Origin of the sequence: Blautia sp. Sow4_E7 (assembly GCF_052116245.1) — a bacterium.
GTDB lineage: Bacteria > Bacillota > Clostridia > Lachnospirales > Lachnospiraceae > Blautia_A.
In genome coordinates, this window is record NZ_JBQKLL010000023.1 from 1 (window position 1) to 54,278 (window position 54,278).

At 44.3% G+C, this 54,278-nt stretch carries 50 protein-coding genes, 8 tRNA genes and 1 rRNA gene; 11 read left to right on the forward strand and 48 right to left on the reverse strand.

The window, feature by feature from the left end; all coding sequences use genetic code 11:
• Positions 1-341 precede the first annotated feature (341 nt).
• Positions 342-1,142, forward strand: coding sequence for a Cof-type HAD-IIB family hydrolase (locus ACTQ50_RS12700; protein ID WP_441484527.1), 801 nt, complete (start codon positions 342-344; stop codon positions 1,140-1,142).
• 263 nt (positions 1,143-1,405) lie between these two features.
• On the opposite strand, the gene xylB is transcribed toward ACTQ50_RS12700, so the two are convergent.
• The 4 genes from xylB to ACTQ50_RS12720 form a co-directional block, all read right to left on the reverse strand.
• The gene (gene xylB, locus ACTQ50_RS12705; RefSeq protein ID WP_441484528.1) at positions 1,406-2,872 is read right to left on the reverse strand and encodes a xylulokinase; all 1,467 of its coding nucleotides are present in this window, start codon (positions 2,870-2,872) and stop codon (positions 1,406-1,408) included.
• Positions 2,873-3,052: 180 nt separating this feature from the next.
• Positions 3,053-4,534 carry an L-fucose/L-arabinose isomerase family protein gene (locus tag ACTQ50_RS12710; protein WP_226819712.1) on the reverse strand — a complete coding sequence of 494 codons (1,482 nt, stop codon included), beginning with the start codon at positions 4,532-4,534 and terminating at the stop codon, positions 3,053-3,055.
• A gap of 76 nt (positions 4,535-4,610) precedes the next feature.
• Positions 4,611-5,228, reverse strand: coding sequence for a DUF4867 family protein (locus tag ACTQ50_RS12715; protein ID WP_441484529.1), 618 nt, complete (start codon positions 5,226-5,228; stop codon positions 4,611-4,613).
• Between the two features lie 96 nt (positions 5,229-5,324).
• Complete coding sequence (locus ACTQ50_RS12720) at positions 5,325-6,209, reverse strand: AraC family transcriptional regulator (protein WP_441484530.1); 885 nt, start codon at positions 6,207-6,209, stop codon at positions 5,325-5,327.
• A gap of 223 nt (positions 6,210-6,432) precedes the next feature.
• Here ACTQ50_RS12720 and ACTQ50_RS12725 point away from each other — a divergent pair, with 223 nt between their 5' ends.
• Positions 6,433-6,711, forward strand: coding sequence for a type II toxin-antitoxin system HicB family antitoxin (locus tag ACTQ50_RS12725; protein ID WP_441484531.1), 279 nt, complete (start codon positions 6,433-6,435; stop codon positions 6,709-6,711).
• Positions 6,712-6,916: 205 nt separating this feature from the next.
• On the opposite strand, the gene ACTQ50_RS12730 is transcribed toward ACTQ50_RS12725, so the two are convergent.
• Positions 6,917-7,969 carry an AraC family transcriptional regulator gene (locus ACTQ50_RS12730; protein ID WP_441484532.1) on the reverse strand — a complete coding sequence of 351 codons (1,053 nt, stop codon included), beginning with the start codon at positions 7,967-7,969 and terminating at the stop codon, positions 6,917-6,919.
• Positions 7,970-8,265: 296 nt separating this feature from the next.
• Here ACTQ50_RS12730 and ACTQ50_RS12735 point away from each other — a divergent pair, with 296 nt between their 5' ends.
• The 4 genes from ACTQ50_RS12735 to ACTQ50_RS12750 all read left to right on the forward strand — a co-directional run bounded on the left by ACTQ50_RS12735 (position 8,266) and on the right by ACTQ50_RS12750 (position 14,181).
• Positions 8,266-9,618 carry an MFS transporter gene (locus ACTQ50_RS12735; protein WP_441484533.1) on the forward strand — a complete coding sequence of 451 codons (1,353 nt, stop codon included), beginning with the start codon at positions 8,266-8,268 and terminating at the stop codon, positions 9,616-9,618.
• On the forward strand, positions 9,618-11,192 hold the full coding sequence (locus ACTQ50_RS12740) for an alpha-L-rhamnosidase-related protein (RefSeq protein WP_441484534.1): 1,575 nt from the start codon (positions 9,618-9,620) through the stop codon (positions 11,190-11,192). Before ACTQ50_RS12735 ends, ACTQ50_RS12740 begins: the two co-directional genes overlap by 1 nt.
• 117 nt (positions 11,193-11,309) lie before the next feature.
• Positions 11,310-11,543: an HPr family phosphocarrier protein gene (locus ACTQ50_RS12745; protein WP_441484535.1), complete on the forward strand. Its 234-nt coding sequence runs from the start codon at positions 11,310-11,312 to the stop codon at positions 11,541-11,543.
• Between the two features lie 94 nt (positions 11,544-11,637).
• Positions 11,638-14,181, forward strand: coding sequence for a glycoside hydrolase family 3 protein (locus ACTQ50_RS12750; RefSeq protein ID WP_441484536.1), 2,544 nt, complete (start codon positions 11,638-11,640; stop codon positions 14,179-14,181).
• Positions 14,182-14,247: 66 nt separating this feature from the next.
• On the opposite strand, the gene ACTQ50_RS12755 is transcribed toward ACTQ50_RS12750, so the two are convergent.
• The 12 genes from ACTQ50_RS12755 to ACTQ50_RS12810 all read right to left on the reverse strand — a co-directional run bounded on the left by ACTQ50_RS12755 (position 14,248) and on the right by ACTQ50_RS12810 (position 25,005).
• Entirely contained in the window at positions 14,248-14,547 is a 300-nt protein-coding gene (locus tag ACTQ50_RS12755) for an LURP-one-related/scramblase family protein (protein WP_441484537.1), read from the reverse strand.
• A 163-nt stretch (positions 14,548-14,710) separates the two neighbouring features.
• A complete protein-coding gene (locus ACTQ50_RS12760; RefSeq protein ID WP_441484538.1) occupies positions 14,711-15,955 on the reverse strand; it encodes an AGE family epimerase/isomerase in 1,245 nt (414 codons plus the stop codon).
• 384 nt (positions 15,956-16,339) lie between these two features.
• Positions 16,340-16,762 carry a flavodoxin gene (locus tag ACTQ50_RS12765; protein ID WP_441484539.1) on the reverse strand — a complete coding sequence of 141 codons (423 nt, stop codon included), beginning with the start codon at positions 16,760-16,762 and terminating at the stop codon, positions 16,340-16,342.
• 94 nt (positions 16,763-16,856) lie between these two features.
• The gene (locus ACTQ50_RS12770; RefSeq protein WP_441484540.1) at positions 16,857-17,408 is read right to left on the reverse strand and encodes a DUF3793 family protein; all 552 of its coding nucleotides are present in this window, start codon (positions 17,406-17,408) and stop codon (positions 16,857-16,859) included.
• 71 nt (positions 17,409-17,479) lie between these two features.
• The gene (locus tag ACTQ50_RS12775; RefSeq protein ID WP_226819719.1) at positions 17,480-17,767 is read right to left on the reverse strand and encodes a DUF2325 domain-containing protein; all 288 of its coding nucleotides are present in this window, start codon (positions 17,765-17,767) and stop codon (positions 17,480-17,482) included.
• 327 nt (positions 17,768-18,094) lie between these two features.
• Positions 18,095-20,182 carry a heavy metal translocating P-type ATPase gene (locus tag ACTQ50_RS12780; protein ID WP_441484541.1) on the reverse strand — a complete coding sequence of 696 codons (2,088 nt, stop codon included), beginning with the start codon at positions 20,180-20,182 and terminating at the stop codon, positions 18,095-18,097.
• A 319-nt stretch (positions 20,183-20,501) separates the two neighbouring features.
• Positions 20,502-20,819, reverse strand: coding sequence for a DUF6110 family protein (locus tag ACTQ50_RS12785; protein WP_441484542.1), 318 nt, complete (start codon positions 20,817-20,819; stop codon positions 20,502-20,504).
• A gap of 188 nt (positions 20,820-21,007) precedes the next feature.
• Entirely contained in the window at positions 21,008-21,400 is a 393-nt protein-coding gene (locus tag ACTQ50_RS12790; protein WP_441484543.1) for a metal-dependent transcriptional regulator, read from the reverse strand.
• A 74-nt stretch (positions 21,401-21,474) separates the two neighbouring features.
• Positions 21,475-21,948: a transcriptional repressor gene (locus tag ACTQ50_RS12795; protein ID WP_441484544.1), complete on the reverse strand. Its 474-nt coding sequence runs from the start codon at positions 21,946-21,948 to the stop codon at positions 21,475-21,477.
• A gap of 147 nt (positions 21,949-22,095) precedes the next feature.
• A complete protein-coding gene (gene feoB, locus ACTQ50_RS12800; RefSeq protein ID WP_441484545.1) occupies positions 22,096-24,249 on the reverse strand; it encodes a ferrous iron transport protein B in 2,154 nt (717 codons plus the stop codon).
• A gap of 296 nt (positions 24,250-24,545) precedes the next feature.
• Positions 24,546-24,767, reverse strand: coding sequence for a FeoA family protein (locus tag ACTQ50_RS12805; RefSeq protein WP_118581832.1), 222 nt, complete (start codon positions 24,765-24,767; stop codon positions 24,546-24,548).
• Positions 24,768-24,792: 25 nt separating this feature from the next.
• Positions 24,793-25,005, reverse strand: a complete 213-nt coding sequence (locus ACTQ50_RS12810) for a FeoA family protein (protein ID WP_441484546.1) — start codon at positions 25,003-25,005, stop codon at positions 24,793-24,795.
• Between the two features lie 354 nt (positions 25,006-25,359).
• Here ACTQ50_RS12810 and ACTQ50_RS12815 point away from each other — a divergent pair, with 354 nt between their 5' ends.
• On the forward strand, positions 25,360-26,244 hold the full coding sequence (locus tag ACTQ50_RS12815; RefSeq protein ID WP_441484547.1) for an LD-carboxypeptidase: 885 nt from the start codon (positions 25,360-25,362) through the stop codon (positions 26,242-26,244).
• A gap of 238 nt (positions 26,245-26,482) precedes the next feature.
• Here the strand turns inward: ACTQ50_RS12815 and ACTQ50_RS12820 are convergent, their stop codons facing one another.
• The 3 genes from ACTQ50_RS12820 to ACTQ50_RS12830 all read right to left on the reverse strand — a co-directional run bounded on the left by ACTQ50_RS12820 (position 26,483) and on the right by ACTQ50_RS12830 (position 31,012).
• Positions 26,483-27,655 carry an NAD(P)-dependent malic enzyme gene (locus ACTQ50_RS12820; protein ID WP_295306726.1) on the reverse strand — a complete coding sequence of 391 codons (1,173 nt, stop codon included), beginning with the start codon at positions 27,653-27,655 and terminating at the stop codon, positions 26,483-26,485.
• Between the two features lie 313 nt (positions 27,656-27,968).
• Positions 27,969-30,302, reverse strand: coding sequence for an ABC transporter permease (locus tag ACTQ50_RS12825; RefSeq protein ID WP_441484548.1), 2,334 nt, complete (start codon positions 30,300-30,302; stop codon positions 27,969-27,971).
• 11 nt (positions 30,303-30,313) lie between these two features.
• A complete protein-coding gene (locus ACTQ50_RS12830) occupies positions 30,314-31,012 on the reverse strand; it encodes an ABC transporter ATP-binding protein (RefSeq protein WP_226819728.1) in 699 nt (232 codons plus the stop codon).
• Positions 31,013-31,346: 334 nt separating this feature from the next.
• Here ACTQ50_RS12830 and ACTQ50_RS12835 point away from each other — a divergent pair, with 334 nt between their 5' ends.
• Positions 31,347-33,254 carry a diguanylate cyclase gene (locus tag ACTQ50_RS12835; protein WP_441484549.1) on the forward strand — a complete coding sequence of 636 codons (1,908 nt, stop codon included), beginning with the start codon at positions 31,347-31,349 and terminating at the stop codon, positions 33,252-33,254.
• A 40-nt stretch (positions 33,255-33,294) separates the two neighbouring features.
• Here the strand turns inward: ACTQ50_RS12835 and asnB are convergent, their stop codons facing one another.
• From asnB to ACTQ50_RS12885, 10 genes are all read right to left on the reverse strand, one after another.
• A complete protein-coding gene (gene asnB / locus ACTQ50_RS12840; RefSeq protein ID WP_441484550.1) occupies positions 33,295-35,373 on the reverse strand; it encodes an asparagine synthase (glutamine-hydrolyzing) in 2,079 nt (692 codons plus the stop codon).
• A 61-nt stretch (positions 35,374-35,434) separates the two neighbouring features.
• Entirely contained in the window at positions 35,435-35,668 is a 234-nt protein-coding gene (locus ACTQ50_RS12845) for a DUF6783 domain-containing protein (RefSeq protein WP_441484551.1), read from the reverse strand.
• 49 nt (positions 35,669-35,717) lie between these two features.
• Positions 35,718-36,740, reverse strand: a complete 1,023-nt coding sequence (locus ACTQ50_RS12850; protein ID WP_441484552.1) for a hypothetical protein — start codon at positions 36,738-36,740, stop codon at positions 35,718-35,720.
• Entirely contained in the window at positions 36,659-37,270 is a 612-nt protein-coding gene (locus tag ACTQ50_RS12855; protein ID WP_441484553.1) for an RNA polymerase sigma factor, read from the reverse strand. The genes ACTQ50_RS12850 and ACTQ50_RS12855 overlap by 82 nt, the downstream gene beginning before the upstream one ends.
• Positions 37,271-37,615: 345 nt before the next feature.
• The gene (locus tag ACTQ50_RS12860) at positions 37,616-37,873 is read right to left on the reverse strand and encodes a hypothetical protein (protein ID WP_441484554.1); all 258 of its coding nucleotides are present in this window, start codon (positions 37,871-37,873) and stop codon (positions 37,616-37,618) included.
• Positions 37,874-38,077: 204 nt separating this feature from the next.
• A tRNA-Arg gene (locus ACTQ50_RS12865) sits at positions 38,078-38,151 on the reverse strand.
• 184 nt (positions 38,152-38,335) lie between these two features.
• Positions 38,336-38,782: a hypothetical protein gene (locus ACTQ50_RS12870; protein WP_441484555.1), complete on the reverse strand. Its 447-nt coding sequence runs from the start codon at positions 38,780-38,782 to the stop codon at positions 38,336-38,338.
• A 64-nt stretch (positions 38,783-38,846) separates the two neighbouring features.
• Complete coding sequence (locus ACTQ50_RS12875; RefSeq protein ID WP_441484556.1) at positions 38,847-40,238, reverse strand: aminopeptidase; 1,392 nt, start codon at positions 40,236-40,238, stop codon at positions 38,847-38,849.
• A gap of 221 nt (positions 40,239-40,459) precedes the next feature.
• Positions 40,460-42,190, reverse strand: coding sequence for an ABC-ATPase domain-containing protein (locus ACTQ50_RS12880; RefSeq protein ID WP_441484557.1), 1,731 nt, complete (start codon positions 42,188-42,190; stop codon positions 40,460-40,462).
• A gap of 454 nt (positions 42,191-42,644) precedes the next feature.
• Positions 42,645-43,376, reverse strand: coding sequence for a histidine phosphatase family protein (locus ACTQ50_RS12885; protein WP_441484558.1), 732 nt, complete (start codon positions 43,374-43,376; stop codon positions 42,645-42,647).
• 273 nt (positions 43,377-43,649) lie between these two features.
• Here ACTQ50_RS12885 and ACTQ50_RS12890 point away from each other — a divergent pair, with 273 nt between their 5' ends.
• Entirely contained in the window at positions 43,650-44,216 is a 567-nt protein-coding gene (locus ACTQ50_RS12890) for a hypothetical protein (RefSeq protein ID WP_441484559.1), read from the forward strand.
• Here ACTQ50_RS12890 and ACTQ50_RS12895 read toward each other — a convergent pair whose 3' ends face one another.
• The 5 genes from ACTQ50_RS12895 to ACTQ50_RS12915 form a co-directional block, all read right to left on the reverse strand.
• The gene (locus ACTQ50_RS12895; protein WP_226819742.1) at positions 44,217-44,507 is read right to left on the reverse strand and encodes a hypothetical protein; all 291 of its coding nucleotides are present in this window, start codon (positions 44,505-44,507) and stop codon (positions 44,217-44,219) included.
• A gap of 233 nt (positions 44,508-44,740) precedes the next feature.
• Positions 44,741-45,475: a sugar phosphate isomerase/epimerase family protein gene (locus ACTQ50_RS12900; RefSeq protein WP_441484560.1), complete on the reverse strand. Its 735-nt coding sequence runs from the start codon at positions 45,473-45,475 to the stop codon at positions 44,741-44,743.
• Positions 45,472-46,728 (reverse strand): ABC transporter ATP-binding protein, encoded by a 1,257-nt coding sequence (locus ACTQ50_RS12905; RefSeq protein WP_441484561.1) that lies wholly within the window; start codon positions 46,726-46,728, stop codon positions 45,472-45,474. Before ACTQ50_RS12905 ends, ACTQ50_RS12900 begins: the two co-directional genes overlap by 4 nt.
• Entirely contained in the window at positions 46,725-47,765 is a 1,041-nt protein-coding gene (locus tag ACTQ50_RS12910; protein WP_441484562.1) for a FecCD family ABC transporter permease, read from the reverse strand. The genes ACTQ50_RS12905 and ACTQ50_RS12910 overlap by 4 nt, the downstream gene beginning before the upstream one ends.
• A gap of 241 nt (positions 47,766-48,006) precedes the next feature.
• Positions 48,007-48,819 (reverse strand): ABC transporter substrate-binding protein, encoded by an 813-nt coding sequence (locus tag ACTQ50_RS12915; RefSeq protein ID WP_441484563.1) that lies wholly within the window; start codon positions 48,817-48,819, stop codon positions 48,007-48,009.
• A 365-nt stretch (positions 48,820-49,184) separates the two neighbouring features.
• Here ACTQ50_RS12915 and ACTQ50_RS12920 point away from each other — a divergent pair, with 365 nt between their 5' ends.
• Positions 49,185-49,637: a DUF5684 domain-containing protein gene (locus ACTQ50_RS12920; protein WP_441484564.1), complete on the forward strand. Its 453-nt coding sequence runs from the start codon at positions 49,185-49,187 to the stop codon at positions 49,635-49,637.
• A 283-nt stretch (positions 49,638-49,920) separates the two neighbouring features.
• Here the strand turns inward: ACTQ50_RS12920 and ACTQ50_RS12925 are convergent, their stop codons facing one another.
• The 5 genes from ACTQ50_RS12925 to ACTQ50_RS12945 form a co-directional block, all read right to left on the reverse strand.
• Positions 49,921-50,547, reverse strand: coding sequence for a lactate utilization protein (locus ACTQ50_RS12925; RefSeq protein WP_441484565.1), 627 nt, complete (start codon positions 50,545-50,547; stop codon positions 49,921-49,923).
• 121 nt (positions 50,548-50,668) lie between these two features.
• Entirely contained in the window at positions 50,669-51,139 is a 471-nt protein-coding gene (locus ACTQ50_RS12930) for an SMI1/KNR4 family protein (RefSeq protein WP_441484566.1), read from the reverse strand.
• Positions 51,078-51,353 carry an HNH endonuclease gene (locus tag ACTQ50_RS12935; RefSeq protein WP_441484567.1) on the reverse strand — a complete coding sequence of 92 codons (276 nt, stop codon included), beginning with the start codon at positions 51,351-51,353 and terminating at the stop codon, positions 51,078-51,080. Before ACTQ50_RS12935 ends, ACTQ50_RS12930 begins: the two co-directional genes overlap by 62 nt.
• Positions 51,290-51,721 carry a dynamin family protein gene (locus ACTQ50_RS12940; protein WP_441484568.1) on the reverse strand — a complete coding sequence of 144 codons (432 nt, stop codon included), beginning with the start codon at positions 51,719-51,721 and terminating at the stop codon, positions 51,290-51,292. The genes ACTQ50_RS12935 and ACTQ50_RS12940 overlap by 64 nt, the downstream gene beginning before the upstream one ends.
• 32 nt (positions 51,722-51,753) lie before the next feature.
• Positions 51,754-52,713 (reverse strand): helix-turn-helix transcriptional regulator, encoded by a 960-nt coding sequence (locus tag ACTQ50_RS12945; protein ID WP_441484569.1) that lies wholly within the window; start codon positions 52,711-52,713, stop codon positions 51,754-51,756.
• Between the two features lie 197 nt (positions 52,714-52,910).
• On the opposite strand from ACTQ50_RS12945, the gene ACTQ50_RS12950 reads away from it, so the two are divergent.
• Positions 52,911-53,162 carry a helix-turn-helix domain-containing protein gene (locus ACTQ50_RS12950; RefSeq protein ID WP_441484570.1) on the forward strand — a complete coding sequence of 84 codons (252 nt, stop codon included), beginning with the start codon at positions 52,911-52,913 and terminating at the stop codon, positions 53,160-53,162.
• A 128-nt stretch (positions 53,163-53,290) separates the two neighbouring features.
• Here the strand turns inward: ACTQ50_RS12950 and ACTQ50_RS12955 are convergent.
• The 8 genes from ACTQ50_RS12955 to ACTQ50_RS12990 form a co-directional block, all read right to left on the reverse strand.
• Positions 53,291-53,376: transfer RNA gene (locus ACTQ50_RS12955), tRNA-Leu, on the reverse strand.
• A gap of 3 nt (positions 53,377-53,379) precedes the next feature.
• Positions 53,380-53,452: transfer RNA gene (locus ACTQ50_RS12960), tRNA-Val, on the reverse strand.
• Positions 53,453-53,492: 40 nt separating this feature from the next.
• Positions 53,493-53,566, reverse strand: a tRNA-Asp gene (locus ACTQ50_RS12965).
• Between the two features lie 19 nt (positions 53,567-53,585).
• Positions 53,586-53,659, reverse strand: a tRNA-Ile gene (locus tag ACTQ50_RS12970).
• A gap of 4 nt (positions 53,660-53,663) precedes the next feature.
• Positions 53,664-53,736: transfer RNA gene (locus ACTQ50_RS12975), tRNA-Thr, on the reverse strand.
• 78 nt (positions 53,737-53,814) lie between these two features.
• Positions 53,815-53,886, reverse strand: a tRNA-Glu gene (locus ACTQ50_RS12980).
• An 18-nt stretch (positions 53,887-53,904) separates the two neighbouring features.
• Positions 53,905-53,977 (reverse strand) — tRNA-Asn (locus ACTQ50_RS12985).
• A gap of 86 nt (positions 53,978-54,063) precedes the next feature.
• Positions 54,064-54,278, reverse strand: a 23S ribosomal RNA gene (locus ACTQ50_RS12990); the annotation flags it as partial.

Here is a 54,278-nt window from a genome sequence, read left to right on the forward strand (position 1 = left end):
CTTTAATACATTCAGAGGATTTGCCTCGATGATATACCTTGTTGCTGGCAAGTTACAGCTGGCTGTGCCACGCCCCTTTTGACCCTTATCCACTAAAATTGGAGTTGAACCAAATAATTTTTAAGCATTATAATTAATAAGATACTCGGATTATCCTTATTCGTCAACATTCTGGGCTAAAAATCTTTGCACAAAAAACAGTTCAAAATGATTGATTAAAGCGCGGTATTCAGCTTATAATACAAAAGGAAGTCCGCTTACAGGATTTTCTCACACAGCGGGCTTTCTCTTATAAGACAGCTATTTGCCATACATTACTTTTTATCTTTCGTGGAGGCATCATGGATTACAGATTCGCAGCCGCCGATATGGACGGCACTTTATTAAATGATGAAAATGAAATTACGCCATACACGGTAGAAATTATCCGACGCGCAGTTTCGCAGGGATTGATTTTCTCCATCTGCACAGGGCGCCCTATTCAGGGAGTGGAGCGGTATCAGGAACAGCTGGGGATCCAGGGGCCAGTGATCACCTATAACGGGGCTATGATCCTGGATTCTGCTGACGGACGTGTTCTGTATAAACAGGAGCTGGAATCTGACGATGCCCGTCTGATCCTGGAAGCAGGAATGAACTATGATACTACCATGTGCATCTGGTCGGATAATAAATTATATGGGAACAAGCTCAATGACCGTATTCAGGAATACAGCCAGGCTACCAAGGTAACGCCGCTTCTCATGCCATCTACAGGCCAGCTTCTGGCGCAGGGGATTACAAAAATCCTATGGTATGACGATACCTTAAAAATTCAGCAAATAGAAAAAGAGCTGCAAAATACAGCTCATTTCCACAATGTCACCTTCTGTACTTCCAAGCCATTTTATCTGGAATTCTTCAACAGCCAAGTGTCAAAAGCCGCTGCTATTGACCGGATTGGGGAACTCTACGGCTTCACCCACGATCAGACCATCGCCATCGGCGACGGCTTCAATGACCTGTCTATGATCCAGCATGCAGCACTTGGCGCTGCCATGGCAAACGCGCCAGAGGGCGTGAAAGAATGCGCGGATTATATTACTACACGCACCAACAATGAGGACGGCGTCGCGGAGGTTCTGGAGAAATTCATTCTATAAATATCCAGAATATATAAAAATGGTGATTATGTCATTTTTTCACAACTAACACAATCACCATTTTATTTACTAGTGCATCTCTGCTACATTGACGTAGGATGATTTCTTCATATGCCAGGCAGAGGAAAGAGGCGTAGCGGTGGCTACGGCGACCGACTTAGGAGTGGCATATGAAAAATCAGATAAGTCAATGTGGCAGTTGCTTAGTTTATGATGTACTAGTTTTTATCAATTACAAAATTGCTTTCGCATTGAGGCACTGCTTACAGATTCTTAAACAGCGGTTTCATAACCGGATACAGTTCTTTAAACTTCTGGTATCTCTCCTCATATTTCGCAGCCAGCTCCGGTGTAGGCTCTACCGTATCCACTACCTTGGCAAGCTTCTTGCCAGCAGTCTCAACATCCGGGTAAACACCACAGCCAACAGCAGCCAGCATAGCACCTCCAAGTGACGGTCCCTCTTCCACTTCCAGAACATCAACCTTAATATTCATAACATTTGCAATGATCTGCTTCCACAGTGGGCTCTTAGCACCGCCGCCGCAGATCTTGGTACGCTCAATCTTGATTCCAAGGCTCTTGGCTACTTCCAGGGAATCACGAAGAGCAAAAGCAACACCTTCCAGGACAGCCTGAGTCATATCTGCTCTTGAAGTGTCCATAGACATGCCGAAGAATACGCCTCTTGCGTCCGGATCATTGTGCGGAGAACGCTCACCCATCAGGTATGGCAGGAAGAATACGTGGTTCTCACCAAGCTTCTTAATAGGAGCCTGCTCTGCGTTGAAATCTTTTGTTCCAAGGATTTCCTCAGCCCACCATTTATTACAGGAAGCAGCGCTGAGCATACATCCCATCAGATGATAGCTTCCATCTGCATGGCAGAAAGAATGAAGGGCATTGTGCTCATCTACGCCAAAATTCTTGCTGGAAATAAACACAGTTCCAGAAGTACCCACGGAAATATTGCACTGTCCGTCACCAACAGTTCCAGTACCAACAGCTGCTGCTGCATTGTCTCCAGCACCAGCGATAACCTTTACATCCTCAGAGAAACCAAGCTCTTTTGCAACCTCTGGTTTCAGTGTTCCAACAACCTCCCAGCTCTCATAAACCTTCGGAAGCTGCTCTTCTTTCACACCGCAGATCTCCATCATTTCTTTAGACCAGCAGCGATTCTTTACATCCAGAAGAAGCATACCGGAAGCGTCAGATACATCTGTGCAGAAGGAACCGCTTAAACGATAAGCCAGGTAATCCTTGGGAAGCATGATCTTCACTACTTTTGCAAATTTCTCCGGCTCATTTTTCTTCATCCACAGGATCTTCGGAGCAGTAAAGCCAGCAAATGCAATGTTTGCAGTATACTTGGAAAGCTTGTCCTTGCCGATCACATTGTTCAGATAATCAGTCTCCTCAGAAGTACGTCCATCGTTCCAAAGAATTGCAGGACGGATTACCTGATCCTGATCGTCTAAGGTTACCAGACCATGCATCTGTCCGCCAAAGCTGATTCCTGCAACCTGGGAGCGGTCAATACCCTCTGTCAGTTCTTTCATTCCAGCCATACTCTGTGTGTACCAGTCTTCCGGATTCTGCTCAGACCAGCCCGGATGCGGGAAAAATAATGGATATTCTTTTGATACGATATTACAAATTTTTCCGGATTCTTCCATAAGAAGAAGTTTTACTGCGGAAGTACCAAGATCAACACCGATAAAATACATTTTTATCCTCCTTAACGTCATATGTGCGGCGCTCTGCGATAGCAAAAAATTCTGTAAGAGTTTGCAGCTATCTAAAAACAGCCGTACCGCATAAAGTGGTACGGCCGTTTCTATATACGCCTATAAATTTCTATTCAAGTCATTTCATCCTGCGAGCAGCCCGTGGGCCATGCCCAGGTATTAGCCCCATGGATTCTCTGTAGGATATCTTACACCAGCTGGCTGGTTGTAACCGATCTTCTTAACATCAAGTCCAAGGAATTTCACTACTTCGTAGAATGCTTTTCCATAATGTCCGAACATAACTGCGCCGTGATGCGGGAAGTTACCCTCGATCAGTACGTGACGGTAGAATCTTCCCATCTCTTTGATCGCGAAGATACCGATACCACCGAAGGATCTTGTAGGTACGTCAAGAACTTCACCTTCTGCAACATAGGAAACAAGCTCTCCCTCAGAGTTGCACTGCAGACGATAGAATGTAATATCAGAAGCAGCGATATCTCCCTCAAGAGTTCCTCTTGTGAAGTCTGGCTCAGATCCTGCTGGCTCAAGAAGTCTGTGCTGGATCAGCTGATATTTAACAGCTCTGGAATCGCACATCTTGCAAGCAGGAGTATTTCCACAATGGAAGCCCATGAATGTATCTGTAAGCTTGTAATCATATTTGCCCTTGATGTCCTCATCGTAGATGTACTGCGGAACAGAGTTGTTGATGTCAAGCAGTGTAACAGCGTCATTGGAAATGCAAAGTCCGATGTACTCGCTGAGTGCTCCGTAGATATCAACCTCACAGGATACCGGGATTCCTCTGGAAGCAAGACGGCTGTTTACATAGCATGGCTCAAATCCAAACTGTGACGGGAATGCCGGCCAGCATTTATCAGCAAATGCAACGTATTTTCTAGCGCCCTTGTGAGCCTCTGCCCAGTCAAGAAGAGTAAGCTCGAACTGTGCCATTCTCTCGCTAAGGTCAGCATAATATCTGCCCTCGCCCATTTCCTTCGCCATATCTGCGCAAACCTCTGGGATACGAGGATCGTTCTCATGCTCTTTGTAAGCAACCAGAAGGTCAAGCTCAGAGTTCTCTTCGATCTCAACACCCAGCTCATAGAGTCCTTTGATCGGTGCATTACATGCGAAGAAATCCTGTGGACGTGGTCCAAAGGTAATGATCTTCAGATTACGAACACCGATAACGGCACGTGCAACTGGTACGAAGTCAGCGATCATCTTTGCGATGTCATCAGCTGTTCCAACCGGATATTCCGGAATATAAGCTTTCAGATGACGCATTTTCAGGTTGTAGGAGCAGTTCAGCATACCACAGTAAGCATCGCCACGTCCGTTGATCATGTCGCCGTCACCCTCAGCTGCGGATACATACATGCAAGGTCCGTCAAATCTCTCAGCGATCAGAGTCTCTGGAGTCTCTGGGCCGAAGTTTCCAAGGAAAACAACAAGTGCATTACACTCAGCTTTGTTTACATCCTCAAGAGCCTTCTCCATGTCTTTCTCATTCTCAACAGTTACTGGACATTCATAAAGCTCACCTTTGTAAGCGTCCATGATAGCTGCGCGTCTCTTCTCAGAAAGCTGAATCGGGAAACAGTCACGGCTTACTGCGATTAATCCAAGTTTTACTACTGGTATATTGTTCATAATATGTATTCCTCCATATTTTAATATTCTAATTATTGAATCATGCAACCCACAGATTGTAAAAATCTGTTGTGTATCAGTCGATTGTGATATTCTCACCCTTCAGACCATTGAATGCGCCTTCGATCTTCGCATCCTCATGTGCGATCAGCCATTTATTCTTAGCTGTCATCAGGCTGTCCTCTCCAGTCTTCTCAGTCTGGAAGGTAAGGTCTGTGTTGGTTCCCTTAGGAAGTACAACTACACACTGGAAACCGCCCTCATTCACATGGCATGGTGCATAGTGAAGTGTGGTAGCATAAACCTCGATTCCGGTTCCAGCCGGTACAAGGAATGCCTCGATCTTGGATGTGTCATAGGTATGATCCGGCTCAATGTCCTGCTGATGTCCAATAAGAAGGACAAGGTCTGTAACCGCTACATTGATCTCGGAGTTACGATGATACTCCACTGCATTCAGCTTCTTGTTATGACCATTGCAGTATCCGATCTGGACCGGCAGTCCGCCGTATCCCTTGTTCTGCAGGTCTTTCATAACATCCAGTGCCTCCAGTTCTTCCACAGATGGAACGTAGATCACGTCCTCCGGAACCGGTGTGTGCTTCATCTCTTTGATAAGGCCTGTAAAGTCATATCCCTCCAGCACTTGTCCGTATTTGCGGAAGGCCGGATCTGTTACTTTCTGAATCTTCACGATTAACCTCCTTTTGCGCATGTTCTGCACAATTCTTTTTGCATGAAAAAAGCATACCATCTTCTGGTATGCTTTACGACGGTTTTCTTGTCTTATCTATAGCACTTTTTTGACATTTTCCTCTTTTTGAGCTATGTTATATTTTTGTCTCACTTCGCTTGGAAGTCTGCCATATTTCTTCTGAAACTCTCTGGAAAAGGCTCTGCTGCTGGCGAAACCGTTGTCCAGGGCGATCTGGCTCACTGTTTTTTTCGTGTTTTTCAATTCCCGGCAGGCATAGGACATGCGAATTTCCTGTAAATAAGCCTTAAAATTGATTTTTGCATACTTTTTGAACATTCGCGACAAATAAGCGTCTGAATAGCCAAATAAATTCGCCATCTCGGAAAGTTTTAGTTCTTCTGTATAATGTTCACGCATGTAAGTGGTAATTTTTGACAAAGCATCCAGGCGGCGGCTGTCCTGGATTTCCTCCTGGGCTGCCTCTGTCTCACGGTAATCTCTTACCATCAGGTACAAAATATTGTAGTACAGAGCCATAGTCCGGTACTCCCAGCCTTCCTCACGGGCGCGGTACACCTTGTAAAGCTCTTCTATGAAAAAAGCAAGCTTCCGGTTATCTGGGGCTTTGGACTTTTTGTCCCTTGCTACTCGGGCCGCACTGGTAAAACGGATAAAGCGCTGTGCGGTAAAATATTTCTCAAACTGCTTCAGCGGGATCTGCAGAACCACGGTCTCATTTTTCCCCGGAGCGTGAATGGAATGGATTTCATTGGAATTAATAATGATCAGTCCGCCTGCCTCCAGGGGGTACTCTTCTTCATTGAGGTAAAAGGTCAGTCTACCTTTTAGCACTGCAAAAATCTCGATCGAGGTATGCCAGTGCTTCTCTCTTTCGTAATTGCCGTGTCCGCCTTCGAATAAAAATATTTTGAAGGGAAGCCCTTCATTTGGTATGATCAATTCGTGCTGAAATTCCAAGATTTCACCTCCAGCAGATGTTTTCTTACTCTGTTGTAAGAATATCATTTTCCCCTATATTTGACAATCCTGTTTCTCGGATTCTTTTTGGCTCCGCTGCCACATCTTTTCTCGTTTCGTATTTTCTTAAATACAAGTTTTTTCTTATCTTGTATTTACATGCCCAAACGCTTATAATTGAAATTAATTTTCAATATGTTATTTTATTTCCGGGAGGTTTATCATGAAATTTATATATCCTGCAGTTTTTAAGAAAACCGAAAACGGTCGCTATAAGGGAACTTTCCCTGACCTGGAAGGCTGCTTCGGCGAGGGCGACACCTTAGACGAGGCCATCGAAAACGCCAACGCCGCCGCATTCGACTGGATCTCCGTAGAGCTCTCCGAAGAAGTCCCAGAGCTCCCTCCCATCACAGATCCTGACGATATGGACTTAGATGATGGAGATGTAGTCAGAAATATCCAGGTGAACATCCGGCTGTATGATGGGTGGGATGAATGAAGTTTACCGTGAAAAGGAAACATTCCCTTTCAGCCCAATATCTCAAGAGGACAGAATCAACGCCAGATTCTGTCCTCCTCAGTTTTCGTTCTTCAACCTCTTTGTCATACTCAAATATACTCATTCTAATCGCCTCCGCACGGTTCTGTGAAAGAAAATCTGCTAAAATCCCTTCCGAACTACACTCATCTCCTGCTCTTAATTTTTATTCTCTTGGCTTCTTCCGATATTCCCCAGGTGTCATCCCGTACGCCTTCTTAAACGTCCTCATAAAATGCTCCGGTGTTTCATATCCTACCAGTTCACAGATGGCAGGAATACTAAGGGTGGTTTCCCGGAGGGCCCGGCAAGCCTGGTTCAGTTTGATATCGCGGATGATCTGAAGAAAATTCCGTCCGGTTCCTTCCTTGATCAAAGTGCTGAAATGGGAAACACTGTATCCGAAATGGGCAGCCGTGTCACTTAAGGTGACAGTCTGGTAATTGTGGTTCAGATAATTCAGAATCTCCGTCATAGAACTTCCTGTAGTATCCTTTGTAAGAATAGACTCAATATCCTTCTCATGATAACGCAGAAGCTGTGCCCAGAAAAGCACCAGCATGGAATTTAGAAAGGTATAGTTGTATTTCTCATGTCCAAGATATTCGATATAAAGATTTTCCAGTGATTCCATAACAATATGATCATTTCCAGCGTGAAAGATCAGAAAATTCCCCTCCGTTTTATGGTATAACACATGAGCAAAAAACTGGGCCAGCGCACTGTCAGCAGTCAGTGTCTGGAAAAAGGTGGTCTGGAAGGTAGAACCCCGTACCAGAATATTGAAGGCAATACTGTCATCAAAAATGCTCACACTATGTCTGGTGTGAGGCGGAATAATACAGATATCTCCCGTGTGCAGGGTATGGGAAATTCCCTGGATCTCCGTGTGCGCAGTTCCATCATAAACACAAAGGATCTCAAAGAACTCATGCTCGTGTACATAGACCGGAGAATAACGGTAATGCTTGCACAGCATAATATTTCCATTAAAATCCCGGAACATATCGCTCTCTTCCAGGTAAGGAAACCAGGCCTCCTTGCGAAGGGCAGGGACATACAGCCTGTGGCTGGTGATCAGTTCCCGGTCCAGTCCCTGGCAGTATTCCATAAATGTTTCCGGGTGCTCTTTTTCTGCAAAGTACAGATCCCGGTAAAAAATCTCGTCTGTCTCGTAAGAATGTATGTAATCCTGAAATTCACTTCTGGTTAATTTCATAGTACGATCCTCATTATGTTATAAAGTTTCCCTAAGCAGAACCCCTTTTTAGAAAGCAGAAACGGTGATGTCCCGGGACTGTTTGGAATTAATATACTACTTATAATTAAGCTGAGTATACCATGTATCATTTTATAAGAAAACCCATAATCAGCAAAAAACGCAGCCAAAAAAAGATCATGCTTTTCGAAAACAAATCGTAAAAAAAGTCAGTCTTTCACGAAAAAAATCACAATTGGAGAAACCTCCTAAAAGGGTTAAAGTAAAACCATCAAAAAACCACGGAGGTATGAAAAATGAACGAAGTTGAAAAGAAAGTAAAGATCGTTCTCTGGCGTCAGAGAATCGGCTACGGTTCATCCGATTTTGCCTGCAACCTGATCTGGCAGATGATTTCCCTGTATCTGCTGTATTTTTACACAAATGTAATGCACTTAAATGCAGGTGCAGTCAGCATCATGTTCCTGGTAACCAAATTTATCGATGGCGTTTCTGACCTGATCGTAGGATACCTGATTGATAAGACCAATACAAGATGGGGAAAATCAAGACCCTGGATCCTGTTTGGAGCAATTCCATTTGGTGTCACAGCAGTTCTTGCATTTTCTGTCCCGGATATTGGACAGACGGGAATGCTGATCTACGCATATGTCACTTACATTTTACTGTCAACATCCTACACAATTGTCAACATCCCAATGGCATCCATCCTTCCGGCACTAAGCGAAAACCCACATGAGAGAACCGTCCTTGCATCCTGCAGAACCTTCTTCTCATCCGTTGGTTCCACAGTTGTAAGTGCTTTTGCCTTAACACTGGTAGACAAGTTTGGAAACGGAAATGAAGCACTTGGTTTCCGTATTGTCATGATCATCTTCGGTGTGATCGGATGTCTGGTATTTTTCTTCTGCTTCTTTAACACCAAAGAACGAGTTATGGTACAGTCAGAAAAAGTCAGCCTGAAAGCAAACATTTCCTGTCTGCTCCACAATGGTCCATGGAAATTATTTGCACTGAACATTGTATGGTTCTTCGGCGGATATGTGATCCAGGCAAGCGCCGTTATTTATTACTTTACATACGTTGTTCAGAACACCGCTATGGTACAGATCGTAGCGACCATCACAACACTGGTTCCGATCGTAACTAACCTTTTGGCTCCATTCCTTGTAAAACTTACAAGTAAGAGAAATCTGATGATCGGAGGAAGCGTAGTGCATGCAGGCGGTCTTCTCATCATCTTCTTTGGCGGAACAAATGTACCGGTACTCATCGGTGGCGCCGTGATCGCAGCTGCCGGATATGGTCTGAAAGGAAGCATGCACTTTGCAATGCAGCCTGACCCGGTTGACTACGGTGAGTGGAAAAGCGGTGTCAACACAGCTGGAACTCTTTCCGCAGTAAACGGATTTATCGGAAAAGTTGGTATGGCAATCGCCAGCAGTATTGGAGCAGCTCTTCTCCAGTTCGGTGGATTTGACGCTGCCCTTTCCGTACAGAGCACAACCGCACAGAGCTACATTACAACCATGTATATCTGGGTTCCCATTGTTATGAATATTGCAACTATCATCACGATGATGTTCTATAACCTTGATAAGATCTATCCACAGATCATTAAGGAGCTGGATGAAAGGAGAACTGCGTAATGCCTGAAGTAAGCATTGATCTGAATATGGTCCGCGTGACAAATGAGGGCTTTGTAAAAAAAGCAGAGGCCTGTGCGCCAAAGCTTCATGAAATAGTGGTAAAACCGGCGTCTATTGTGGACATTGTGAAAACACAGAATGTTTACCCAGAGGTAGTTCTTCGTGATTCTATCGAGCATCTTTCCGGCTATCACCTTTCAAAAGGTGATAAGCTGTGCCTGGATTTCGGAGATCACCAGGTTGGATATGTAACTCTGAAGCTGGCTTCTGTTGGAAGCCCTCAGGATGCACCTGCATTCTTCCGCCTGAAATTCGGTGAGATTGCAAAAGAAATGACCGAGGATTCTAAAGACTATGATGGATGGATCAGCCGTGGCTGGATCCAGGAAGAGTTCCTTCATGTGGACGTCCTTCCTGCGGAATTGAAATTGCCAAGACGTTATGCTTTCCGCTATATGGAAATCGAAGCCATTGACACTTCTCTGAAATGGCAGCTGGTTGTAGAGGATGTGACCTGTGTCAGCGTTTCTTCCGTCAGTATGGATCAGGTAAAGCCTTTTGAAAGTGATGACGAAATGATTCGTGCTCTGGACAGAGTAAGCCTCCGTACTTTGATGAATTGTATGCAGTCCGTTTTCGAGGACGGTCCGAAACGTGACAGACGTCTCTGGCTTGGGGATTTAAGACTGCAGGCTCTGGCAAACTATGCTACCTTCCGTAATTTTGACCTGGTAAAAAGATGCCTCTACTTGTTTGCTGCCCAGACAAGGGAGGATGGTCTGGTAAGTGCCTGCCTTTTCACAGAACCCCAATTTATTGTGGATGATACCTTCCTTCTGGATTACTCCATGTTCTTCGGAGCTGCTCTTCTGGATTATTATAAGGCTTCTGGTGACATGAAGACACTTCAGGACCTGAGCGAATGTGCATATCGTCAGATGGAACTGGCAAAGGCTCAGTTTGATGAAAAAGATCTGCTGCAATCTGGCGAAGGCTTCTGGGCTTTCATCGACTGGACAGAAGGCCTGGACAAACAGGCGGCCATGCAGGGCGTATATATCTACTGTGCCAAAAAGGTTCTGGAGATTGCACAGATACTTGGAAATAAAGAAAAAGAGGCCGAACTTTCCAGCGAGGCAGCTGCGAAAACAGAGGCTGCAAGGAAGTACCTGTTGGATCCTGCAAGCGGTTTATTCGTAAGCGGCGAAGAAAAACAGATCAACTATGCAAGCCAGGTATGGATGGTACTGGCCGGTGTTGTGAATCCGGCAGAAGGCGGCAGAATTCTGGAAAAAGTGGCTGCTCTGAAACCGGAAAAAGGCATGGTTTCCCCCTATATGAACCATCATTATGTAGAAGCACTGCTTCTGTGCGGCAAAAAAGAGGCTGCTATGGATTACATGAAATATTACTGGGGCGGCATGATCCGTCACGGTGCAGATACCTTCTGGGAGCTTTACAATCCGGAAAATCCGGCAGAGTCCCCATATGGAAGCAGTATTGTAAACAGCTATTGCCATGCGTGGAGCTGTACACCGACTTATCTGCTGAGAGAATATTTTAGCGAGAAGTAATTAGGTTTGAAAGAAACTGTACTTTAAAAATGCTTTGGAAACATCTGTGAAAGCAACAGCTGTAAAGTTCGATATATGGTACTTTGAAGAAAGAGACTTGTAAGGAGGATTTTGATTATGGTAAAATTAAGCGTAAAGATCGTGTCCATGCAGGATGCGGATAAATTCAACAAGATCTGCAGCAAATTTGACTGCGATATGGATCTTCAGAGCGGAAAATATTATGTGGATGCTAAATCCATTATGGGAATTTTCAGCCTGGATTTAAGCCAGCCGTTGGTACTAAATGCCGATACTGACGATGAGCAGAAGGTGAAAGAGGCATTTGCAGAATTTGCGCAGGAAGCATAATAGAGGTTATCGTTCACAGAGAACACTTTGCAAAATGGTTTTGCAAAGAGCATAAATGGGAACAGATAACTGTGATGATGAAAGAGGGATTACAATGAATCGAATTTTGAAAGAAAGAACTTTCTCCGGAACCACTGATCCGGAAGTACAGTCCTGGGAGCCTGAACACCGCCTGGTTGCCCGTGAAGCGGCAGCCGAAGGAATGGTCCTTCTGAAAAACGAGGATAAGGTACTGCCATTAAAGGCCGGAAGTGCTGTTGCCATCTACGGCGCAGGCGCTGGCAGGACCATCAAAGGCGGAACAGGCTCAGGTGATGTAAATGAGCGTGAAAATGTAACGATCTGGCAGGGAATGAAAAATACCGGATATAAGATTACCAATGAAGACTGGATCCGAAGCTATGATAAGATTTACGAAAAAGCCCGCCAGGACTGGAAAAACGATATTGTTGCAAGATCTGGCGGAAACGGCGGAGATGTAATGGATTTCTTCACCATCTACAGCACCACACCGTTTATCATGCCAACCGGTGATCCTGTGAAAAAGCCGGCAGATGGTGAGAATACCGACACAGCCATTTATGTGCTCAGCCGTGTGGCTGGTGAAGGTGCTGACCGGAATGCAGCCAAAGGCGATTACTATCTGAAGGATGATGAGCACCAGATGTTATCTGATCTTTGTGCATACTATAAGAATGTGATCGTTGCCGTCAATGCAGGCGGTCAGGTGGACCTGTCTTTCATGGATGAGTTTGCAAATATCAAAGCTCTCCTTGTGATCGTACAGCCAGGCATGGAAGGTGGAAATGCCTTTGCGGATGTGATTTCCGGTAAAGTGAATCCTTCCGGCAAGCTGGTTGATTCCTGGGCTTATAAATATGAGGACTATCCAAGCGCCGCTACTTTTTCCCATAATAATGGAAATGTGGAGAAGGAATTTTATGAAGAGGGAATCTATGTAGGATACCGCTATTTTGATACCTTTCAGATTCCGGTGCGCTATGGCTTTGGTTACGGACTTTCTTATACTACATTTGCATTAAAAAAAGAAAATATTGAATTAGAAAGTAAAAATAATAACAATAATGATAAAATTCATGTATCCGTATCTGTAAAAAACACTGGCATCACAGCTGGTAAGGAAGTGGTACAGATATACACATCCCTGCCAGGCGGCGCTCTGGAAAAAGAAGCCCATCGTCTAGTGGTTTATGGAAAAACAGATCTGCTTCAGCCAGGAGAAAGCCAGGAAATGACTCTGGAAATTCCTGTAGAGCGTCTGACTTCTTATGACGAGAAGAAAGCTGCCTGGGTTCTGGAAAAAGGCTTCTATGGTATTTTCCTGGGAAACAGTCTGGAGAGCGCAGAGCTGATCGGAGGAGTGAAACTGGATCAGGATGTGATGACTGAGAAGGTGAAGAATCTTTTCCTGTCAGAAGAAAGAAAGGAATTAAAAGAACTGGCACAGAAAAATGGCACAAGCAGCAAGCGGGAAGCAGAGCTGGAGTCAGCGGCAACTAAAAAAGCCCTTCCGGTTCTGAAACTGAAGGCGGCTGATTTTACCACCAAAGAAATTATCTATAAAGAGAATCGTGAGCTTGCTGATGCCGAAGCCATGGATTTTGTAAACACTCTGTCTGTAGAGGAATTAATTGACCTTGCAGCTGGTGATCCTGGAAAAGCCCAGGGCGGCAACCTTGGTGCAGCAGGAATCTCTGTACCGGGCTCTGCTGGTGAGACACACCGCTGCGCTACCTCCAAAGGTCTTGCAAGTATTGTACTTGCAGACGGTCCTGCAGGACTTCGCCTTATGAAGTACTATAACGTGGACAATGGAAAGATCGTTTCCATGCCATTTGAATTTAGTCTTGAGGGCGGCTTATTCTATGACGGACCAACAGAACTGCCAGGTGAGCGTTACTATCAGTACTGTACTGCAATCCCGGTAGGTGCTATGCTGGCGCAGACATGGAACACCGATTTGATCCAGAAAGTTGGCGCTATGATTGGAAAAGAAATGGAGTATTTCGGGGTTACCTTATGGCTTGCTCCTGGAATGAACATCCATAGAAATCCTCTTTGCGGAAGGAACTTCGAGTACTATTCCGAGGATCCATACGTGGCAGGAACCATTGCGGCTGCCATGACAGAGGGCGTGCAGTCCAACTACGGCTGTGGAACCACCATCAAGCATTTTGCCTGCAACAATCAGGAAGACAACCGTATGGGTTCTGACAGTATTGTTTCTGAGAGAACCATCCGTGAGCTTTATCTGAAAGGCTTTGAGATTGCAATAAAGGAATCCCAGCCACTGTCTATTATGACCAGCTACAATCTGATAGATGGTGTCCATGCAGCAAACAACCATGACCTTTGTACAGATGCAGCAAGAAATGAGTGGGGATTTAAAGGCATGATCATGACCGACTGGACCACCACCGAACGCGATGACAGCTGTACCGCTTCTGGCTGCATGCGCGCTGGAAATGACCTGGTAATGCCAGGCTGCTTCGGAGATCATGACAATATGAAAAAAGAGCTGGCAGAGGGAACCTTGAAGCTGGAGGATTTAAAGGCTTGTATTGCAAGACTTGTGAGCGTGATCTGGAAATCGAACCAGTATGAAGAAAGTAAATAAAAATACAACAATACAGCAAAAGTCCCGGAAATATTTTCCGGGACCTTTGCTGTAAATACGTTTTAATCAATCCCCACTGCAGTTCGCAGCATCAATGGCAATCACCAACAGAAGTGCCATCAATTCATCCGCGGGATCGGCGTAGTCGATTACGTAGGTATCTCCCCAGTGGAGAAGTTCTTTGGTAATGTGGGCGGCAATATTGCCGCGTTTGTCGGTTACGTCGTAGTTCCAGGCCATGAAATCGCCGTTTATCTGCCAGCCATTGAAATCCACCTGATATTTTGGCTTCAGGAAAGTAAACTTTTTCTCAATCTTGCCACGGATCCCGGCGCCTTCGATTTCAAAAGTGGGAAGAAGTTTCATGGTCTTCTTCCCCCTTTTCATTTGTTAAAATATAAAAAGCTTCAGCTATATTTCCGATTATGTCATATCAAATATGACATTGCAATCCATAGGCATTTCTATTTTACATTTTATTACACGATTCAATTCGTTAATAGCAGCACACTTCGAAGAATGTAATTAACTATCTCGCCTGCGTCTTCACAGCCACTGCAATAGACAAGCTTGGATCATAATACGGGATCAGTGTAGCCTGCAGTGCATGATAAATGTCAGATTTACCAGGCCATACGGTTTCCAGCAGGTTATTCTCCCGATCCAGCTGATGGAACCAGGAACCGTTTACGTGGTCCAGAACCTTCTCATCCAGATACTTCATAAACTCTGCATAATCTGCTGCATATTTCTCATTGTCCGTTACATGGGACAGTACAGCAGAAGTATTGATTGCTTCTGCAAGAGTCCAGTGCATTCTGTCGTGAACTACTGGCTTGCCGTTCCAATCGGTGGTATAGCAGATTCCAGGTGCACCATCTGCGTTCCATGCGTCGGAAACAGCACGATTGTATAGATTCTCAGCAGCTTCAATATATGGTGCTGCACCAGCCTTGTCCTCTTTGTAAGTCGAAAGCGCCCACTGTGTGATCAGTCTTGCCCACTCAATTCCATGTCCAGGAGTTGCTCCATATGGCTTAAACTGGTCATCCGGACGGTCTTTGTTGCACTCCAGATCCGGTACCCAGTCACTGGAAAAATGCTCCGGAATACGCCAGTTATTATCCTTCGCCCATACCAGAACATGGTCGATGATCCTGCCTGCGCGTACGCGGTATTTCTCATCCTCTGTCACATCTGCAGCTGCCAGAAACGCCTCAACCGTGTGCATATTGGCATTCAGACCACGGTAAGAATCCAGTTCTGTAAACTCTGTATTCCAGGTATCACAGGAAAGTCCCTCTTCCTCATTCCAGAAGCGCAGATCATAGAGTGCAAGGGCATCCTTCAACAGCTCTGCTGCCCCTTCTCTGCCAGCCAGAACGCCGGAAGAAGCCGCCAGAATTACGAAGGCATGCGCATAGCACTGCTTGGTTGGAACGATCTCATTATCCTTTGTAAGCCCTGCATACCAGCCACCATTCTTATCATCATGAAGCTCACCGCGAAGTCCTTTCAAAGCTGCATCTGCCAGCGCCTCGCTGCCCTCATGTCCTAACATGGAACCAATGCTGTACACATGTGTCATACGGCTTGTGATCCAGGTCTCGCGGTTGCGGTCCCTCCATGGAGTACCGTCATCTCCAAGATAATAGGAGCTTCCTCCTGGTGACGGAAACTGATGTCCGAAGCTTAATAAACCATCTCTTACACCCTGCAGGAATTCCTGGTTCTCAGCTGTTCCAAGCTGGTATTTTTTCTCTGTAACTGCCATTTCTATTTTCTCCTTTACGCTGTAGTTTTGAGATAATCTCCCACTTTGCTATCTTCATCTTACCTTATCTGAAAGTCTTTGAACAGAGGGGAGAATTTTGGCTTTTATGGGGATTTTTACTGTCTTAATTCTCTGGCATAATTATACTCCCTGCCAGGATTCCGGTCAATTTATTTAGTAAATCCGGTTCTTCAAAATATCACTTCAAAAACCTCCCAGGAATAGTTCAAATTACATTTTTCATTTTATAGCCGTACAATTTCATTCTTCCAATTCCAATATATCAAAACAGCCGCTATCAGTACGTTTATTCGCACCAATATCGGCTGTAAATATCATTATTGTTATAATATCCTATATTCTATTTTATGAAAGCAATCCCAATTAGCAGATAGCCTTTCCAAGCTCGATGCAGGCTGCCTGAGCCTCATCATCTGGCTCTTCGTTGCAGATTACGCTGTCAACAGCAAGTGCTACGCCGTCATTCTGGCATTTCTCTTCCCAGCTGCGCATCCAGTCGCCATCTCCCCATCCGTAGGAACCGAAAAGAGCTACTTTCTTGCCTGCAAGCTTTGGCTCACATGCCTCAAATACTGGCTGGAATACGGTATCCTCAAGCTCCTCATCTCCCATTGCAGGGCATCCGAAAGCTACGCCGTCAAAACCGCTGATATCTGTTCCGTCAAAATCGTCAGCGCTGATCACTTCTACCTCAGCACCAGCAGCCTTAGCACCTTCTGCTACTTTATTTGCCATTGCCTCTGTATTACCGGTTCCGCTCCAATATACAACTGCTACTTTACTCATGACTTCATTCTACCTCTTTCTTCTTAATAATTTTGTTGTCAGCCTTCGGAAACGTTCTTGTATTTATTCCCCCACATCTGACTCTTTATGTATGTTAAGCAGCCACTGTCAGCTGCAGAACACTCCTGCCTTTTGCCCATAAGTTCCGATAAACTTCACGGCATTTATGGTACTTCTGAAACATTTTCATTGCTTCACATTCATTACAATATACTTTCCAGCAGCCGGAACATTTATAATTCTGTCCGCCGTTCTGGATAAAACCAATTACATCCCCAAGCGGGTAATCAAGAAAAATCCCAATCTCATGTGGAAAGTCTTCTGATGCTTCAAAACGTTTTTTCAGAAGCGCCAGACACTGTTCCGGTTCTGTATTTTCGTATCCATATTTTTTCAAAAACCGGGCAACTCCGGGACGGTTCAGATTCTTCGCCAGCTGTTTTTCCCGATATACATAGATCAGGGAACGGTTGCCGCGGCTACGGAGCGCTATCAGCTTCACGCCCTTTGGATTCATCAGCTGATTCCACATGGAAATCTGAAGGTCTATATTTTCTCCCTCTTCACAGCAGGCATTAAAAAGATTGGCTGCTTTTAGTGAAGCAAGAGTGGGAGCACAGTGCTCAATGAGACATTTCTCAATCATGATAATCTCCTAACATTAGCTGCATTCAAAATCCTATAACCACTTTGCGAATGTGGCTCGCAAATTCTTCTTTATGCCATCACTGCGTGCTCATCCAGTGCACACTTTAAAGCACTTGCGCTGCTGGTATGGATACGTGCTACCGGGATGTTATTTTTCTTAGCTTCCTGGGAAGCACTGATGACCATTTTATGGGACACTGTATTTGTGAAAAGTACCATCAGATCTGGGCATCCGATTTTCTTACGGATGGCTCCATTCTCTTTTGGAAAAACCTTTGCTTTGTATCCATAGTTCTTACAGATATCGGTGTACTGACACACCATTCTCTCGTTGCCGCCGATGATTACAATACTCATGTGAACTGTCCTTTCCGGGTCTTCTGAAAGCTTCTGAAATCGAAGTAGTTTTTCTTCTCTCATTTTCGTTAGCTTGTTCTAACCATCTGTTAAAAAAATAAGAAGTTCTCACTTCCACAATACGCTTCGTTTAGTTAGCTAGTGCTAACTTTTATGATGTTAGTTTACCCTAATCCTTTATTGCTGTCAAGTACCAAACTAAAAAAAGAGAGTTAATGAAAAACTGTCTCATTAACTCTCTCATATGTTCAGCAGTTACGGAACCGCTATGGGCAGAACGCAACCATTTTTCTTATACGTAATGCCGCCGATAAACGGCACATCTGTTTAGATTTCCTCTGTCCCCACCAGATTCTTCATGCTGTTCATACCGATCAGCAATGTAGAAGTATTGTGAAGCAGTGCGGATGTAGTTGGCTGCAGGATTCCGGCAACGCCCAGCAGGATCAGTCCTGTGTTAAATCCTACGATGGTTCTGTAGTTATTGTGGATACGCTTCATCAGCGCGTCACTGATGTTCTTCAGAACTACAATACCTTCCAGGTTGTCAGCGCCGATGGTGATGTCTGCGATCTCTCTTGCGATCTCAGCACCTTCACTTACTGCAATACCTGCGTCAGCTGCGGAAAGAGCCGAGGAATCGTTGATTCCGTCACCAAGCATAACCACTTTGCGGCCTTTTGCTTTCTCTTTCTCTACGAAGCTTGCTTTATCTTCCGGAAGGACCTCGGAATAATATTCGTCAACGCCAACCTTGGCTGCAACAGCCTTAGCAGTACGCTCACTGTCACCAGTCATCATAACCACCTTGCTGAAACCAGCTTTTTTCAGTGCTTTTACGACTGCAGGGGCTTCCTCACGGAGAGGATCCTCGATGCAGATAACTGCAGAGAGACTGCCCTCAATTGCAAGATACAGATGGGAATATTCATTTGGCAGATTCTTAAACTGCTCTTCCATCCCTTCCGGAATGGTGCATTTCTCATCTTCGAATACAAAATGGGAGCTTCCGATAATAACCTTTTTATCCTTGATGGTTGTGGAAATACCGTGAGCTACAATGTACTGTACCTTAGAATGCATTTCCTCATGATCCAGCTTTCTCTCTTTCGCTGCATCTACAACGGCTTTTGCCATAGAGTGCGGGAAATGCTCTTCCAGGCAGGCAGCAATTCGAAGAAGGTCATCTTCACTCATTCCATTAAATGATACCACCTTGGTCACTGTAGGCTCTGCCTTGGTAAGAGTACCTGTCTTGTCAAATACAATGGTATCGGCGTCGGCAATTGCCTCCAGGAACTTGCCGCCCTTAACGGTGATCTTGTATTCTCCTGCCTCGCGGATGGCGGAAAGTACGGAAACCGGCATAGCCAGCTTCAGTGCACAGGAGAAGTCAACCATCAGTACAGAAACAGCCTTGGTCACATTTCGGGTAAGCAGATAAGTAAGCGCTGTACCGCCAAGTGTATATGGAACCAGTCTGTCAGCCAGATGCTCAGCCTTGCTCTCAAGACCAGATTTCAGCTTCTCAGTGTCCTCGATCATAGCTGCGATCTTCTCATAGCGGCTGGAACCTCCAACTGCTTTTACTGTGATGACAGCCTCGCCTTCTTCTACCACAGTACCTGCGTATACGGAATTTCCTACTACTTTTCTTACCGGAACGGATTCGCCAGTCAGGGAAGCCTGGTTTACCATAGCCTCACCTTCTGCGATCACACCGTCGAATGGGATCACATTTCCCATATGTACTACAACCATGTCACCAGTCTGGATCTTGTCTGCGTCAACCAGCACCTCTGTGCCCTCGCTGCGCAGCCATACCTTGCCTGTGTTCAGGGACATGGTACGTGCAAGATCGTCCACAGATTTCTTGTGTGTCCACTCCTCAAGCAGTTCTCCGATTCCAAGCAGGAACATAACAGAACCAGCTGTGGAGAAATCTCCTCGGAAAATAGAAACACCGATTGCAGTGGCATCCAGAACCGGAACCTCGATCTTACGCTTCCATAATGTCTTAACGCCCAGCCAGATATACTTCACTGACATTGCAGTGGTATAAATTGCGGACCATGGATATGGCAAAAGAAGCTTACGTCCATAATGGAAAATGATCTTATTTACCAGCTTCTCCTTGTATGTCTCATTTAATTCCCTTCCGGAGTTCTCCAACACCTGCGCCGGTACGCTGACACGGCTGTAGCCAAATGCCTGGATCTGCTTCAGCAGTTCTGCTCTCTCGCCAGTATAATAAATAAGAGCATCACAGGTACGGTTGAATACCTGGGCTTTCTTTACTCCATCCAGGTTTTCCAGGTAATACTGAAGGGTATCGGCCTGGGTAAAGTTCATGTATTTCTGAAAAAGATGGACACGGATTCGTCCTTTCTTCTCGTGTTTAATCGTAAATTTCAACTTGTTCACCTACTTTTCAAAGCAAGAGTTACTGTTCACTACGTTCACAGTAAGCGCTCCGCGATGCACAAAAATCATGCAAGCATGATTTCGCGCTACAACTCTCGGGTTTTCTGTGAACTTTGTTCACACAAAACACCTCGCGGAATTTTTCAAACGAACAGTAACAATTAAGAGGACTGTCGTGATATACGGCAGTCCCCAGTATGCATCTGTTTTACAGTTACAAAATACAGTATCTTCTATTTAAAAAATCCGGTACAATGCATTCAGTCTATTCCAAGACACTGTTTTGCACTATGTTCGAGAGCCGGGCAGATTACTCAGATTCAGCCTCTGTCTCAGCCTCTTCTGTCTCTTTGAACTCTGTCTCGCCTTCAGCTGCCTCATCCTCGAATGGCTCCTCAGCTACTTTTCTGTCCTCGTTGATCTGCTGTGCATCCGCGTAGATGTCACCTGCGTTCTCCTGAACAGTTGTTACAGTCTTCATTACACAATCCTTAGCTCTTAAAACAGCAGCTGTGCACTCTGTGTAAACCTTCTTTGCATCTTTGCTTGAAAGGAGCTTGATACCAGCAGTTCCGAATAAAACACCTGCTGCGAAAAGTCCTGTTTTGTCCCATTTAAAACTTGCCATGATTAAATTCCTCCTTATAGTAAAATGTTTTTTGTTATTAGTTATCTTTCGATTTCTCGAATTATATATAAGGTCTTCTGGAATTTCCAGTACTTTTTTCTTGTTGAGAAATCTTCTCATTAATTTTCCATGTTTCGTGCAACTAACAAGTGTTATTTTTGTGCACTTTGTATAAGTTGCATAACACTTTATTTTATTGTATCCAGATAGCTCTTTATTCCCTGAAAGGTCTCCTCGCTGATCACATGCTCCACTTTGCAGGCATCTGACTCCGCTGTTTCTTCTGACACATTGGCACATTTTGCAAACAGCTTCGTGATCACCTGGTGCTTCTCGTAAACATTCTCTGCAATTTCTCTTCCTGATTCTGTGAGAAGCAGACGTCCTTTTTCATTTCTTGTAATATGACCATCCTTTTCCAGCTCTGTCATGGCCCTGGTCACACTTGGCTTGGTGATGCCAAGATGATTGGTCACATCCACCGGACGCACATCTCCGGGGGATTTCTTATTCAGGATCAGAATGGTCTCCAGATAATCCTCCCTGGACTCCTTCATTCCTTCTTTCTTCATACACCACATAGTTGCCGCACCTCCGCCTTTCTTTTACGCATCGGTTCGCAGTATTGACGTATATAGATTGACTGTCCTTATGGTCATGCACCACACTTTGACATGGTCATCTCAATACTCTCAATATCCTGATCTCCGATATAGCCCATATTTTTAAGCCCTTCTCTTACAACCTGCTTCCAGACCTCAGAAGGTAACTTACAGACAGTATCATCACTAAGTCTTACAGTGCAGCCGTTTTCCTGGCAGCATGTTTCACAGCCGGAAATCCGGTACATATTCTTACGGCTGATGGCACCGATTTTTTCCAGCATATTTACCATACGGTAAATGGTGGCAGGTCCCACATTTTTATCTTTCTCCTGTACTTTGTAATAAATTTCCTTACAGCAGGAGCAGTCCTCCTCCAGAATAATAACCAGGATCAGCTGGCGCTGCCTGGTGATTCTGCAGCCTTGTTCGCGTAATCGTTCAAGGATCATATCTCTTTGCATTTTTGTACGCTGATATGCTTCATGAGTCTCACATGCTTTTTCTTCAACTGCTTTTTCCATCATTCATCGCCATCCTTTTCTAAACTTTTGTGTCATCTGGAATTCTTATGTAAAAAGAAATCTTCCTCTTGGGATTTCCCCTTATATAAAAATTCCAGCCTGTATCTCTTAAAGGGATACAGGCTGAATTATTTTTGCAAGCTATTTTACTTAAGCAATACCTTTTGTATTAACTTTTAAGCTGCTGCTCTCTTTATATGGTCTGAAGAGCAGGTACAGGAATGCTGCAACCAGAACGAATGCTACAACAGTTCCAATTCCAAATCCGCCGCCTGTAAGCAGTGTACCAATCTGATAAATGCAAAGTGCAACTACATAAGCAAGTCCGCACTGATATCCGATTGCAAACCAGAACCATTTTGCGTTGTTCATCTCTCTCTTGATCGCACCCATAGCTGCGAAGCAAGGAGCACACAGAAGGTTGAATACCAGGAATCCGTAAGCTGCAACAGGAGTCATAACTGCTGCTAGATTTCCCCAGATCTCAGCTCCATCTTCTGCAACCTCAGCAAATCCGAAGAGCATACCGAATGTAGCAACGACGTTCTCTTTTGCGATAAGACCGGAAACAGCAGCAACTGCCATCTTCCAACCTTCTCCGGCATTTGTCCATCCAAGTGGAGTGAAGATCCAAGCGATACCGGAACCGATCTTAGCAAGAATACTGTTGTTCAGCTCTTCTACCATTCCGAATCCGCCGTTTTCCCAGCCGAATCCCATGAGGAACCAAAGAACGATTGTGGAAAGAAGAATGATGGTACCAGCTTTCTTGATGAAGGACCATGCTCTCTCCCAAACACTTCTTAATACGTTGCCGACTGTTGGCCAGTGGTATGCCGGAAGCTCCATAACGAATGGTGCCGGCTCGCCAGCGAACATTTTTGTTTTCTTAAGGATGATACCGGAGCAGATGATTGCTGCGATACCAACGAAGTAAGCACTTGTGGATACCCATCCACTGTTATCAAAGAATGCACCTGCGATCATGGCGATGATCGGGAGCTTAGCACCACAAGGAACAAATGTTGTGGTCATGATTGTCATTTTACGGTCACGGTCGTTCTCGATTGTACGGGAAGCCATAACTCCAGGAACACCACATCCGGAACCGACCAGCATTGGGATGAAGGATTTTCCGGAAAGACCGAATTTACGGAAGATTCTGTCCATGATGAATGCAACACGAGCCATGTATCCGCAGGACTCAAGGAATGCAAGGAACAGGAACAGAACTAACATCTGCGGTACGAAACCAAGTACAGCACCAACACCGGCAACGATACCGTCAAGGATCAGTCCCTGCAGCCATGCAGCGCAGTGTACAGCTTCCAGAGCAGACTCGATTACCGGAGGAATGATCTCACCGAACAGTACATCGTTTGTCCAGTCTGTTACAAAACCACCAACTGTACTTACAGATACATAGTAAACAACCCACATTACAACTGCGAAGATCGGAAGAGCCAGCCATCTGTTGGTTACGATTCTGTCGATCTTATCAGATGTTGTAAGTTTCTTTCCTGTAGAGGATTTTGTATAACACTGTCCAATAATGGAGGAAATGTATACATAACGCTCATTTGTGATAATACTCTCTGTATCATCATCGAATTTATCTTCCAGAGCTTTTACTTCGTAAGATACATCCGGAATGCTCTTCATCTGCTCTGCGATCTTGTCATCTTTCTCGATGAGTTTGATTGCAAAGAAACGTTTCTGAGCATCTGCAACAGTTCCTGTCAGCTTATCTTCAACAGATTTGATCGCATCCTCAACATCCTGTGCGAACTCGTGAACCGGAACAGTTTTCTTTTTGCTCTGTGCTGCGCTGATTGCTTTCTCAGCAGCCTTCATGATTCCAGTTCCTTTCAGAGCGGAAATCTCAACTACTTCGCAGCCAAGCTTTTTGCTTAATTTGTCAATGTGGATCTTATTTCCGGATTTCTGAACCAGGTCCATCATGTTGATTGCCATAACTACCGGAATACCAAGCTCCATGATCTGTGTGGACAGATACAGGTTACGCTCAAGGTTTGTACCATCTACGATGTTGATGATCGCATCTGGCATCTCGTTGATCAGGTAATTTCTGGCAACCACTTCCTCAAGCGTGTATGGGGAAAGGGAATAAATACCAGGAAGGTCCATGATTGTTACATCTTTGTGGCCTTTCAGTTTACCTTCTTTTTTCTCTACTGTTACACCAGGCCAGTTACCAACGAACTGGTTAGAGCCGGTCAGTGCATTGAATAATGTGGTCTTGCCGCAGTTAGGGTTACCTGCAAGTGCAATCTTAATCGACATTTTCATGCCTCCTCTTTCTTTCCAGATTTTCTTTTTTCAATTTTTCGGGGCTTACATATGCCAGCTTCTGCTGATCTTGGTTGCCCACTACTGCCGATTGTTTTAATCAGCTTTCATTTGTTAGCGTTTCCACTTATTTATTAGATCTCGCTAACCGACCAGGTAAAAAAAATTACCTATTCGTTTCCAGAATATGCAATTTCATGCTGTGCTCATTTCCCTTATGTATGCGCAGCTGCAGTTTCCTGTTGGCTTTCGCTCTCAGGAACGCCAAAGTACTATGTCTGGTACAGTACTTACTCTACCTCGATCATTTCTGCATCGACTTTTCTCAGAGACAGTTCATAATCTCTTACAGTTACCTCAATAGGATCTCCAAGCGGTGCAACTTTACGTACATAGATCTGCACACCTTTGGTGATTCCCATGTCCATGATACGTCTCTTTACAGGTCCTTCGCCATGCAGTCTCTTCACTGTGACAGTCTGACCTACGCCAACTTGCCGTAATGTTTTCATAATGCTTGCTCCTTTTTTCTGGATTTCAGACCATGATCCGATTTGCCATATCCTTGCCAATGGCAACTCTGGAATCTTTCACATTCACGATCAGGTTACCGCCGATCTCGCTTACAACGGTTACAGTAGCTCCCTGTACAAATCCAAGATTTTCAAGAAATTTACGGGTTTCTTCTTTACCGCCGACTTTTTTGATCACCTGCGGCTCTCCTTCGTTTACCATTGATAACGGCATCATATCATCCTTCCTTTTTGTGCTTTAGAAACACCTATTTATTATTATGTTTAACTTACGTTGATTAGTATATTCTAATTTATATAAGCTATCAATAATTTATTTGCACTTTTTTCTCATTTTTTTCCAGCGGAATTTCGTAGATTTTGACCAGAGTTTTTTGAAAATGTTTCGGGAATGTTGGGGAGGATGGTGGAATTATGGGAAATTATTGTTTATAATGTAAAGAAATAGCTAAAAAGTGGTGGATTGGCATATTTTTATGCTTAATGCACAGTTTTGGGCAGGAAAATCTGTAGAAAAGTTACAGGTATTTTGTGGTTTACAGGTATTATATAGAAAGAAAGGATTACTTTTATGAAACAGGGAAGTAAAGTGGGGATTGTCTGTTGTTCTAACGGACTTAGCGCTGATCAGGCTGGAACAATAGAAATGCTGGTGCAGATTCTGGAAAAAGCGGGGCTGGAGGCAGAACTTAGTCCTTATCTTTATGGGGATGAAACTGGACGTGCTGGAACTGCCCGAGAGCGCGCCGGGGCTCTTATGAAGTTTTATGAGGATGATTCTATAGAAGAGATTTTTGATGTATCTGGCGGAGATATGGCAAACGAGCTTCTGCCTTATCTTGATTTCCAGACTATTGCTTATGGGAAAAAGCGTTTCTGGGGATACAGTGATCTAACTACGATTTTGAACGCCATCTATGCACGGACAGGAAAATCCTCTGTCCTATATCAAGTACGGAACCTGACTTACGACCACAGCCAGTCCCAGATAACGGACTTTCTGGGAACGACGCTGGCTGGAGCTTCCTCTCTTTATGATTTTCCTTATGAATTTGTGCAGGGAACTCATATGGAAGGAATTGTGGTTGGCGGCAATATACGTTGTCTTTTAAAGCTGGCAGGCACCCCTTACTGGCCGGATATGCGGGAGAAAATTCTCCTTCTGGAAGCCTGGGGCGGAAAGCTGCCGCAGATAGTGACGTATTTAAGCCAGCTGAGCCAGATCGGTGTGTTTAAGAAGGTGAATGGTATTCTGCTGGGGACTTTTACAAAGATGGAGGCAGATAACTGTCAACCAGACATGGCACAACTAGTCCTTGAATTTGCAGAAAAAAAGACACCCGTTGCGAAAACGCCCTTGATCGGACATGGAACTGACTCAAAGGCGATTCGGATCGGGCATCGTTTAAAGTTGTTCTCTGCCGAAGAAAACAAACGGATATATAAAGAATTTTAATTTGCTAGAAACTAAACAGTCTCAGCCAGTGCACAGCATTTGGGCAATGGGTATTGCTCTAGCGAGCCATTTCAGGCGCGTTCTTAGCGTAGATGAAATCCACTGCCTACGAAGACTTATGCGTGAAGGCTCTCCTGAACGCATTAGTCGTAGTTGGCAGTTAGTTCATCGTAGCGTTGCGCCGGCGAGTGAGTAATACCCATTGTCCGAATGCGTCCGCCTTAAAACACCTCTGTTTTTAAATTCTAGCTACTCCACTCTTAATTGCAGCCTCTGCTGTAGCCTTCGCAACTGCGTCTTTCACACGAGAGTCAAATGCTGCTGGCAGAATATAGTCAGCGCACAGTTCTTCATCACTTACCAGCCCTGCGATAGCGTAGGCTGCGGCGATCTTCATCTCATCGTTGATGTCGGATGCGCGGACGTCAAGGGCACCGCGGAAGATTCCAGGGAAGCAGAGAACGTTGTTTACCTGGTTCGGGTAATCGGAACGGCCGGTGGATACTACTGCTGCTCCTGCTGCCTTAGCCTCATCCGGGAAAATCTCAGGAGTCGGATTTGCGCAGGCAAAAATGATCGGGTCTTTTGCCATGGTGCGAACCATGTCTGGAGTAAGGGTTCCTGGTGCGGAAACGCCGATGAATACGTCAGCGCCTTTGATCACTTCGCTTAAGGTACCTTTCTCATGGTTCTGGTTGGTGATCTTCGCCATCTCTTCTTTGATCGGGTTCAGACCTTCGCGGCCTTCGTAGATTGCACCCTTACGGTCTGTCATGATCACATTCTTAAGTCCCATAGAGATAAGAAGTTTGATAATGGCGATTCCTGCAGCTCCTGCTCCGGAAGTAACGATCTTGATATCCTCGATCTTCTTTCCAACAACCTTCAGCGCATTGATCACACCAGCAAGTGTGATAACTGCAGTACCATGCTGGTCATCATGGAAAATCGGAATGTCACAGCACTCTTTCAGCTTCTTCTCGATTTCAAAGCATCTGGGTGCGGAAATATCCTCCAGGTTTACCCCGCCGAAGCTTCCAGCCAGAAGTCGAACGGTCTGCACGATCTCATCTACATCTTTGCTTCGAACGCAGAGCGGAATGGCATCTACATCTCCAAACTCTTTGAACAGAACGCATTTGCCCTCCATAACCGGCATACCAGCCTCCGGGCCGATATCGCCAAGTCCCAGAACTGCAGTACCGTCTGTTACTACTGCAACCGTATTCCAGCGTCTGGTCAGCTCATAACTTTTATTAATATCTTTCTGAATCTCAAGGCAAGGCTGTGCAACACCAGGGGTGTAAGCAAGGCTTAAAGCATCCTTGGAATCAACCTTTGCTCTTGAAACAACTTCAATTTTACCTTTTAACTCATAGTGCATCTTTAAGGATTCTTTTGCGTAATCCATGTCGTATCTCCTCTTCTGAAAAAATATGTGGGCACCTGCTCCCATTATTATACGCAGCAAGTCCCGCTCGGATACAAAATATCCACTTTGGGCTACAAGGGAAAGTATATACGAAATTTTACCAAATCACAACATGAAAATGTGAATAAATCTCTCAATAAACAAAACACCACTCCAACCTGGTTGCTACTGTAATACCCCAAACACTCAAAACATATTGTCGAAAATAAAGCGCTCAGCAAATAGGGGCAAACTCCCCAAAAACAGAAGTCTGCCCCGATATCCCCCAATATTCTATTTTCTCAAATTTCTCCTACTCCACATTCTTCAGCGCCACATCCATCGGAATCTTCTTGATCCTTCTGAACTGCAGCAATGCTACCAGCACATACGCCCCCATACCCATTGCAAACATCTCCGGATAAACTGCTGGTTCCAGATATAAGGTCAGCCAGCCTGAGAAGGAGGACATCAGATATCCGTAAATCCCATAGATCGTCCAGGTAGACAAAAGCAGGCTAAGTAAAATAGACAAGATCACCACCCACGTAGTGGAAGTAAGATACAGGCTGTTGATCTCCCGGTTCTCATATCCCAGGATCTTTACCATGGAAATAGCATTGGCATTCTTCTCAATGATCAGCTTGGTAAGCAGATAGATCAGGAGGGCAAACAGCACAACCGCAAACACATTGATCAGCTTGAACATCTCTCCCATAGAAACATCCAGCTGGCGACTGACCTTGGTCAGATCATCCTCTGTAATTGTCATTGCGATCAGATCCTCATCCAGGTCTTTGATCTTTTCCTGGGAAAAATAGCCGTTAAAGTAGTCCTCCTTTTCTCCAAAGGTTTCCCGGTAAGAAGTGATCGGCATAAACACCGTCAGCAAAGCCGGATAATCATAAATTCCCTGCACCGTAAACTCATAGGTCTCACTTCCGTAAGACTCCTTCAGCACAATGGTATCCCCGGTCTTTATCTTATACTTCTCTGCATAACCGTCGGAAATCAGAACTCCATCTGTTGGAAGCTCTGTACTTACATATGCACTATCCTCCGAAATTCCATAGACCGTTATGGTCTCGCCATCCTGATCTGGCAATACGTTTTTCATGGAATTCAGACAGAATTTTTCTGCGGACTCCTCATTGGTTTTCAAGGGCGGAGTAAGGAATTTCTGCAGCATTCCCATAACCGTATACCGCTCCTCCTCGTCTGGCTCCTCCGGTACGTTCAGCACATACTGGTACGGCGCGATCATATTTTTCAAAATCTCTTCCTGATAATGATCCAGAAGCGGCTTCATCATCATTCCAAAAAGCAGCAGCACATTTGCAAAAAAGATTCCAATAAATAAAGTCAGATAGCTGGACTTATTCTGCAGGATAATGCGCAGCCGGAAGCGGTTGAAAAACTTAAAGTTCGGAAGGCGCACAGCCTTTTTCCTTTTGGAAGTGGACAGATCGTGGCGCAGGAATTTCAATGGGGACAATCTTAATTTTCTGGAGATCAGAAGCAGATTGATTCCCAGCATGATCACGATCGGAACAACGGTCGTAAGAATAAAAGCATCCGCATTCCAATGTGTTTCATAAGTTGGCAGACTGTAGCTGCCATAGTACATATCAGCGCATACATACTTAAAAGCTGTATATCCCAGCACATTTCCCAGAACAGACGCGATCACGGTAACAATTACCGGCATGGAAATATAATGGATCAGCAGCTCTCTTCTGGTATATCCGGAAGCCCTTAAGGTTCCGATCACACAAGCTTCCTTGGTAATTGTATTGTTTGTGGTGACCGCAAATACAAAGGCGATAATTACGATCAGAATATAAAGCAGCACCTCTACCATGGCCTTGTCACCGCCCATGTCATCTCCAGTAAAATGAAGGGCCTGGTTTGCATAGCCTGGGATAAAGCCAGTTACATTTCCGTATTTCACCACCACATCCAGGAAATCTTCCGACATGTTTTTCTCTTCTATATCATCCTTTGGAACTGTGTCATACTGCCAGGAATAACGATATTCCTCATGGGTGGTTCCGAAGCTGTTTGTCCCTTCTTCTGTCATAACGGCAACTCCGAACTTCACCGCATCAAACATCATATCAATGTTATCGGAAAATAAACTACTATAGTCGGATAATGCCACAAGTCCGGTAATATCCAGTTCTTCACCTGAAATCCGTATCTTGTCCCCGACTTTCAAATTGTTGTTATCTGCATACATTCGGTCAATGGCGATCTCGTTTTTTGCAGCCGGAAATACACCTTCCATCAGGCACACCAGGTCCATATCTGTACGATTCTGGTAAATTCGCATGGTTCCTTCTTCGATTCCATCAAGATCTGCGTCTGCGCCCTCATCCCAGTAAAAATTTTCGCAGATTCGTACCTTTCCATTTTTTTCAATTTTCTTCAAATCACTTTCGCTGGCTTTCGAAGACAAAGTGAAATTGCCGTGTTCCACATTATACTTTTCGAAGCTTTCGTCATAGGCTGCCAGCATACTGTCGTCGGCAACCAGATACCCGGACACAAAGCCAATGGTCAGTGTCATAAACAGAAAGATCACAATATATTTTCCGAAATCACTTTTCAATTCTCTTGGAAGACGTTTCCACAATGGATTCTTCATAGTACACCGCCTTACCAGTCTAGATCGTCGGCTGCGACTTTGGACTCATTGAGATAATTTTTGCGGATCTGACCGTCACGAAGCTTCACCACACGGTCTGCCATATTTTTGATGGCATCGTTATGGGTAACCATGATGATGGTATTTCCATACTTCTGGTTAACCTGCTCGATCAGGCGCAAAATTTCCTTGGAGGTGTTGTAATCCAGCGCTCCTGTTGGCTCGTCGCAAAGAAGGATATCCGGATTTTTTACAATGGCACGACCAATGGCAGTTCTCTGCTGCTGACCGCCGGAAAGCTGATTGGGAAGCTTATGTCTGTGCTCATAAAGTCCCAGGGTATGAAGCAGTTCATCAATATCCAGGGCCTTATCGCTGAGATAGGCACCCACTTCGATATTTTCCTTTACATTTAAATTTGGGATCAGATTATACATCTGAAAAACATATCCCAGATGCTTCCGGCGGTAAAGAGTCAGCGCCTTATCTTTCATGTCCCCTGTTTTTTCCCCGTTTATGGAAATATAGCCCTCATCTGGCTCATCAATTCCACCGATAATATTCAAAAGCGTGGATTTTCCGGAACCAGACGGTCCAAGAAGCACACAGAACTCACCTTTTTCCACAGAAAAATCAATTCCGCGGAGAACCTCTGTCCTGCTGTCTCCGGAACCGAAGCCTTTCTTCAAACCTTTAATTTCAAGAAACATCTCTTTTCCTCCCTGTAAAACATTGTCGTTCACGAACTATTTTCTCTCAAAACAATTACAGTGATTTCTACGCTGCTTTTTGTTAGTTCGTGCTAACTTGTGTTTATCATACCTCTTTTATCTGGATATGAAAAGAAGGGTAATTGAGAATAATTCTCAATATCGGTGGTTTCGTTTTTTCGAAAATTATTTTGTAAAAAATCACTTTTAGCGAAATTGGGTTTCGAGATTTTCCCACATATTTTTTACAAAAGATGTGGTATTTCCATAGAAAATTCGATATAATACTAACAATGTTTGTAGTTTTGCACAACTATCCTTGGGAGATTTTTACATGAAGAAAATAGCACTTATTACAGACGGCTGGGGACGTTATGTAACCTATACCTGGATTCAGGGATATCGGAATTACATGGCTGCCCACCGGTCAGATATGGATTTATATATTTTCCAGAGCTTCGGAAATTTCAGTATGGATGAGAAGCATAATACAGGGGAATACAACATCACACGGCTTCCTGATTTTTCAGAATTTGACGGCATCCTTCTGGATCTTGCCACCGTGTCCCAGCCAGACCTGATCGCAGAGGTGATCGAACGTGCCAGGAAAAGCGGCGTCCCAACTGTTTCCCTTCTAGAACAGATTCCAGGGTTCTATCATTCCGGAATTGACAACTACGAGGCCATTACCAGGATTGTTGACCACCTGATCACTGAGCATGGATGCCGGACTCTGAATTACATCGGCGGACCTGAATTTAATAAAGAAAACCAGCTCCGTTTCAAGGCTTACAAGGATGCCCTTCTTCGCCATGGAATTCCCTTCGAGGGGCAGCGGGTGATCCATCATAATTACGAAATTGAAACTGGAATCCAGGCCTTTTCTATATTTAAAGAAAAGGATCTGCTTCCAGATGCCTTTGTATGCGTCAACGACAATACTGCGGTCGGTGTCTGCCTGGCTGCCAAAGAAGCGGGATATTCGATTCCCGGAGATTTTCTGGTAACCGGTTTTGACAATGAGGACAAGGCATCCTACTATGATCCAAGAATTACCACCGTAGGCTTTTCCAAGGCTGATGTTATGGCAGATGCCCTTCTGCTTCTGGAAAAAATCTGGCAGGGGAAGGCAGAAACCACTTATGTGTACGCACCTTTCAACTATGTTTTTCAGGAAAGCTGCGGCTGTATTTCCCAGAATCCGCCAGACCGTGGAGAATACGTAATTGGACGTATTGTAGCGGAAGCACGCCAGAGCGATATGCAGAACTGGATGATGGATCTGAACCGTGTTCTCCTGGACTGCTCCGGATACACAGAGCTTGCAGGGCGCATGCAGACCTGGCTGACTGAGCATGGCTGCGGAAATATTTATCTGTTTATGAATCCGGATATCTTTATGAGTGAAAATGTGGACGTGCTTCCTGAAATCCCGGACGACGCCTATCTGACTCACGGATATCCAAATGAAATGACACTGGTTTACCCACGTCAGGAAAATCAAAAGCCACAGCAGCTTGATCTAAAGGAGATCCTTGCCCTTCCACGAAAAGAATCTGATGGAAAGCAAAATATTTACCAGTTCTGTCCTCTGCATTTTCGTGAACGGGAAATCGGATTTCTGATCATCACCAATTGTGATTATCTGCTGGAGCATCAGTTCCTGTTCGAAACCTTAAATGCGCTCCAGACCTCCATGGAAGCCCTGTATGCAAGGCTTACCCTGCGCAAAATGAACAAACAGCTTTCCCAGCTTTATATCCACGATTCCCTCACCGGGCTTTACAACCGGATGGCCTATGAGAAACTGGCCCTGCCTCTTTTCCATCAATGTATGCAGGAAAATCAGCCAGTGGGGATCATGTTTGTGGACGCAGATCACCTGAAATATATCAACGACAACTTCGGTCATGATATGGGGAATCTTGCCATCAGCAGCATTGCTTCCGTCCTGCGGCAGTACTGTCCTGCGGAGTCCATTTCCATGCGCTATGGCGGAGATGAATTCGTGTGTGTGATCCCTTATTCTGATAAGCGGCAAATGCAGGAGCTGGCTCATACCCTTCAGGCTTCTCTGGATGTACTTTCTGCCAACAGCCAGATGGGCTTCCCCATTGAAGCAAGTATCGGCTGGGTGATCGCCGAGGATCCGGTTCTGACTCTGAATGATTATATCAATCTGGCAGACGAGAAAATGTACTCTGCGAAAAAGGCCAGAAAAGCGGAGCGGAAGGATTCCTAAACGGACAGGGCGCATCCAGCGGCATCACCATATAGGAAAGTCAGTTGCTTTGCAGCTGCCGTTCAGAACTTTCCCTGTAAAAAAATGTATGATACCAGATCAGGAAGGTAAGGACTGTCCAGATCTTGCGGCTGTTGTCCTTTTTCCCTTCTTTATGTTCTTTTAGAAGCTGGAGCAATTTTTCTGTATGGAAAAATTCTTCAGCTTCTTTTGATGTAAACAATTCTTTCACCATCTGATACCAGTCATCCTGGCGCAGCCACACACGGATGGGAATTGGAAATCCCAGCTTCTTCCTTCCGTCCGTATCCTGGGGAATATACTTCGAAACTGCTTTTCGGAAAATATCCTTCGTCGTACCGTCAGCAATCTTGGCTTCCTTAGGCAGCCCTGCTGCCAGCGCCCATACTTCCTTGTCCAGAAATGGCACCCGCACTTCCAGGGAATGGGCCATACTCATCTTGTCCGCTTTCTGGAGGATATCGCCGGGAAGCCAGTAATTCAGGTCAACGGACTGCATTTTCTCCATATCCTGAAGATGAGATTTCCCCAGTCTTCCACGTTTCTTTTCTATACTGCACACTTTATCTGAGTGCTTAGTTCTGTCTGTCTTTTCAAAGAAACGATCATTTTCAATTTCTTTATAAAACGGATTCAGGTATTCCTGGGTTGTCTGCCCTGTCACACCGCCTTTTAAAATCTGATTTTTCTCTTTTTCACCATAAATATATGCATTTCCGATAAATCTGTCTTCTACTTTCTTTCCCGCGCGGATCAGGAAATCCCTGCCTTTCACATCTGGCAGTTTCGCTGCCAGCCGGCCCACAGCCCTTCTGATTCCAAATGGAACCCAGCCAACCATTTTCAGCGCTTCCGGCTCCCGGTAAATGTTATATCCGCCGAAAAGCTCATCCGCGCCCTCGCCTGAAAGCACTACTTTCACATGCTTCGCTGCTTCCTGTGCCAGGAAATAAAGGGCAACTGCGGATGCATCTCCTGAAGGTTCGTCCATATGATACATCACATCCGGAAGGGAATTCCAGAATTCTTCCTTGGAAATGATTTTCACATGGTGTTTCAGGCCTGCTGCTTTCGCAACCTGGGCAGCTTTTTCCACTTCATTGTACCGATTGCCTTCGTCAAAGCCTACGGTAAATGCCTGGTCTGCTCCGGAGGCGGCTGCCAGATAGCCAGAATCCACACCGCCAGACAGGAATGCGCCAACCTCCACATCACTTAGCATGTGGTGCTTTACAGAATCGTCCAGGATGTTTTCAAGCCTGAACTGAAGCTGCTGCAGGTCTGGATTGTTTTCTTTTAACTCATTGACATTTTTCTTCGAAGTTTCCTTCTGTATATCCATTGCTTTGTCTCGTTCTGCGCACTTGACATTTTCATCCCTGCGAGTCCCAACATTTGACTTCTCTTGACTTTCTTCCCATTGACCGGGTGTAAGTCTGGCTTTAAAATACGATTTTATTTCATATTTTCCATCTCTATAAATAAGCACATGCCCCGGCATCAGCTTATAAATTCCTTTAAAAAAGGTCTCTTCCAGTGCTGAATATTGAAAGGACAGATACTGCTCCAACGCCAGCCTGTTCACTTCTCTTTTATAACCAGGAAACGCCAGGATGCTCTTGATCTCAGATGCAAATACGAAATGCCCGTCGATCTGCGCATAATACACCGGCTTAATCCCAAAGAAGTCCCTTGCCAGCATCAAAGTCTGCTCCTTCTCATTCCACACAGCAAACCCGAACATTCCCCGCAGCTTGTCCAAGGCCGTTTCCCCATACTGCTGAATTGTATTCACCAGCACTTCCGTATCCGAATGGGTGCGAAACGAAATGCCCGCCGCCTCTAATTCAGCCCGCAGTTCCTTATAATCATAAATCTCTCCATTAAAAACAATATGCAGATTTCCATCCGCACTTTCCATGGGCTGTTGTCCGTCCTCCAGGTCAATAATACTAAGCCTTCTAAACCCAAGGGTAATCTCGCCACCACAAAAAGAGCCTTCACTGTCTGGCCCTCTATGTTCAATGGATTTCATCATTCTCTCGATCACAGCCTTCTGGTCATTCCTGTGACCGGTAAATCCACAGATACCGCACATATCTTCCTCCGTATTTAACCGCCGCGCACTTCTGCCACGGCATTATATTTTTCTTTTCCCTTTACGCTTCCTCTTCCCCTTGAGTATGCAAATGGCACAGAATGTACCTTGAAATGAACTTTAGAACCAAAGTTTGAGATATTATAACATAAACTAAAACGGTCCATGTATTTACTATTTTCTCATACCAGACTACAATACCCGAATTCAAGTGAAATCTACCGCAAAGTGGGGCGTGCAGATTGCAGGAATGATTTTTCAAACAGGCTCTAAAGCGGAACCACTGATTTCTCAATGATTCCGCTTTTTCCTATGGATGTTTAAACTTTCATTTATTTTTCCAATCATTTGATCTGGATCTTTATCTTATTCCCAACAGGTATCCAGCCGCAGTCAGTATCTGATCCTGCTGCGATTTCATCCGCATCTATATCATATGCACCTTCTTCAGTTCCATAAAGCGCGTCCTCGGTGTCCGCAATATCAGCATTTTCATCCTGATCCCCATTGTCCCTGATCATGATAGACGTGGAACCTGCTGCCCCTCCAATAATTTGTGTTTCCGCCTGTTCGTCCACATCAGCGCCCTTTTCATCTTCCTGTGGATTATCCGAAACCTCTTCCACCTCAGCTGTAGTCTCCCCGACTTCTGCAAAATCGTCACCATCCCAGATCGTATCTGACTCTGCCATATAAGACTCTCTGATATAAAGCTGCAATTCCAGATATTCGCTATCAATATCAGGAAGCATAAGTACCGGCTCCTCAGAATCCATCTGATACATTCCGAAAAAGTCTGTTTTAAAGCACCACTGATGTGCGTCGTTCTCCGTTCCGCCATTTAACTCATACACCACCTGATTTCCCTTACTGTCTGTTCCTTCCAGTTTCAGTTCATATTTTTCATACAATTCATCTGGAACTTCTGCCAGAATCCTGCTCTGCAGCTTATTCATGGAAAAATCAAGCAATTTTACAGCTCCCTCATCTGTTTTAATGGAGGTATCTTCCAGCTTCTTATGAACTGTCTGCTTCATAAGCTCCCCGTGTGAAATTGAGAAATCAAACTGGACTGTTGCAATTGGCTCTCCTTCCAATACCTCTCCCCCATTATAGGCAACAATCACAAGATGTACCTCCGGGCTTTCTCCAAGATCCACAGAATTCTGAAAACGGGATTCCAGCACTCCATCATATACATTTTCGTCTAGCCCCTCATTCATCAACGCATTGATCGAATATGGAAGATAGCTTCCACTCCCATATTCATCGATTTCCTGCCCGTTTATTCTGGAATTCTGATAGTCAATCCGAAATTCTGCAGTGGACAGGAAATTTTCCTTTGAATCAGCCTCTTCTTTTTGCAACTCGGAATCAGCTTCTTCCTGTTTCGATACAGATTCATCTTCACACTTCCCGTTGACATGTGATGTCTCTTTGCAATAGCAGCAATGGAATCCAGATTCCAGTATCTTCTTACAAAAATATCCCTGTCTTCTGCTTTTATTTCTCCCAGAAAATCATTGATCACCTTCATCAGTTCTTTTTCGGCCAGCTGGTCTTCCACCGTATAGGTCACATTCAGCTGATCCATCTCCCCAAGAACATCTGACATATGCACATCCGGCCGCTTACCTGCAAACTTTTTCCGCAAGCGGTCAATGCTGAGGTTTCTCGTGATCCTGCCGCAAAAATGCGCCAGAACTGGTGGCCTGGCAGGTGGGATCTTGGACCACACCGAAAACCAGGTATCATTCAGACATTCCTCGCAGTCTTCTTTATTCGCAAGTAAATTCCAGGCAATCTTGTAGCAATAGGGATGATATTTCAGGCTTAGCTCTTTAATAGCATTTTCATCTCTTGCCATAAACAGATCTATAATTTCATCGTCTTTCATTTACAGGTTCTCCTCCGGGTTTCTATAAGCTAACGGTTACTGCCCACAACCAGAACAGTAACCAATAAGGCGCCTTTTGAAAGGAATTTGTTTCCAGTCATATTATATATCGGAAAAAAAAGGGGGATGGTAACAAGAAATTTAACAACTATAAAATTTTCGCCAAAACAGCAATAGATATGCTTCTTATTATTTCTTACATTATAGGAGTGATGCCAAATAAAAAAGACACCAAATCCATTTAGGAAAGTGTTCCATAATCATTTCTGCAACCGCACATCATAATTTGCAGAAAGCATTTTGAAACACTCACTAAGATTCTGGTGTCTTTCCCAATGTACTATATCATTTTTTTATAACAAAACGTGCCTGCTCCAGATTTTTCTTATCCACAAGGATTTCATACTGCTTGGCTTGCTCCGCTGGGCTTCCTGCACTTCCCACACGTCCCCGAAGTGTTCCGCTGCCTGTCCATTCTCCCAGCTGGTCTTTTACTTTGTACTTATACCTGATATTCTGTCTATCCAGAATATCCCGAATCTCATTAAATCTTTTCAAGTCTGTACCGAGCCATAAGCTTTCTGAATTAAATGCTGTAAACATTCTCTTCTCCCCCTTCCGCCAGCGCTTCAATAATATCGCGTCTCAGATTCTCGCCAAAAGTTCAGATGGCGTAAATGCTATGACTTTGCTTTTTTAATTATATGAAATATTAGCTAATACTTCAAGTCATCAGAAAAAATATCGTTAATAATAAAACCCAAAAAACGGAACCACTGATTTCTCAATGATTCCGCTTCTTAGCTACGTGTGTTAGAGGATTCGAACCCCCGGCCTTTTGGTCCGTAGCCAAACGCTCTATCCAGCTGAGCTAAACACACATTTATTACTTGTGAAGTATTTGTCCCTCACAACAATGGATATTCTACACGATACCTGTGGTTTTGTCAACACCTTTTTGAAATTTTTTTAAAATATTTTTTTGTAGGTATTTTTTGCACGATTGGTACTATTTTAAAGACTCTATCAGAGCTCTCTAATTTCTTCCAGCATGGCTGTGCCTCCCTATCTCCTGGCTTTCTTCGCCTGCCAGTTCAGCACTGCACCAATCATATAAATAGCCGGGAACATCAGCATTCGGATCACGGAAGCCGGATCGAAATCTCCGAAGATCATAGTAACGATCACCTCTGCCACAACCTCTGCAATAAGAAGGCCTCCCATTCCCACACAAAGACCTGCATTCTCCACCTTACCTGCCTGTTTCACACCAACCACGCCAGCTGCCAGGTAGATCACTCCTGCTGCCAGAACCATTACATTGCTTGCCACCAGCTGGCTGTAAGTCATACCGTTCTGCTTCAGATATTCCACAACTGCGCTGTCACTGCTGCCCTTCATAACCAGGGAAAGAGTGTTTCCACTTCCAAATGCCAGCAGAACGCCAAGAAAAAGCAGGAGCATTCCTCCCACCTTCAGGATGGTCTCTCCCGGTGCCTGTTTTTTCAACATATTTTGTACTCCTTTACAAAAATACGGACAGACAAATGTCTGCCCGTCAATTTTTTATCTTGTATTACGCATCCAGAAGAAACGCCTTATAAGCCTTCTTCGCCTCGTAAACATCTGCCTTGCTGGTCACTTCCCACGGTGCATGCATACTGAGAACGGAAACACCACTGTCGATTACTTCCATGCCATAAAGTGCTGCAATATAAGCGATAGTTCCACCTCCGCCAACATCAACTTTACCAAGCTCAGCAGTCTGGAAGCAAACCTTATGGTCATCAAAAATCCTACGGACTCTTGCCACATACTCTGCATTGGCATCATTAGAGCCGGATTTTCCACGGGCACCTGTGAACTTGTTGAGAACGATACCTCTTCCAAGATAAGCAGAGTTCTTTTTCTCAAAAGCTTCTGCAAATGCAGGATCATAGCCGGCGCTTACGTCTGAGGAAAGCATACTGGAATTCTTCAGCGCCTTTCTCATTCTAAGGTCAGAATACTGTCCCAGTGCATCCAGAACCTCTGCTACGCTGTTCTCAAAGAAATGAGACTGCATACCAGTTGCTCCAACACTTCCGATTTCTTCCTTATCCACAAGAAGACAGCAGCTTGTACGCTTCGGTGCTTCCATCTCAAGAAGGGCAAGAAGAGAAGTATATGCGCAAACTCTGTCGTCCTGTCCGTAACCAGCGATCATACTGCGGTCAAGTCCACAATCACGAGCCTTGCCAGCTGGAACGATCTCAAGCTCTGCAGAGAGGAAATCTTCCTCTTCTACACCGTATTTCTCATTCAGAATACGAAGCACGTTCTCCTTAACAGCCTCTTTCTTCTTGTCATCCGGAAGGTCCTTCAGCGGCTGGCTTCCGATCAGGATGTCAAGTTTCTCACCCTCAACAGCCTCAGAAGCCTTCTTCGCCATCTGCTGTCCTGCAAGATGGATCAAAAGGTCTGTGATGTAAACAACCGGATCGTCCTCGTCCTCTCCGATAGTTACATTTACAACTGTGCCGTCTTTCTTCGCGATCACACCGTGCATTGCCATCGGAAGGGCAACCCACTGATATTTCTTCACACCGCCATAGTAATGGGTGTCAAGATAAGCCAGATCGGTATCCTCATATAACGGGTTCTGCTTGATATCCAGTCTTGGGGAATCGATATGTGCACAAAGGATATTCATACCCTCAGCCAGATCATCCTCTCCAATGTGATACAGGGCAATGATCTTCTTCATGCCAACCTGGTAAACTTTATCTCCTGCTTTCAGAGTCTCGCCTTTTTTCACCTTTTCTTCCAGGGAAACATAGCCAGCTTCCTCAGCTTCTTTTACAATCTGTGTGATACATTCACGTTCTGTCTTTCCTACATTTAAGAAATGACGATATTTCTTCGCTACATTTTCCAGATCCTGCAGATCAGCGTCTGAATATGTGAGCCATGCGTTTGGACGTTCCATAATCTATATCCACCTTTCTTCTGTTTTCATTTTACCTGGGAAAAATACTCCCGGCGTTTTCCACATCCGAGTTTCATTATAACGTATAACCAGGTAAAAAGCTACCGACAAATACGGTTTCCTGTACAAATCTTTTACACCTTTACCGAACAAAATTTCACATCGTTTTTTCGCACATTCCAATACATTACAATAATTTTGGGGACATAGTCAAATTATGTTTAAGGTCTCCTGTACCGGTTAAAACAAGCATATATTTCCTGCCTTCTTGGTACTGCATAGCCGCAGGAAATATACCCTTCTGCCAGGAAAGACAGCCCTTCTTTTTCCAATTTACTGCAAAGCAGCTCTACGATTTCCGGCAGTGTCCTTTTCCCGTCGATCAGCTGTTCCACCGCATATTTCAGCAGCGCGCCTAAGGTTCCCGTCTGCTCACTGTCGATCAGCTGCTCAATATAACGCAAATCCACATCCTGTTTTCCAATGGAAAAACCATCTCTGCCATGCACCTTTACCTTCAGTCTTTCTGGTTTCTCCTGTGCCTTAAAATGACCATAATAATCCTTTTTCGGACCTTTGGCAGGCGCACTTTTTGACATAATCCGATGACTCTTTGGCACTTTAAATTCAGCTGCAGTTTTCTCATTTAATGGATAATCTTTGCAAAGCTCCCGGGCTTTTTCCGTGATATCTACTGGCATATAATTGTCCATCTGGACCACTGTATCTGCAATATGGAAAAAGGCACCAGAGCTTCCGGCAACCAGAATCGTGGAAATTCCAGCCTTCTCATACAGGTCCCTGGCACGCTCCAAAAACGGCGTGATAGGCTCTTTTTCCCTGCTGATCACACGCTGCATAAAGGCATCACGCACCATAAAATTGGTCGCAGAAGTGTCCTCATCCAACAGGAAAACCTTACTCTTTGCCTCCATTCCTTCTACAATCCCAGCTGCCTGTGAAGTACTTCCACTGGCATCCTCTGTGGAAAAACAGGTGGTATTTTTCTTATTGGGAAGGTCGTTGATAAAAAGGGAAATATCCACATCCTTCACAAATCTTCCGTCCTCAGAACGCAGCTTCTGTGCTGTGGAATCGGTAAGCACATACTCCCTTCCGTCTCCCTGGATGTGGTTATAAACGCCCAGTTCCAGGGCATTTAGAAGGGTAGATTTTCCATGATAACCACCGCCTACGATCAGGGTGATACCTTTGGGAATTCCCATTCCTGTGATCCTGCCCTTATGTGGAAGTTCCATAGTGATCCGCAGACTTTCCGGTGATGAAAATGCTATACAATCTCTCATAGGCCTGGACGAAATCCCGCTTTCTCTTGGCAGGACCGCCCCATCATTTACAAAAGCAACCAGAGAACGCTTCTTTAGTTCTTCCCGGATATACATCTGGTCTTCCGCCAGAAAAATGGTATTTTCCAGATCTTTTCCACTTAAGTTTCTATATACAAATGCTTTTTCCACACAAACCGGCAGAAACTCAAAGAAAATTTTCTCCAGCTCCCCTGCGTTTATGGTACGTCCATTTGCTGGAAATCCTACGAAAAACCTTGCAATGATCCCCTGTTCTGTGATCTCACAGGCCGTCCGCTCCAGCACCTCCTGACCGCATCTGGTCACAGAGATCAGACCGCTTTTTCCAGAGCCTTTTGCCCGGAAAGTATAGCGGTTCACCTGCTGTTCAAACTGACGGGTAAGATAGTCTGCCAGGGTAATTCTGGTCAGTTTGTCTTTATAATACTCCGCTGGAAATCCAGCTTCTCTATGGGAAATTTTCACGCTGACATGGGACGGTGATGCAAAAGGATCACCCTGTACGTGATCGATAGATAAAATATATTTCTGAAACTGATATGCCCCTTTCAGGGATTTATAGGCAGGATAGCTCTTCCGGTTGATGGAATGAAGCATGTCCTGTAACTGATTTGATGATTGCATAAGTACCTCCATTATCTATAATAAACAAAACCTTCACAATCTTCTATCTACTATAGACAATATCTCCATACTTGTCCAGCCAGGATTTTTTCCACAACGTAAAACCACCGCCCAGTCAGCGTTCTTGCCAACAGACGGTGGTTTATTTATACATTTTTAGGGAAAGGAAAGAGTTTTTCTTAAGAGGTCTTTCTCTTAAGATGTATATATCATATCGCATAATTGTGAAAAGCATTTGTCCAAATTCTAATAATTTTATAAAATTTCTAAAATGAAAATAACTAATTCGTAACTGAATTCGAAATTACGTCCCTAACCTTCCCGTCTTGTCCTTTTCTCAGAACATAGTCTTTTTTTATCTCCTGAAAATCAGATCATAGATCTTACCATCCGTTAATACTTCAAAGGTTACTGTTCACGACCTCCACAGCAACACCTTTCTCAATGCACAAGATCAGTCATGTCTCTGATCTTTATTTCCATATGCTTCACAAAATCTCGCTGCAAAAGCCGGCGGTTCGTTATTTGCGTAAAGATGTGAAATATCACCGAAGGAGTTCATACGGAATGCAGCGATCCCCTGGCGGCGTTCTTCTGTTGTCAGGGTTGTCACAGAAGAAGGCGCTGCCACGCAGCCGTGCCACAGTACCATAGGAGAGATATTCAGCAGATGGCTCAGAAGTACGCATTCCAGTCCGAAATGACAGAAGAAAACGATCGTATCGTTATTCTCCTCATTCACTTTATAATAGTGCCCTTCGCGCTCATATCCATGCTTTGCCAGAAGCTTGTCGAACTCCCCGATCACCCGGTCATATTCTTCTTTCACATGACCTTCCTGCATGGCCTCATTCTCAAACCAGTGATCATACTGGAAAAATCTCTCGTCCGCCATCCAGTCCTGGGGCAGCCAGTCCCATGCAATGATCTTCTTATCTTTCACATCCGGGCGCCAGATCTGGCATGGAAATTCCTTCAGCCATTCGCACTCTGTAGCTGTTCTGCCCATCTTTTTCAAAGTCGGTGCCGCAGTGTCCTTCGCCCTTCCAAGGGGGGATACATAGAATGCTTTTACATCTAATTTGGAAAGTTTCTGTGAAAGATACTCCACCTCTTTCCAGCCTTTTTCCGTAAGGGAATCTATATCATAATCCGGGTCGCCATGGCGCACAATCAATAATTTCATAATGTCACTCCTCACATTTTTCTCATAAATCACTAACGATTTTAGCATATCTTCACAGATAATTCACCATATTTCTTGCCGTCATTTCTTTACAATTTTTGTGAAACAAGTATATAATAATGCTATATTAAAGGGTCTTTTGACGCTCATATCTTATATGAATTCAAACAGACGCTGATCGAATCATACTTTATATGTAAATAAATAACCACTTTCAGATTACATTTTATTCCTCAATAAAACGCAATTTACAATTCAAGCGAGGTACCCACTATGAAAAAACTTGCCGTCATTTTCCCAGGTGTCGGTTACACCTGCACCAAGCCCCTTCTCTATTATACCGCTGCCATGGCTGCCGAACACGACTATGAAGTCATCCGCCTTGACTACGGTCAGGACATTCACACCTTCCACAGCCGCACCCCCGCCGAACTGGAGCCCATCATAAAACTGGCAATAAAAAGAACGCTCCCCCAATTGGAGAACGTCCCTTTCTCTGAATACGATGATATCATTTTTATCTCCAAAAGCATCGGCACCACCATAGCCTGCCAGCTTGAAACAGCCCTGCAGCTGAAGGGAAAAGTCCACCAGTTCCTCATGACTCCAATCCCTTCCACCTTGCGCTATCTCTCCGACATCAACGGACTTTTCTTCGCCGGAACCGCTGATCCCTACATGCCAGAATCCAAGATCCGCGCCGCCGCAAGAAACTTTCCCGACAAAACAGGCGGGATCTTCGAAGGCTGCAATCATTCTCTGGAACAGAAAGGCGACACTTTAGGCGCGTTGAAGAATGTCCGCCTGATCGTGGAATGCCTGGATAAAATGCTGGTCTGATCACATAGCGGCCAGCATTCCCATTCCCTGCAAAAGATCTATGGTATCCTTGATCCCAGCTGCATAAGCCAGATCGGAATAGCGCTCATCTCTGGTCTGCAGGCATGCAATATAATCGTCGATCACCCGCTTCACAGTATGAGGCAGCTGAAGCTGATCGTACCTGGCTTCCAGGTATTTCAGGTCCTCATTGTCCTGTTTGATGTAAGAGTCATTTTCGTCCACTCTCTGCTGCTCCATCACCATTTTCTCAATGTTCTGAAGCATGATCATTCTTGTTGTCATTTCCATTATCGTTTTCCTCCTGATATGTATTCATAATTCATAGTTCATTGGTAACGTTTTCCCGAAACCGCCACTCTGTTTTTGGCAGTTTCCTTCTGTTTTGGAGTTACAGTAATTCTCTTATTTTTTCACACTTTCCGTCATTATTCTACGTTTTATACCAGGATTTTGCAACAAAAATCGTCCGACACTTTCCTCTATAATTCGACAAAAACGGCTGGAAAACTTTCTACTATCATTTACAACTTTGACAAACAAGCCGCCACATCCTCCGCCCTCATACACTCAACCGTCCAGGTCCGCGCCTCATTTTCCGGCAGATACGCCAGTACTTCCTGCCACGGAAGGTTTCCTTTTCCTAGTCCCACATGGGCGTCCCGATTCCCGCTGTTATCATGAACATGCACATGTGTTACATAGGGAGCCAGTTTTTTCGCCCATTCCAGAACCTCTACGCTGGAATAGCAATGGGCATGTCCGATATCCAGGCAAAGCTCGAAATTCGGCTGATCTACCTGTCTGTAAACATCCAGCAGCAGCTCCCAGTCATTATCGAAAACGTTTTCCAGAACTACCTCTATTTCCCGTCTGTCCTCCATAAATTCCTGCCAGAACAACGCCACATGCTCTGCCCAGCTCTCCTTATAGTACACATAAGGGTTCATTCCAGAATGGAAAACGATCTTCTTTGCCCCCAGTTCCAGACCAGCCTCATAACACTGGAAAAAACGGGTCATAGTTGCCTCTCTCACCAGACTGTCGTAAGCGCAGGGATTCACATCCAGAAAAGGTCCGTGAAGGATCAGCTGATCCGTTCCCATGTATTTCATCTTTTCACTGTACCGTTTAATAGACTTTGACAGATGATCCAGGTTGTCTGAAATGGAAAAATCAATGCTTTCCACACCCGCGTTATATTTTTCTATAAAACCTTTCATTTCCTCATCTGGAATTAGATGACTGATGTATTTCATTTGAACTTCTCCGTTATCATTTTATCCGTAAAATGTCCATAAAATTTGATTTCTTTTATCTTCCGGATTTCTTCCAGTCTCTTTTCAAGCTTACCGCCCGTAAAGTCCTGATTCTTTATATTTTCATTTATATAAAGTTCGCCTTTTATATTCTCCAGGCCATCCAGATTGCGGATATTTGCCTCCCCGAAAGGTATATCTGCCACGATCACCACATCCGCAGCTTCCATCATCTGCAGGTTTCGTTCCTGGTCCTCCGGGCGCACCGGCTGGAAGGCGCCGATCTCGATCCGGGGAATTTCCAGATAACGGCAGATTTCATCGTCATCACTCCCCAGGTTCAAAACTCCGGCACTTACATGGTGCCCCATATTGACAAGCTGCTCCAGAAGACGGACGCCGCCTTTTTCCCCGCAGATCACATGGATCCGAAGAGGCTTCACCGCCTGTGTCTCGTCCATAACCCGGATTGGAATGATTTCAGGCTTCTCAAGCAGGGGATTATTCTTCACCAGAAGCTTCATGTTGTAAAGAGCTTCCATTTCTTCCCGGTTCACAATTTCCTGGGGAGTTCCATCCGCTTTTACTTTTCCATCTTTCAAAATCACGATTCGGCTGCAGAATCTGGATGCCAGATTGATGTCGTGAAGAACTGCCACTACTGTGATGTGTTCTTTCTCATTCAACTCACGGATCAGTTCCATCACCTCGATCTGGTGGTGAAGATCCAATGCAGAAGTTGGTTCATCCAGCAAAATGATCTCCGGCTGCTGGGTGATAGCACGCGCCAGAATTACCCGCTGCCGCTCACCGCCGCTAAGCTCATTGTATGGCCTGTCCCGGAACACATCCGTCTGGGTCAGCTTCATGGCCCGCTCCGCGATCTCCCTGTCTTCCTTACTTTCCCGATGGCGAAAATCAATGTACGGATTACGTCCCATCATCACAATGTCTTCCACTGTAAAATCATAGTCCACATAATAGGACTGTGGAACTACAGCCACCAGCCGGGCTCTCTCCTTTGCCTTTAGCTTTCTGCTGTTTTTCCCACAGATCTCGATCTCGTCGCCAGCAAGGGGAAGCAGACCGGACACACACTTGATCAGCGTGGATTTTCCTGTACCGTTGGAACCGATCAACGCCACATACTCCCCTTTGGTCACCTGAAAGCAGACATCGCTTAGTACCAGCTTTTCCCCATATCCAACTGCTGTGTGGGAAAAAGAAAGCATCACTTTATTTTCATCACTCATGCAACCCCACCGCCTTTTTTGGATTTTCGAAGTAAATAGAGGAAAAATGGACCGCCGCAAATGGATGTGATAATTCCCACCGGGATCTCTGACGTGGTCAGACTTCTTGACAGTGTATCACAGATTACCATAAATGCCCCGCCAAAAATCAGGGAAACAGGCAGCAATTTCCGATGCTTCGGCCCTGTAAAAAGCCGCACCACATGAGGAACTACCAGCCCTACAAAGCCTATGATCCCTGTCACTGAGATCACCGACGCCGTAAGCAGACTGGAGGCAAAAAGAATTTTTCTTTTCACAAATTCAATGTTCACCCCCAGCTGTGTGGCCGTATCTTCTCCAGTTAACATAATATCAAGTTCCCGACTGGAAAGAAGCATAACGGTCAATCCTATGATCACCCACGGCAGCACTGCCTTGATCTGGTTCCAGCCTTTTCCATTCAAAGTTCCCATTGTCCAGAAAATGATCTGATCCATGCTCTGCTTATTCATCATCATAAGAAAGGACATCAACGCAGAAAGTGTAGAGTTGATCGCCACACCTGACAGAAGCAAAGTAGCTACCGGCGCTTTCCTGCCTACACGCGAAATGCTATACACCAGGATCAATGCTGCGAAAGAACCTACAAAAGCCAGCAGCATAGTGCTGTTAAAGACTCCTATGCGAAATGTAAAATGACATACAATTCCGATTGCTGCCCCCAAAGCCGCGCCTGAGGATACTCCCAATACAAAGGGATCTGCCATTGGATTTTTGAAAATTCCCTGATATCCTGCTCCACTAACTGCCAGCGCAGCTCCTGCAATAAAACCAAGAATAATCCGTGGAAATCGGATGTTCCAGATAATGGTAATATTTCTCTGGGAAATTTCCTCCAGACTTACATTCAGATGAAACAGTTTGTTCAGTAAAATGCGGTTGGCATCTTCCACAGACACCGACGCCGCACCGGTGATCGTGCACAGCCATACAATCATGAGACATAGGAGGATCGCAAGGATGAGGTAACCGGTTTTTCGTTTTTTATTTTTCATACTTTTTCCTGCTTTTTGTTCAGAACAGATATTTCAGAATGTCCCCAGCCTGATATGGACTTATCTTCTAGCATATTTTGTGGGCTTAAGAGTTACTGTTTACTTGCAATATATTCTGCGAGGTGTTTTTGTTGTGAACAAAGTTCACCGCCCCCCCCAAGAATCTCGGCACGAAATCATGCGAATGCGTGATTTCTGTCCATCGCGAAGCGGTTACTGACCGCATAGTGAACAATAATATTTAAGAAATTTTCTTTATAAAAGTAGGGGCAAAAAATTGCCCCCACTCTGAATTACCTGCTGTGGCTTTTACATCCTCAAGTGTAGGAAACAGGGAAATGTATACGTCCGGGTTTGCCTCAACAACAGCTTCTGCGCTCAGCTGCGGCCATGCACTGTCAGCGTCAGCTGCCACATTTGTTACTTTAATAAGCTTCATGGAATTGTCCAGAAGTGAGTCTGGACCTGCACTGTAAAGGCTTCCAAGATCGATAAATGCGCTCTTTTCAGTCTCAACATTCTCAAGCTCTGCATTCAGATCAGCCAGCTGGTCTTCCATATTTTTCACAACTTCTTCTGCGTCAGCCTCATGACCGATCAGTTTGCCAAGTGTCTCAAGGTCGTACTCAGCGCCCTCAAGGTCGTTGGCATTTGTTACAAAAATTGCGGTTCCGTTCTCCTCCAGCTGCTGGCGGATGCTGTCATCAATGTAGCTGGATGCAACAACCAGGTCTGGGGATTTGGATAAGATCAGCTCCAGGTTTGGCTCTGTGTATGTTCCGATCGAATCTACATCTGCAGCTTCTTCCGGATAATTACAGTAATCGGTTCTTCCTGTTACGGAATCTCCTGCCCCAATAGCAAACAAAATCTCGGTATTCACTGGTGCCAGGGATACAATGCTCTCCGGTACTTTCTCCAGTGTAACTTCGTTTCCAAAATCATCTGTTACGGTAACCGGAAATGTATCTGCCTCTGCAAAAACAGTCGCTCCAGATACCCAGATTGTGCCTAACAGGGCAGCTGTTGCTACAAATAATGTAGCTTTTTTCATATTGAAAATTTCCTCCTGTGGTTTAAGTTTTCTTTTACGTTCTCCGTTTACAACGGTAACATTATATGGGGGATAAGTCTATAGAAAGGTGGAATTTGTTGGGTGTTATTTTTTGACATTTTAATTCTGCTCCAATCCTCTGTACGCAGTAATCTCATTGGAAAATATTTTTCTCAATATAGCTATTTCTAAAATTTCACGCGAACTTTCCCTATTTTTCCTTTATCGCGCCCTCAACAGTTCATTGACAGGTATATAAGAATATGCTTTAATTATCCCATAAGAGCATCTACTGGGAAAAGTTACCAGTGCTCTGACACAATTGCAATTATTTCTAATGCACAAACGGGAAGGAGAGTTAAAGTATGGGATTTCTTGCAATCAGCAGCTTGATGTTTCTAGGCGGAATCTATGTAATGTTTGCTTTCACCTGGTGGATTCTTCAGATTGTCGCTAACTGGAGAATTTTTACAAAAGCAGGGGAAGCCGGATGGAAAAGTATCATTCCGGTATACGGAGATTATATTTCCTACAAAATTGCCTGGCAGACCGGATATTTCTGGCTGATGTTCATCCTTGGCCTGGTAGCTTCCTGGATCCAGAACTACGCCAATCCAGCCGGAGACAGCACAATGCTCCTCATGATCGTTTCCCTGATCCGGATTATTACAGGAATTATCGGAATTATGTACAGTGTAAAACTGGCCCGGGCCTTCGGCCGCGGAATCGGCTTCGCCATCGGTCTGATTTTCTTACAGCCGATCTTTATGCTGATCCTGGGATTTGGCAGCGACAGGTATTATGGGGCGGATAAATAAAAATTTTGTTCTTTCAGGCGGCGCCCTATAGACGAGACCAACCGCGCCCTGCGAATTTTACTCGTCTTCACGGCAATCACCAAGGTCGCATGCAAGGATAAACTTTTGCTTGCCAAAAATATTGGAAGACCAGAGTGGCAGCTTCATAGCTGACTGGCTCTGGTCTTTTTTCATGCAATATAAAAATCCTAATAATGTTGTTACTCAACATGTAATATGTACTTTTATAAGTTTCTTTTTATGTTATGTAAATCTCTTTTCAGTTTCCAATTAATCCCCTCGTTTAAAATCCAAGAGTATCATTTACAAGAATCACATGTATTCTATCTTTATGACGGGAATATCGTGTAATCAGAAACTGACAGCAAATCGTATCCGGTGATTTGCAGTCAAAACATTTTCCTGTGGTTTTGCAAGGTGTCTTCACCTCAAATCTCTGCGCATTCGCCGGAGCCGCCACATTTCTTGCCCGCTTCATAGCAGCATCCAGATCCGAACAGACCTTGTTCATTCCCACAATGAAAACCACCTTCTTCGGTCCCTGTGCAATACAGGAAACCCGGTTAGAATTTCCATCGATATTCACCATAACGCCGTCACTGGTAATGGCATTGGCACTGGAAAGAAATACGTCCGCATCATACGCTGCCAGAAGCCCCTCTCTCGGGGACAGCTTCTCACGGTTAATGTAGTTATAATTGCCGTCCTCTAATGCTTTAATCAATCCAATCTCATGTACACTTGTGCAGCCACCCATAGCAATACTGCTGCCCTCCGGAATCAAATCCAAAGCCTGCTTTACGGCAGCTTCCTTGTCTGCTGCGTAGTAGCCAGACATATTTCTGGATTCCAGACCTTTGATTACGGTTTGGGCGAGTACTTTGTTGCGGTTTTGCATGTTGATGTCCATATTTGTATCCTCCGATTTTGGTAGTTTATAAAATTATAAATATAATACCATTTTTTCATACCCAAATCCAGATTCGACTATTTTGATATCAAAAAATAATGTAACTTGTTACTGTCTCTCACTAATATAAACTTTCCAAAAAAGCATTCAGTTTCTTTCCCGTTGAAGTTGTATTCCCTGTTTCATGATTCCAAAATACAATTTCATCAGAGTCCATAGCTAAACAAATGTAATTTCCAAAAGAATCAATTGCAAATGGCAACAAATTTTTATCTGAAATTATCTCCAGTACAGTATATACTGTATCCGTGTCGTTTTCATTCTTATTAAAAGATAAAATTGCCCCAAGCACTCTCTCTGTATCTCCAACCATGAAATTATCTTTCTCAGGAGTGGCTGCATTTCCTTCAATAATAAGCTTTTTCATTTCATCAGGAATTTTAATTTCTCTACTCTTTTCAATTTCTGAAAATACATTTTCGTCCACCAAATCAATTTTATATTTCCAAACAATGCCCATATTAGCCTCCTCACCTGCAATCTGAACCACCACCCCAAATGCTACGTCCGCCAGTGTGTCTACATCTTTCATGCTCGGCTGAATTAACCAATTGCATTTTTCCAGGACGTTCATTATGATGCCATGTCAAACCAGATATTCTTGGTGCACCTGCTTTAATCTGTTCCAACTGTCTTGGGGTAAACTGCTTTGCAAATTCAGGATTTCTTTCTATTTTTTGCTTCAATTTTTCCGTACGATATTTAAATTGTTCTGTGTCTGAAGCGTTTCGCAACTCTTTTGGCAAACATGTGTCAAACTTACTATAGCTTTATCTAATTCTTCTGCAATATTCTCTTCCATAACCTCTATATTGCCGTTCTTATATGTAACGTATATTTTCGTACTATTTTCCTGATCATCATCGAGAATTGCATATTTCTTTGCTGTACAGGCTGCATTTCTACTCGGTAATATATCTTGGCCTAGTAAAGAATTAATCAGCGTACTTTTTCCACTAGACATAGTAGCCATTACAACCATTGGAAAAACCTTGTTTTCATTTATTGAAATACTTTCTGGAAAAAAATCGTGTGAGATAAGAGCTTTTGAAGAAATTTTCTCATTATCATTTCTTTTAGTTTTCATATTCCTATTTGCATTTTTCTGATTCATATAAAAGTTACCATTTTCTCTATAGTATTTTGTCAGTCACTTACTAACACCTCAATAAAATTCATCTGCCCACGTAACCACATATCAACTCCATCCCCAAATACTTCTGCCTGAACAACGTACCCATCCATATCCTTCTTAATAACCTTCGCCGTTGGAAATCTATCCAGTACTGCTTCCAGACTTTGCGTTTTGCATTTCAGTTTCAATTTCCGCAGCTTTCCTCCATACATAAACTGAACCCGTTTCCGGAATTCGCCTTCTTCGAAGCGGTTGGTATAGGGAACGGCGAAGCGGCCTTTTAGGACTTTTATAGTCTGGAGGCGGTCAATTCGGTAGATGGTGGGGTAGGTGTCGTCGGGATTTTGGAAGGCGGACTGGCCGTCGATGCCTTCTATGTAGGCCGTCAGGTAGTAGTAAAACTCGGAGAACATGACGCCTACCGGTTTTACTTTTCTTGAAACAATTTCTCCCCCTTTTAATTTCTTGTATTGAATTTCTATGTAATGCTGCTCTTTTACTGCCTTTTCCAAAAGCCATATTCTGTCCAATAGCTTTTCATGGTGCTGTAGTTCTGTATAATGATACATTTCATTGTTAATGAAATTTTTTAAAGAGTTCTTTTCCTCTTCATTACTGCAGGAACGAATCAGTTTATTAATAATGGGAAACATTTCATCTTTTACAAGAGACCGACTTTCTAGCAGGACTTTACAGACTGCCAGAAGTTCTTTCTGATCCAGGTTAGTCTCGTACTTGGTTTCCATTCTGTATCCACCGGATTTCCGATCGAATACGATTTCCTGTGCTTCTCCTGTTTCATTTCCTTGATTTTGCAAAAAACATTGAATGTCCACAATGTCCCTCTGGATCGTTCTGGGGGTAACTCCATACTTTGCACTTTCTTTAGATTTGAAGACCAGTTTGCCGTCTTTTAGCTGTGCATAAATGGATAATATACGTTCCGCTTTACTATCAATTAAACTCTCCATATTTTTCTGAAATCTCCCAAGTTTTTCTTTTATTATAAAAACTTACATGGACATAATGTGTCATCTTCAAATTTTTTTATATTATACTGTCATATTATTTCACTCATAGACATATATTGTCCTATCATAGGACATGCTTTCTTTTTTTATAATATATCATTGAATTGTCTTATGTCAAGACAAGGAGAGTATTGTTTATGGCACGAATTATAGAAAATGAGAAGAAAAATTTAGTGGGGCCGATTATTCGGGAAAAGCGTCTGAAGAAGAAAATGAGCCAGCAGGAATTGTCTGCCAAGCTTGAGACTATGGCCATCTACATTTGCCGCGGTTCCATTTCACGGATTGAGGATCAGAGTCGAACCGTTACGGATATCAAGCTTTATGGACTTTCTAAAATCCTGAATATTTCTCCGGAAGATTTTTTTAATCATGCAGATCACATTTAATAGAAATAGACAATTGATAAATTAGAATTTTTATTTCCTGCCAGCAGAGCTTATCTGCTGGCATTTTTATGCAACACGAAATGCAACATACAACAAAAAAACCCTTGAAAACTCAAGGGCTTTAATCATGCCGCAGACCGGAATCGAACCGGTACGGGTATCACTACCCACGGGATTTTAAGTCCCGGGCGTCTGCCAGTTCCGCCACTGCGGCATATGGGACCTATAGGGCTCGAACCTATGACCCTCTGCTTGTAAGGCAGATGCTCTCCCAGCTGAGCTAAGATCCCATAAAAGAAAAGATATTTAATTAGCTGTTAAAAACAGCAGCGACCCGGAAGAGACTCGAACTCTCGACCTCCGCCGTGACAGGGCGGCGCTCCAACCAACTGAGCCACCGGGCCAGGAAAATATTAAATAAAATGGACCTTCAGGGACTCGAACCCAGGACCGACCGGTTATGAGCCGGTTGCTCTAACCAACTGAGCTAAAGGTCCAAAAAGCCGATGATCGGACTCGAACCGATAACCTGCTGATTACAAATCAGCTGCTCTGCCAATTGAGCCACATCGGCACAATACTTATAAATTGTATTATACACCAAAGGTCAGAGTAAAGCCACACCAAATTGCCATTTTATTTAATTTTTCAATGACTCCAAGGGGATTTGAACCCCTGTTACCGCCGTGAAAGGGCGGTGTCTTAACCGCTTGACCATGGAGCCGAATGTTTCCATAAAAAACTCCCCCTGTTGGACTCGAACCAACGACACTTCGGTTAACAGCCGAATGCTCTACCGACTGAGCTAAGGAGGAATATAAAGGTTTGCACCTTCAAAACTACATACATGTTACATCCTTGTCGGAAATTTGTCAAGAATCAATTTTAAACCTTGCGATTATTGGTCAAGCCCTCGCCCTATTAGTAACAGTCAGCTCCATGCATTACTGCACTTTCACCTCTGCCCTATCTACCTCGTCGTCTTCAAGGGGGTTTACTTCTTAACGAATGGGACATCTCATCTTGAGGGGGGCTTCACGCTTAGATGCCTTCAGCGTTTATCCCTTCCGGACTTGGCTACCCGGCCGTAGACTTGGCAGTCTAACCGGTACACCA

What these genes read in the sequence shown, in the direction of transcription:
- ACTQ50_RS12920 (WP_441484564.1), top strand. Translation starts at nt 49,185, where the DNA reads ATGGGATTTCTTGCAATCAGCAGCTTGATGTTTCTAGGCGGAATCTAT.
- ACTQ50_RS12820 (WP_295306726.1), bottom strand. Translation starts at nt 27,655, where the DNA reads ATGGATTACGCAAAAGAATCCTTAAAGATGCACTATGAGTTAAAAGGT.
- ACTQ50_RS12795 (WP_441484544.1), bottom strand. Translation starts at nt 21,948, where the DNA reads ATGATGGAAAAAGCAGTTGAAGAAAAAGCATGTGAGACTCATGAAGCA.
- ACTQ50_RS12775 (WP_226819719.1), bottom strand. Translation starts at nt 17,767, where the DNA reads ATGAGTATTGTAATCATCGGCGGCAACGAGAGAATGGTGTGTCAGTAC.
- ACTQ50_RS12950 (WP_441484570.1), top strand. Translation starts at nt 52,911, where the DNA reads ATGGCACGAATTATAGAAAATGAGAAGAAAAATTTAGTGGGGCCGATT.
- ACTQ50_RS12745 (WP_441484535.1), top strand. Translation starts at nt 11,310, where the DNA reads ATGGTAAAATTAAGCGTAAAGATCGTGTCCATGCAGGATGCGGATAAA.
- ACTQ50_RS12790 (WP_441484543.1), bottom strand. Translation starts at nt 21,400, where the DNA reads ATGTGGTGTATGAAGAAAGAAGGAATGAAGGAGTCCAGGGAGGATTAT.
- ACTQ50_RS12940 (WP_441484568.1), bottom strand. Translation starts at nt 51,721, where the DNA reads ATGAATCAGAAAAATGCAAATAGGAATATGAAAACTAAAAGAAATGAT.
- ACTQ50_RS12825 (WP_441484548.1), bottom strand. Translation starts at nt 30,302, where the DNA reads ATGAAGAATCCATTGTGGAAACGTCTTCCAAGAGAATTGAAAAGTGAT.
- ACTQ50_RS12755 (WP_441484537.1), bottom strand. Translation starts at nt 14,547, where the DNA reads ATGAAACTTCTTCCCACTTTTGAAATCGAAGGCGCCGGGATCCGTGGC.
- ACTQ50_RS12805 (WP_118581832.1), bottom strand. Translation starts at nt 24,767, where the DNA reads ATGAAAACATTACGGCAAGTTGGCGTAGGTCAGACTGTCACAGTGAAG.
- feoB (WP_441484545.1), bottom strand. Translation starts at nt 24,249, where the DNA reads ATGTCGATTAAGATTGCACTTGCAGGTAACCCTAACTGCGGCAAGACC.
- ACTQ50_RS12870 (WP_441484555.1), bottom strand. Translation starts at nt 38,782, where the DNA reads ATGTTGAAAAAACAGGCACCGGGAGAGACCATCCTGAAGGTGGGAGGA.
- ACTQ50_RS12830 (WP_226819728.1), bottom strand. Translation starts at nt 31,012, where the DNA reads ATGTTTCTTGAAATTAAAGGTTTGAAGAAAGGCTTCGGTTCCGGAGAC.
- ACTQ50_RS12890 (WP_441484559.1), top strand. Translation starts at nt 43,650, where the DNA reads ATGAAAAAACTTGCCGTCATTTTCCCAGGTGTCGGTTACACCTGCACC.
- ACTQ50_RS12725 (WP_441484531.1), top strand. Translation starts at nt 6,433, where the DNA reads ATGAAATTTATATATCCTGCAGTTTTTAAGAAAACCGAAAACGGTCGC.
- ACTQ50_RS12765 (WP_441484539.1), bottom strand. Translation starts at nt 16,762, where the DNA reads ATGAGTAAAGTAGCAGTTGTATATTGGAGCGGAACCGGTAATACAGAG.
- ACTQ50_RS12925 (WP_441484565.1), bottom strand. Translation starts at nt 50,547, where the DNA reads ATGGACATCAACATGCAAAACCGCAACAAAGTACTCGCCCAAACCGTA.
- ACTQ50_RS12905 (WP_441484561.1), bottom strand. Translation starts at nt 46,728, where the DNA reads ATGAGTGATGAAAATAAAGTGATGCTTTCTTTTTCCCACACAGCAGTT.
- ACTQ50_RS12860 (WP_441484554.1), bottom strand. Translation starts at nt 37,873, where the DNA reads ATGTTTACAGCATTTAATTCAGAAAGCTTATGGCTCGGTACAGACTTG.
- ACTQ50_RS12730 (WP_441484532.1), bottom strand. Translation starts at nt 7,969, where the DNA reads ATGAAATTAACCAGAAGTGAATTTCAGGATTACATACATTCTTACGAG.
- ACTQ50_RS12815 (WP_441484547.1), top strand. Translation starts at nt 25,360, where the DNA reads ATGAAACAGGGAAGTAAAGTGGGGATTGTCTGTTGTTCTAACGGACTT.
- ACTQ50_RS12900 (WP_441484560.1), bottom strand. Translation starts at nt 45,475, where the DNA reads ATGAAATACATCAGTCATCTAATTCCAGATGAGGAAATGAAAGGTTTT.
- ACTQ50_RS12915 (WP_441484563.1), bottom strand. Translation starts at nt 48,819, where the DNA reads ATGAAAAAAGCTACATTATTTGTAGCAACAGCTGCCCTGTTAGGCACA.
- ACTQ50_RS12710 (WP_226819712.1), bottom strand. Translation starts at nt 4,534, where the DNA reads ATGAACAATATACCAGTAGTAAAACTTGGATTAATCGCAGTAAGCCGT.
- ACTQ50_RS12910 (WP_441484562.1), bottom strand. Translation starts at nt 47,765, where the DNA reads ATGAAAAATAAAAAACGAAAAACCGGTTACCTCATCCTTGCGATCCTC.
- ACTQ50_RS12930 (WP_441484566.1), bottom strand. Translation starts at nt 51,139, where the DNA reads ATGAAAGATGTAGACACACTGGCGGACGTAGCATTTGGGGTGGTGGTT.
- ACTQ50_RS12785 (WP_441484542.1), bottom strand. Translation starts at nt 20,819, where the DNA reads ATGGCAAGTTTTAAATGGGACAAAACAGGACTTTTCGCAGCAGGTGTT.
- ACTQ50_RS12760 (WP_441484538.1), bottom strand. Translation starts at nt 15,955, where the DNA reads ATGGCAGTTACAGAGAAAAAATACCAGCTTGGAACAGCTGAGAACCAG.
- ACTQ50_RS12740 (WP_441484534.1), top strand. Translation starts at nt 9,618, where the DNA reads ATGCCTGAAGTAAGCATTGATCTGAATATGGTCCGCGTGACAAATGAG.
- ACTQ50_RS12700 (WP_441484527.1), top strand. Translation starts at nt 342, where the DNA reads ATGGATTACAGATTCGCAGCCGCCGATATGGACGGCACTTTATTAAAT.
- ACTQ50_RS12750 (WP_441484536.1), top strand. Translation starts at nt 11,638, where the DNA reads ATGAATCGAATTTTGAAAGAAAGAACTTTCTCCGGAACCACTGATCCG.
- ACTQ50_RS12770 (WP_441484540.1), bottom strand. Translation starts at nt 17,408, where the DNA reads ATGATTGAGAAATGTCTCATTGAGCACTGTGCTCCCACTCTTGCTTCA.
- xylB (WP_441484528.1), bottom strand. Translation starts at nt 2,872, where the DNA reads ATGTATTTTATCGGTGTTGATCTTGGTACTTCCGCAGTAAAACTTCTT.
- ACTQ50_RS12735 (WP_441484533.1), top strand. Translation starts at nt 8,266, where the DNA reads ATGAACGAAGTTGAAAAGAAAGTAAAGATCGTTCTCTGGCGTCAGAGA.
- ACTQ50_RS12885 (WP_441484558.1), bottom strand. Translation starts at nt 43,376, where the DNA reads ATGAAATTATTGATTGTGCGCCATGGCGACCCGGATTATGATATAGAT.
- ACTQ50_RS12855 (WP_441484553.1), bottom strand. Translation starts at nt 37,270, where the DNA reads ATGAAAGACGATGAAATTATAGATCTGTTTATGGCAAGAGATGAAAAT.
- ACTQ50_RS12945 (WP_441484569.1), bottom strand. Translation starts at nt 52,713, where the DNA reads ATGGAGAGTTTAATTGATAGTAAAGCGGAACGTATATTATCCATTTAT.
- ACTQ50_RS12875 (WP_441484556.1), bottom strand. Translation starts at nt 40,238, where the DNA reads ATGGAACGTCCAAACGCATGGCTCACATATTCAGACGCTGATCTGCAG.
- ACTQ50_RS12835 (WP_441484549.1), top strand. Translation starts at nt 31,347, where the DNA reads ATGAAGAAAATAGCACTTATTACAGACGGCTGGGGACGTTATGTAACC.
- ACTQ50_RS12895 (WP_226819742.1), bottom strand. Translation starts at nt 44,507, where the DNA reads ATGGAAATGACAACAAGAATGATCATGCTTCAGAACATTGAGAAAATG.
- ACTQ50_RS12810 (WP_441484546.1), bottom strand. Translation starts at nt 25,005, where the DNA reads ATGATGCCGTTATCAATGGTAAACGAAGGAGAGCCGCAGGTGATCAAA.
- asnB (WP_441484550.1), bottom strand. Translation starts at nt 35,373, where the DNA reads ATGTGCGGTATCTGTGGATTTACCGGTCACAGGAATGACCAGAAGGCT.
- ACTQ50_RS12880 (WP_441484557.1), bottom strand. Translation starts at nt 42,190, where the DNA reads ATGCAATCATCAAATCAGTTACAGGACATGCTTCATTCCATCAACCGG.